We start from the raw sequence: 56380 nt of genomic DNA, 5'->3' as shown, positions 1-56380 counted from the left end.
CGGGGGCGAGCGCGTGGAGCGGTTCATCGTCCACGCGGCCAACGGCGGCATGCTCTTCCTGTGGCTGATGGTCTCGGTCGTGCTCGCGGTCATCGCGCGGCCCGGCTGGAAGACCGTCATGCTCACCGTGCTGTCGCTGTTCATGATCTTCCTGCAGGGCGCGTTCGCGTACGGGTTCGGCACCGAAGGCGTCCCCGGCGGGATCGGGATCGCCCTCCACGCGCTCAACGGCCTCGGCATCCTCGCCCTGCAGCTGCTCATCGCCCGCCGCGCCAAGCAGGCGCGCGACGCCAAGCGGGCCCGCAAAGCCGAAGGAGCCCTGGCATGAACCGCGCCCTGACGAAGGTCCTGCGGGTCTGGATGGTCCTGCTGTTCGCGCTGCTGGTCGTGCAGTTCGCGCTCGCCGGGTTCGGCGTCGGCTACAGCGGCGCGCTCGACGACGGGTTCGAACTCCACTTCCGCAACGGGAACACCCTGTTCTACCTGTACACGGCCGCGATCGTCCTGGCGCTGGCGGCGCGGGCCGGGAAGCGGATCGTGTGGCTGACCGCGTTGGGGGCCTTCCTGATCCTGCTCCAGCACGTCATGGCGATCGTGAACGTCCCCGACACGCTCTGGGGCCAGTCGCTGTTCCTCGTCCACGCGTTGAACGGGCTGGCACTCATCTTCCTGGCCTTCCGCACCAATCTGCTGGTGCGCGACCGGATCCGCGAGGACGCCGCGGCCGCGTCGTTAGGCCCGGCGCAGCGGGGCCTTCGCGAACTCGCGCATGCCTTCGGCGAAGCCTGTGCGGGCACGGAAGCCGAGGGCGTCGGCGGCGAGGTCCGGGGAGGCGACGACATGGCGGACGTCCCCGAGCCGGTAACCGCCGGTGACGACCGGCTCGGGCGCGCCGTCGAACGCGGCGGCGAGCGCCGACGCCATGTCGCCCACCGTGTGCGGCTCGCCGCTGGCGATGTTGGCCGCGCCGGTCCAGTCCGAGTCGAGGGCGGCGAGGTTCGCGCGGGCCACGTCGTCGACGTGGACGAAGTCGCGGGTCTGCGCGCCGTCCTCGAAGACGCGGGGCGCTTCCCCTGATTCGAGGGCGCTGCGGAAGATGCTGGCGACGCCCGCGTACGGGGTGTCGCGGGGCATGTGGGGGCCGTACACGTTGTGGTAGCGCAGCGCGCAGACCGTCGCGCCGGACTCGCGGCCGTACAGGGCCGCGAGGTGCTCGGTGTGGACTTTGGTGGCGGCGTAGACGTTCCGGGGGTCGAGCGGGGCGTCCTCGGTGACCGGCGCCCAGGCGAGGCCGGTGCCGCACACGGGGCAGCGCGGGTCGAACCGGCCCGCATCGAGGTCGGCGGCGGTGCGCGGCGCGGCGCGGACCTCACCGTGGTCAGGGCAGCGGTAGCGGCCCTCCCCGTAGACGACCATTGATGAGGCCACGACGAGGCGGCCGGTGAACGACCTGCGCCACAGCGCCCGCAGCAGGTTCGCGGTGCCCGCGTCGTTGTCGGCGACATACGCCGTCACGTCGTCGAAGTCGACGCCGAGGCCGACGCGCGCGGCCTGGTGGCAGACGGCGTCGGCGCCTTCGACGGCGCGGCGGACCGCGTCCTCGTCGGCGAGGTCGGCGACGACGAGTTCGGCCTCGTCAGGCAGGTTGGCCGGTGGTTCCTTGTGGGCCGCAAGGGAGTCGAGGACGACGACGTCGTCGCCGCGTTCGACCAGGCGGCGGCAGACCGCCGAGCCGATGAACCCGGCGCCGCCGGTGACGAGGACCCGCATGGGACTGCCTTTCTCTCGGTCACCACTGCACGCGCAGTGCGGCGGCGAGGACGACGGCGACGGCGAGCTGGAGCGCCAGCCACGCCCGGGGGCGGGTCAGAGCCGCGCCAGTCAGGAGCACGAGGGGCACGAACGGCTGCCAGATCCGTTCCACTTCGGACGACGACATGCCCGACACGTCGGCGACGAGCACGGCCGCGAGGCACGATCCGACGACGATCCACATGCGGCGGTCCCGTAGGTTCGCGAGGGCAGCAGCGGTCGCCGGGCCGAGCGCGAGGGCGAACACCGCGAGGTTCGCGAGCAGGAAGTACCAGTACCCGCGCAATGAGGCGACCCCCGCGTAGTAGCGCTCGCGGGTGGCGTGGAGGCCGTCGAGCCACCAGTAGCCCCACAACAGCGGGGCTAGGACGACAGCGGCGGCGAGGGCTCCGCCGCCCAGGAGCACGCCCCAGCGGCGACGCCAGACCGCAACGGCTGCAATGGGTATCGCCAAGAGCGCGGCGGAGAACGAGAGCATGAGCGCGGCACCGGCGACGAGGCCGCCCGCCACGGTCAGTGCCGCCGACCGGGCCCCGGTCCGGTCGGTGGCCAGGATCAGGCAGGCGACGGCGGTGAGCGTGACGCCGGCGAAGACCGTGTCGGCGTTGTTCTGCCAGAACGCGGCGGGCGCGAGCGCCAGGAACGGGCCGGCCCGGCGGGCGAGCCGTTCGCCTGCGACGTCGCGGCCGATCGTGAGCGCGGCGGCGATCGCGGCCGCGACGGCGAGCTTGACGACGATGTTCTGGAAGAGCAGGCCTTCGAGGCCGATTCGGGCTGCGGCCCAGAAGAACAGGACCAGCCCGGGCGGATGCGACTGGAGGTGCACCGAGTACGCCCCGGCGAGCTGCTGGTCGATGTAGCCCGCGAGGAACGGCCCCGCTCCCCCGGCGTCGTCGACGATGTGGACGTGGCCCGCGTAGTGGTTGTCGAGGTCGGCCCAGGTCGCGGGGTGGGCGTGCGCGAAGGCGAGCGCGACGCTGAACGCGGTGCCCGCGAGGACGGTGACGGCGGCGGCGTACCGCCAGCGCAGCCGCGCGCACGCGGCCGGGACGAAGGCGATGATCAACGCGCCCACTGCGATCGGTGCGAGCAGCGAGGGGTCGAGGCGCCATTCCCAGGTGCCGTACAGGGGCATGGCTCCGAGTTGGAGGTTGCCTTCGGCCTGAGCGAGCTTGACCTGCCCGAGAAGCCAGGCCGCGGCCAGGAGCAGGGTCCACGCGGCGACGCCGAGCGCCGACCGGCGGGCCGTCACCGGCGGTCTCCGGCGGGGAGCCGGACGGTGAAGCGGCAGCCGTGCGCGGTGTTGGCGACCGTGACCTCCCCGGCGTGGGCCTCGATGAGGCCGCGGCTGATGGCGAGGCCGAGGCCGCCGCCGCGTTCGTCCCTGCGGCGGGCCTCGTCGCCGCGGAAGGCGATGTCGAACACGCGCGGCAGGTCGGCCTCGGGGATGCCGCCGCATTCGTCCTGGATGGACAAGATCGCTTCACCTTCGCCGGTGGCGGCCTCGACGAGGACGGTGCCGCCTGCCGGGGTGTGGCGGATCGCGTTGTCGAGCAGGTTGGCGACGGCGCGGCAGCATTCGCGGGCCGCGACCTCGACCGGCGGGAGCGCGGCGAGGCGTTCGACGACGTTGACGCCCTTGAGGTCGGCGGCGGCGCAGGCTCCGGCGAGGGAGTCGGCGACGGCCTCGCGCAGGTCGACCTGCTCGCGTCCGAGCTGGAGGGTGCCGCTGTTGATGCGGGAGAGCTCGAAGAGGTCGTCGACGAGCGCGGTGAGCCGTTCGGCGTCGGTGCGGATCTGGGCGTGGTAGCGCTTGACGGCGGCGTCGTCCTCGACTACGCGGTCGTCGAGGGCCTCGGCCATGGCGCGGATCGTCGCGATCGGTGCGCGCAGGTCGTGGGAGACCCAGGCGATGAGCTCGCGGCGGGACGCTTCGAGGGCGCGTTCGCGCCGCCGGGACTCGTCGAGGCGGCGGGAGAGGTCGGCGAGCTCCCCCGCGAGGGCGGCGAGCTCGCCGGGGCCGGTGACGGACGGCGCGCGCTCGGCGGCGATGCGGCCGTCGCTGCCGACCATGGTGCGGGCGTAGGCGCCCACCTGCTCGGCACCCGCGCCGATGTCGTCGCCGAGCTGCCACGCGGCCCCGAACGCGACACCGGAGGCGACGATGAGGACCACGAAGAGCAGCACGAGGTCGTGGTAGGAGATGAACATCGCCAGCGCCGCCGTGACGACGCCGGACGCGGCCACCAGGACCGAGGAGAGTGCGACGGTCATGGTCTGGACGCGGGCGCCGCGTCCGCGCATCCGCCGCAGGACCGCGCCGCCGATGGCCCCAGCGATGGCGGAGGCGACGGCCGCGACGGTGACGAGGACGGCGATGTCGCGCGGCGGGAAGTCGAACGCGAAGGCCAGCGCGGTGGCGGCGGCGAGCGCGACCGCGAGGATGAGCAGCGAGCCCGCGCGGCGGCTCTGGAAGCGGCGCATCAGGGCTCCCACCGGTAGCCGACGCCGCGCACGGTGGTGAGGTGGCGGGGCGCGGAGGCGTCGTCCTCGATCTTCTCGCGCAGGCGGCGCACGTGGACGGTGACGGTGGAGGTGTCGCCGATGCTCCAGCCCCACACGGTCTCCAGCAGCTCCTCGCGGCGGAAGGCCCGGCCAGGGCTGGTGAGGAAGCAGACCAGCAGGTCGAACTCCTTCGCGGTGAGGTCGAGCGGCGCGCCGCCGCGGCTGGCGCGGTGGGCGACGGTGTCGACGGCGACGCCGCCGCCGTGGAGGACGGGGGCGGGCGGGGCCTGGGAGGCGGTGCGGCGCAGGACGGCCCGGACGCGGGCGGCGAGTTCGCCGGGCGAGAAGGGTTTCGTCACGTAGTCGTCGGCGCCGAGGTCGAGGCCGGTGATGCGGTCGTTCTCCTCGCCGCGCGCGGTCAGCATGACCACGGGGATCGCGGTGGCCTCGCGGAGCCTGCGACACACTTCGAAGCCGTCCATGCCGGGCATCATGAGGTCGAGGACGACGAGGTCGGGGAGGGTGGCTAGGGCGCGTTCGAGGCCCGTCGCGCCGTCGGCGGCGTAGTCGACCTCGTAGCCGTCGCGGCGGAGGTAGCGGGCGACGACCTCCGCGAGGGCGGGGTCGTCGTCGACGACCAGCACGCGCGGATCGGCCTCGGAGTCCATGCGACTACGATGCCCGATCGCACCCGCCCGTGTCATCCGACCGGCCGAGACTTTCGCGAACCGTAAGGATCGGCGCAGCCCCGGGGGCCGTTCTGATCAGTAGCATCGGCCGCATGCAGCGGACCTGTCTCCTCGTCGTGGCGAAGGCCCCGGTTCCGGGCCGGTCGAAGACCCGGCTCTCGCCGCCGCTGACCACTGTGGAGGCAGCGGCGGTCGCGGAGGCGGCGCTCGCGGACACGCTGGAGGCCGTCGCGGCGTGCGGCGCGGACCGGCGGCTTCTGGCGCTCGACGGCGAACCGGGTCTGTGGCTGCCTCCCGGGTTCACGGTGTTCCCGCAGGTCGAAGGCACGTTCAACGAGCGCCTCGCGGCGGCTTGGGCGCACGCGGACGGGCCGGGGGTCCAGATCGGGATGGACACGCCGCAGGTGACGCCGGAGCTGCTCGACGCCGCGATCGCGGTCATTGTGGATGGTTCCGAAGCGGCGCTCGGGACGGCCGAGGACGGCGGCTGGTGGGCGCTCGGGCTGGCCCGGCCGCATCCAGAGGCGTTCACGGGCGTGCCGATGAGCAGCCCCGACACCGGCAGGCTCCAGAGGCGGCAGCTGGAGGCGCTCGGCCTCGCCGTCGCGGACCTGCCCGTGCTGCGCGACCTCGACGACGCCGAGGACGCCCTGGCGGTAGCGGCGCTCGCGCCCGGGACACGTACGGCCGTGAAGGTTCACGAGCTCCTTCCCGCTGTCGATGTGGTCCTGCCGGTCCTCAATGAACGCGACGCGATCCCGTGGGTGCTCGAGCGGATGCCGAAGGGCTACCGTCCGATCGTGGTCGACAACGGCTCCGACGACGGCTCCGCGCAGGTCGCCGCCGGACTCGGCGCGCTCGTCGTGACCGAGTCGCGCCGGGGCTTCGGCGCGGCCTGCCACGCCGGACTCGCCGCCGCGACCGCCCCGGTCGTGGCCTTCATGGACTGCGACGCGTCCCTCGACCCGGGCGACCTGCCCGCCGTGTGCACGCCGGTCCTCGCCGGTGAAGCCGACCTGGTCCTGGGCGCGCGGGACGCCGACAAGGGCGCGATGCCGCTGCACGGGCGCCTCGCGAACCGGTATCTCGCCAGGCAGGTCCGGCGCACCTGCGGCGCGCACGTCCACGACATCGGGCCCATGCGCGCGGCCCGCCGCGACGCGCTCGTCGCGCTCGGCACGAGCGACCGGCGGTCGGGCTGGCCGCTGGAGATGGTGCTGCGCGCCGGACTCGACGGGTGGCGCATTACGGAACTGCCCGTCCGCTACCGGCCCAGGATCGGCAGGAGCAAGGTCACCGGCACGATCGGCGGCTCGCTCCGCGCCGTCAAGGACATGCGCGCGCAGCTGGCACGGGCCCGCGCGGCCGCACGAGCACGATGAGGAGACCCATGCCCGACCTTCCCCGCGCCGACGTCGGCGTCTTCGGCGGATCCGGCTTCTACACCCTTGCGGCGCAAGCCGAGACGTACGACATCACGACCGACTGGGGGCCGCCTTCGGACCCGGTGGCCGTCGCGGAGCTGCACGGGCGGCGCGTCGCGTTCCTCCCCCGCCACGGCACCGGCCACCGCCTCCCGCCGCACCGCGTCAACTACCGGGCCAATGTGGACGCCATGCGGCAGCTGGGCGTCAAGGCCCTCGTCTCCCCGTTCGCGGCCGGATCGCTGCGACCCGAGATCCGCCCCGGCGACTTCGTCGTGTGCGACCAGATCGTCGACCGCACGTGGGGCCGCGAGTCCACGTTCCACGACGAGTTCGCCGACGGCCCGGTGCACGTCCCGTTCGCCGACCCGTACGACGCGCGGCTGCGCCGGATCGTCCTCGACGCGGCCGCCGAGGTCGGCGTGAGGGCGCACGACGGCGGCACGGTCGTCGTCGTCAACGGCCCCCGGTTCTCCAGCCGCGCCGAGTCGCGCTGGCACCGCGAGTGCGGCTGGGACGTCGTCAACATGACGCAGTGCCCCGAAGCGCCGCTGGCAATGGAGGCGGGCCTGCCGTTCGTCGGGATCGCGCTGGTCACCGACTACGACGCCGGGCTCGCCGAGGACCCGGAGATCGAACCGGTGAGCCAGGAGGCGGTCTTCGCGGTGTTCGAGGCGAACCTCCACAAGGTCCGGGCGCTGCTGGAGGCGGCGATACCGGCGCTCGGGGCGGACGTAAGCGAAACGTAAGGACAAACCGTGGATTCCCGTGCGGCAGCCGCCGTAGCCTCGGCTGATGAGCGACAAGCGAACCCGGATCGAGACCCTCGCCGTCCACGGCGGCGAGCCCCGGCCCGGCCCGAACGGCTCAGTGGTCGCGCCGGTCTTCCAGAGCACGGTCTTCGAGGCGGGACCGGGCGAGGCGGCCCCATACATCCGGTTGGGCACCAACCCGACCCAGGCCCACCTGCACTGCAGGCTCGCCGCGCTCGAAGGCGCAGAGGCGGCCGTGGCGGCCGCCTCTGGGATGGGCGCGATCACCGCGGCACTCCACAGTGTCCTCGGCACCGGCGCCCACCTCATCGCCGCGGGCGAGTTCTACGGCGGCACCAGCCGGTTCCTCGACGAGCACGCCGCCCGCCTCGGCTGGAGCTGGGACCTCGTGGCCCCAAGTGACCCGGACGCCTGGCAGCGGGCCCTGCGGCCCAACACGCGGGCGCTGCTCACCGAGTCGATCACCAACCCGCTCGTCCAGGTCGGCGACCTCGCCGGAGCCGCGTCGTTCGCCCGCGAGCACGGCCTCGTGTCCATCATCGACAACACGCTCGCAACGCCAGTGGTCTTCCAACCCCACGCGGTCGGGTTCGACCTGGTGTGCCACTCGGCGACCAAAGCGCTCAACGGGCACTCGGACATCACCGCCGGAGCGGTGACCGGTTCGCGCGAACGGATCGATCGCGTCGCGTCCGTCCTCGGCTCGTACGGCGCGAGCCTCGACCCGCACGCCGCGTTCCTCCTCTCGCGCGGCCTCAAGACCCTCGCGCTGCGCGTGCGCAGGCAGAACGACAACGCGCAGGCCGTCGCCGAACTCCTCGCCGGGCACGACGCGGTCGCGGCCGTGCGCTACCCGGGCCTGCCGGACCACCCCGACCACGGGCGGGCGGCGGCACTCTTCGACGGTTTCGGCTCGGTCGTCACGTTCCTCCCCTACGGCGGCGCGGCGGCCGCCGACACGATCGTCAAAGGCCTGCGGCTGCCGTACGCCGCACCCAGCCTCGGCGGCGTCGAATCGCTCGTGACCAGGCTTTCCATGCCGAACGCGGCGCACGGCATGGCGGGCGAGGCCATCCGGTTCTCCGCGGGCATCGAGGCCCCCGACGACCTCGTCGAGGACTTCGCGCAGGCGCTCGCTTTGTTTAGCGGAACGTAAGCACCGACGCCCGGCATCCGGCCGCGGAGCGGTTCAGAATGGAAGCGTGGACACCTCGCAGCACGCATCGCCGCGCACCTGGGCCGTCGCGGGCCTCCTCGCGACCCTCGCCGGACTCGCCGTCGGCCATCTCGTCGCGGCGCTCACCGCGCCCCGCGCGGCGCCGCTGTCGGCCCTGAGCGACACCGTCGTCGCGATCGTGCCGCTCGAAGTCGCGCACTGGTTCATCGACCTCGTCGGCACCCTCGACAAGCCGCTGCTCGTGATCGGACTCGCCGTCACCGTCGCGCTGCTCGGCGGCGGCATCGGGCGGCTGTGGCGGACCAGGCCCTGGCTCGCCCGCGCCGCCGTCGTCGCGTTCGCCGCCGTCGGCGCGATCGCGGCCGTCACCCGGCCCGGGCTCGGCGCGGCCGCCGCGATCCCTTCGCTCCTCGCCGGGGCCGTTGTCCTGGTGGCCCTCCAATGGTGGGCCGCGCGCGACGCCGAACGCACCGTCACGGGCAGGCGCGGCTTCCTCGCCGCCGTCGGCGGCGTCGCCGCGGCCGCGTTCGGCGCGTCCTGGTGGGCGACCCGGATCGGCCCGGCCGCCATCGAAGCCGACCGCGACCAGCTCGTCCTGCCCGAACCGGACGCGCCCGCCATGGAACCCGGCCCGGTCGCCGACTTCGAGACCGAAGGCCTCTCCTCGTACATCACGCCGAACGGCGACTTCTACCGCATCGACACCGCGATCACCGTCCCCCGCATCGACGTCGACGGCTGGTCGCTGCGCGTGCACGGCATGGTCGACACCGAGCGGACCTACACGATGGACGACCTCCTCGGCCGCGAGCTCATCGAACGCGACATCACCCTGTGCTGCGTCTCGAACCAGGTCGGCGGCGACCTCGTCGGCAACGCCCGCTGGCTCGGCGTCTCGCTCGCCGCGCTCCTCGCCGAGTCCGGAGTGGACCCCGCCGCGGATCAGCTCGTCTCCCGCTCCTCCGACGGCTGGACCGCCGGGTCCCCCACCGACCTCGTCTTCGACGGCCGCGACGCCATGATCGCGATCGGCATGAACGGACAGCCGCTCCCGGTCGACCACGGTTGGCCCGCCCGGCTCGTCATCCCCGGCCTCTACGGCTACGTCTCGGCCACCAAGTGGCTCACCGAACTCGAACTGACCACATTCGACTCGTACGACGCCTACTGGATCACCCGCGGCTGGTCCACGCCGCGCCCGATCAAGACCCAGTCCCGCATCGACACGCCCCGTTCGAAAGCCAGTGCGGGCACCGTCGCCGTCGCCGGGGTCGCGTGGGCCCAGCACCGCGGCATCAGCGCCGTCGAGCTCAGGATCGACGACGGCGACTGGCAGCCGTGCGAGCTCTCCGACGTCGCCACCGGCGACACCTGGCGGCAGTGGCTGTACGAATGGAACGCCCCCGAGGGCGAGCACACCCTCACCGTCCGCGCCACCGACGGCGACGGCGCCGTCCAGACCAGCGAGGTCCAGGGCGTCATCCCCGACGGCGCGACCGGCCTCCACAGCGTCACCGTCACCGTCTCCTGATCCGCTCAGCCAGCGCGCCTGCGGCGGTGGGCGGCCATGCGGACCGGGGTGTTCGCGACGCCGTAGCCGTCGTAGCCGCCGATGCGCTGCACCGCTTCGAAGAAGACGCGGGAGCCGAGCACCGGCGTGTAGCAGTGCAGGTATTCGCCGCGGTCGTCCCGGTCGTAGAACAGCGAGTGCTCGCGCAGGTCCGCCATGAGGTCGGCGGGCAGGTCGAGGCGGGCGTCGAGGTCGTCGTGGTAGTTGGCGGGGACGGGGAGCAGGTCGAGGCCGCGTTCGCGCGCTCTGGCGGCGGTGGCGACGATGTCGTCGGTGGCGAAGGCGACGTGCTGGGGGTCGCGGACGCCGGGCGACCAGTCGCCGCGGCGGAGCACGGCGACGTTGAGCGCGATGCGGACCCGGCGCTGCGAGTCCGATATGGAGAGACTGCGGATGAGCCCGAACGGGGCGGCGATCTCGGCGGGCGCCTCCGGGTGGAGCCCGAGCACGGACCGGTAGAACAGGGCCGCGCCGTCGAAGTGGTCGAACGGCTGCGTCAGCCCGACGTGGTCGATCGCGTACAGGCCCGTGCCGGGCGACGCGGACGCGACGGGCGCGAAGTCGGCGAGCCAGCCTTCGCGGCTGTCGCTGCGGCAGAAGAACATCGCGGTGCCGTCAGGGGCGGCGACGGAGGCCAGGTCGGCTTCGTCGGCGCGGTGCTCGCGCGGCAGGATCGGCGCGAGGAGGCGCTCAGAGCGGCGCGCGGAGGCGGCCGGGTCGGCGTTCTCCACCGCGAGCGCGGTCACCGCCGTCTCGCCGGTCGCGGAGCCTTCGGCGGCGTTGAGCAGGACGCGGATGCCCGCCTGCTCCCACATGCGGACCGGCTTCGACCGGTGCTCGGCGGTGCGGGTGAACCCGAGGCCGTGCAGCGCCTGGGCGACCTCGGGTTCGGACCGCTCGTCGACGCCGATCTCGGCGAACGCGAAGCCTGCGGGCTCGGGGGACGGCGGCAGGTCGTCGATCCGGGCGCGCTCGCGGGCGCGGGCGGAGCCCTTGCGGGCGACCGACTCCTGGAGCGTGACCAGTGAGCGGAGGGCGTCCACGGCGGCCTGGCGCGGGTCGGCCTGGCGGAAGACGTCGTTGAAGACCTCCAGCGAGAGCGGCCCCTCGTATCCGGCGGTGAGCACGAGGTCGAGGAAGCGCGTCAGGTCGAACGCGCCCTGGCCGGGGAAGAGGCGGTGGTGGCGGCTCCACTGGAGCACGTCCATGTCCAGGCGCGGCGCGTCGGCGAGCTGCAGGAAGAACAGCTTCTCGCCGGGGATGACGCGGATGCCAGCCGGGTCGGAGCCGCGCGAGAGGATGTGGAAGCTGTCGAGGCAGAGCCCGAGGCTCGGGTGGTCGGCGCGGCGCACGATGCGCCACGAGTGGTCGTAGGTGTTCACGAAGCGGCCCCACGCGAGCGCCTCGTAGGCGATCCGCACGCCCCGGTCGGCCGCGCGGGAGGCGAGGGCGTGCAGCTGCTCGGCGGCCAGGTCGTCGTCGTCCACGGCGTCGGGCGAGACGGAGGAGCAGACCAGGACGGTGTCGGCGCCGAGCCGCTCCATGACGTCGAACTTCCGCTCCGCGCGCCGGAGGTTGGCCTCCAAAAGGTCCGGCGGGACGGCCTCGAAGTCGCGGAACGGCTGGTAGAGGTCGATGCTCAGGCCAAGGTCGCGGCAGCGTTCGCGCACGGTCTCCGGCGAATCGGCGGAGGCGACGAGGTCGCTCTCGAAGAGCTCGACGCCGTCGAAGCCCGCCGCGGCGGCGGCGTGCAGCTTGTCCTCCAGCGTGCCCGAGAGGCAGACGGTGGCGATGGACCTGCGGGTCTCGTCGTCAGGCATGGGCGGGCGCCTCCTTCGGGCCCGCGGTGAGCGCGTCGAAGTGGCGGAGCATGCGGTCGGCGTCCGGTTCGACGCCGGTGAACAGGCGGAAGGAGTCGACGGCCTGGAAGACCGCCATCTTGCCGCCGTCGAGGGTGCGGCAGCCGCGCGCGCGGGCCGCGGCGAGCAGCTCGGTCTCCAGCGGCCGGTAGACGACGTCGGCGACCCACAGGTCGGGGCGCAGCAGTGCGGGGGGCACCGCGGTGCCGGGGTGCTCGCGCATGCCGGTGGGCGTGGCGTGGACGAGGCCGTCGGCTTCGGCAAGGGCCGCTTCGAGGTCGGCGGCCGCGCCGCCGCTGACGCGGTCGCGTCCGAAGTGGCCGCCGAGGGCGTCCACCAGCCGGTCCGTGCGGACGGGATCGAGGTCGAGGACGCGGACCGACCCGGCCCCGACCGCCAGGAGGGCGTGCACGACGGCCGCGCCCGCGCCGCCCGCGCCGAGGACGACGACCGCGTCCATCGGCGCGCCGACGAGCCCGGTCATCACGCTGCGCGCGAATCCGGAGGTGTCGGTGTTGTAGCCGAACGCCTTGCCGCCCTTGAAGAGCACGGTGTTGACCGCGCCGAGCACGGAGGCCTCCTCGGCGACGCCGTCGAGGTGGGCCATCACGAGCTGCTTGACGGGGTGGGTGATGTTGAGCCCCGTGTAGCCGGTGAGCCGGGCGGCCTCGAGCAGGTCGCCTACCCTGTCGGGCGCGAGTCCGAGCTCGTTGAGGTCCAGGCGCCGGTAGAGGTACCGCAGCCCCTGCTCGTCGGCCTCGCGTTCGTGCAGGGCCGGGCTGAGCGAGGGCCCTATCCCGGCCCCGATGAGGCCGATGAGCCTGGAGGGCGGGGGCTCGGGGGTGTTCGGCATGCGTGTTCCTCACCGTCGAGCTAATGTACGAACTAGATAATTCAAAATAGCAACCGGGGGCCGCTTTGTGAAGGGGCCGCGTCGGCCGCTCCCCCGGAGCGTTAGAGTTTCAGGGCCGCCAGGTTCGCCCGTGAAGGCGCCGAGCGAGCCGTGAACCGTTGGGAACGAGGGGAACTCTTGACCGCCAAGCCCGCCGAGGACCGACCGGTCGCCGAAGCCGACCGGAGCCGCGACCCGGTACGGACGCGCTCGGAGATCCTCGACGTGGCCACGGCCGAGTTCGCCGCCAACGGCTTCGCGGGCGCGAGGGTCGACGAGATCGCGGCCAAGACCCGCACCACCAAGCGGATGATCTACTACTACTTCGAGAGCAAGCAGGGCCTCTATCTCGCCGTGCTCGAACGGGCCTACGCGACGATCCGGTCCCTGGAGCAAGAGGTCGACGTCGAGCACCTCGAACCGGTCGCCGCGATCAGGCAGCTCGCCGAGCTCACCTTCGACCACCACGAGTCGCACCCCGGCTTCATCCGCCTGGTGAGCATCGAGAACATCCACGAGGCCAAGCACCTCGCCGAGTCGACCGTGCTCCCCGGCCTGTCGAAGCCCGCGGTCACCGTCATCGGCCGCATCCTCGACCGCGGCCGGGCCGAAGGGCTCTTCCGCGACGACGTCGACGCCCTCGACGTACACATGATGATCAGCTCCTTCTGCGTCTTCCGCATCGCGAACCGCTACACGTTCAACACCGTGTTCGACCGCGACCTGCTCGACCCCGAACGCCGCGAGCACTACCGGACGATGCTCGGCGACATGGTCGTGGAGTACCTGACCGCCCGCTAGAGCGGCACCGCAACGGACATTCCAGGCATCGGCCGCCGTCGATTTCGACGGCGCGCCCGCCACCCCCTTGACACGGCCCTGGGCTCAGTGCATGCTCGACAATTAACCAAGCAGTACATAACTATCCGGTACGTTCAAAGCCCTCGCACCGGATCGACTGCGCTTCACTGCCCATGCAATGGTGCACTGACAGAGGAGATCAACGTGTCCGACGGAACCTCTCTGAGCCCCCCTGCGGGGTTCACCGCCACCGGCAAGCCGAAGAAGGCGGCCGTCGCCGCCTGGATCGGCAGCGCCCTCGAGTACTACGACTTCTTCATCTACGGCACGGCCGCCGCCCTCGTGTTCGGCCAGGTCTTCTTCCCCTCCGACAACCCCGCCGCGGGCACCCTCCTGGCTCTGTCCACCTTCGGCGTCGGCTACGTCTCCCGGCCGCTCGGGGCGATCATCCTCGGCCACGTCGGCGACCGCTTCGGCCGCAAGAAGGTCCTCGTCTTCACCCTCCTGCTCATGGGCGTCGCCACCTTCCTCGTCGGCTGCCTCCCCAGCTACGAGACCGCCGGCGTCACCGCCCCGATCCTGCTCGTCACCCTGCGGCTCCTCCAGGGCCTCTCGGCCGGAGGCGAGCAGGCCAGCGCCAACTCGATGAGCCTCGAACACGCCCCCGATCACCGCCGCGCGTACTACACGAGCTTCACCCTCAGCGGGACGCAGGCCGGGCAGCTCATCGCCACCGCGGTGTTCCTGCCGGTCGCGGCCCTCCCCGAGGAGGCCCTCCTCAGCTGGGGCTGGCGCGTGCCGTTCTGGGCCAGCGTCGTCATGGTGTTCGTCGGCTACATGATCCGCCGCAAGGTCGAGGAGACCCCGGTCTTCGAGGCCAAGGCCAGGACCGGGGACGTCGCCAAGCTCCCGTTCGCGGTCCTCATGCGCGACCACTGGGCCGACGTGCTCCGCGTCGTCTGCGCGGCCCTCATCGCCTCGGTCAGCACCATCTTCACCGTCTACGGGCTCACGTACGCGGTCAACACGGTCGGGCTCGAACGCACGCCCATGCTGTGGGTCGGCGTCACGGCGAACATCCTGGCGCTGTTCACCATCCCCATGTGGGGCAACATCGCGGACAGGATCGGCCGCAAGAAGGTGTTCCTCACCGGCTCGCTCGGCAGCGCCGCGCTGATCTTCGTGTACCTGTGGGCGATCTCGATCGGCAACTGGGCGTTGATCTTCGGCGCCGGGATCGTCATGTTCGGCCTGGTCTACGCGGCCGCGAACGCGGTGTGGCCCTCGTTCTACGGCGAGATGTTCACCGCCCGGGTGCGCCTGTCCGGCATGGCGATCGGGACGCAGATCGGGTTCGCGATCAGCGGGTTCCTGCCGACGATCGCCGTCGCGCTCGCCGGGGACGACCCCGACGGCTGGCTCAAGGTCGCGGCGTTCACCGCACTGCTGTGCCTGGTCAACGTCGTCGCCGTCGCGACCGCCCGCGAGACCTACAAGGTGCCGACCGAGCGCCTGGGGCTCAAGGGGACCGCCGCGTCCCCGTCCCAGCCGCCCGTCGGCGTCGCCGACTGAGCACGCCGGGCCGCCGACCCGGCGGCCCGGCCCCATCGCACACCTGGGAGTCCCGTGAACCGCAGTTTCATCCTCGACGCCGTGCGCACGCCGATCGGCCGCCACCGCCGCGCGCTGGCGTCGGTCCGCCCCGACGACCTCGCCGCCGCCGTCGTCGGCGCGGTCCGCGACCGCAGTCCGCAGCTCGACCCGGCCGGGATCGACGACGTCGTGTTCGGCAACGCGAACGGCGCGGGCGAGGAGAACCGGGACGTCGCGCGCATGGCGGTGCTCCTGGCCGGGCTGCCCGAGTCGGTGCCCGGCACGACGGTGAACCGGCTGTGCGGCTCCGGGATGGAGGCGGTCGTGCAGGCGGCGCGGGCCGTCGAGACCGGGGACGCGTCGCTGGTCGTCGCCGGGGGCGTGGAGTCGATGACGCGCGCGCCGTGGGTGATGGCGAAGACCGAGGAGCCGTTCCAGCGGGGCGGCCTGGCACTGGCCGACACGGCACTGGGGTGGCGGCTGGTCAATCCGGCGATGCGGGACGAGTGGACGGTGGGCCTCGGTGAAGGGGCCGAGATCCTCGCCGACGAGTTCGGGATCGGACGGGAGGCGCAGGACGCGTTCGCACTGCGCAGCCACCGGCTGGCCCATGCCGCTTGGGAGGCGGGGCGGTTCGACGATGAGGTGCTGAAGCTGCCCGAGCTCGACCGCGACGAGGGCGTCCGGCCGCAGTCGAGCCTGGAGGCGCTGGCGGCGCTGCGGCCGGTGTTCCGTCCTGAAGGGACTGTGACAGCGGGGAACGCGAGTCCGCTCAGCGACGGCGCGGCCGCGCTCGTGATCGGCGACGAGGCGGCGGCCGAGGCGCACGGGCGTCCGCTGGCGCGGATCGTCGCGCGGGCCGTGGTCGGCGTCGAGCCGCGCAGGTACGGGATCGGGCCGGTCGAGGCGGCCCGGAAGGCATTGGCGCGGGCCGGGATCGGCTGGAGCGACCTCACGGCGGTGGAGCTCAACGAGGCCTATGCGGCGCAGGCGCTCGCGTGCCTGTCGCAGTGGCCGGAGCTCGATCCGGCGATCGTGAACCGGCAGGGCGGCGCGATCGCGATGGGCCATCCGCTGGGCTGTTCCGGGGCCCGGCTCGCCGGGACGCTCGTGTGGCAGCTGCACCGCGAGGGCGGCTACGGCCTCGCGGCGCTGTGCATCGGGGTCGGGCAGGGCATCGCGATGGTCCTGGAGGCGGCTTGAGTCAGCGGCCGGTCGCGGCGAGGTCGGCCTCGATCCGCGCGGCGGTCGCGAGCAGCGGCGGCAGGAGGTCGCGCGTCGCCGAGTCCAGTGTGGTGCGGCTGGTGTGGGAGGAGACGTTCAGGGCGGCGATGACACCGGACGAGTCGCGGAGCGGCACGGCGATCGAGCGCAGGCCCTCTTCGAGTTCCTGGTCGACGAAGGCCCAGCCCTGCGCGCGGACCTGGTCGAGTTCGCGGCGGAGCCGGGGCTCGTCGGTGATGGTGTACGGGGTGTGCGCCCGCAGCTCAGTGGCCGCGAGCCGCTCGTCGAGGTCGGCGGGTGCGAGCCCGGCGAGCAGGACGCGGCCCATCGAGGTGGTCGCGGCCGGGAAGCGGGTCCCGATGTTGATGGCCACTCGCATGATCCGCGAGGTCGCGACCCGCGACACGTAGACGACGTCGGCGCCGTCGAGCACCGCGACGGAGGCCGACTCGCCGACTTCGGCGACCAGCCGTTCCAGGTGGGGCTGGGCGAGTTCGGGGACCGTGAGGCCCGAGAGGTAGGCGAAGCCGAGCTCGAGCACCCTCGGCGTGAGGGCGAAGTCGCGGCCGTCGGCGCGCACGTAGCCGAGGTCGGCGAGGGTCAGGAGGAACCGCCGGGCGGCGGCCCGGGTCAGCCCGGTCTCCTTGGCGACCTCGCTCAGGGTGAGGCGCGGGTGCTCGGCGTCGAAGGCGCGGATGACGGCGAGGCCGCGCGCCAGGGTCTGGACATGGTCGGAGCTGTGCCCGGTCCTCGCGGTGTCGTCCTCGGTCTCCTGCCCTGCCATGCGGACACTCTAGCGATCGGTCGTCTCGTCGAGCACCGCGCGGGCGAGCGCGAACGCCCGGTTCGCGCGCGGCAGCCCGGCGTAGACGGCGGTGTGGAGGAGGATCTCCTTCACCTCGTCGGCGGTGAGGTCCCCGGCGAGGGCGGCCCGCAGGTGCATCGTGAACTCGTCCTCGTTGCCCTGCGCGCAGAGGACGGCGAGGGTGAGCATGCGGCGGGTGCGCCGGTCGAGGCCGGGCCGGGACCAGACGCCGCCCCACGCGTACTCGGTGATGAACGCCCCGAAGTCGCGGTCGAAGTCGGTGCGGGCGGCGTTCGAGCGGTCCACGTGCGCGTCGCCGAGGACTTCACGGCGTTTCCGTTCGCCTTCACTGGGGTCCATGGGGTGCCTTCCGGAGGTGTTCGGCGATCCGCCGGTTGACGAAGTCGGCCTGCTCGGTCGGGGCGAGGTGCTTCGCGCCTTCGATCGCGGCCGTTTCGCATCCGCGGATGCCCTGGCGCAGGGCCTCGGCGTCGTCGGCGGTCGTGATCGTGTCCTCGGTGCCGTACATGACGAGCACGGGCGCGCGGATCGCGCCGAGGCGGCCCTGCAGGTCGGTCTCGGCGATCGCCCTGCAGCAGGCGGTGTAGCCGAGCGGGTCGCCGCCCGCGAAGTCGGCGCGGAACCGCTTGACGACCTCGGGATGCGCTGCCCTGAAGTCGGCGGTGAACCACCGTTCCATGGCGGCGGGCGCGAGCGGCGGGAGGCCGCCGGTGCGGACGAGGCGCACTCGGTCGGCCCAGTACGCGGGCGTGGCGATCCTGGCGGCGGTGCAGAGCGCGGTGACGGTGAGCGTCCGGTCGGGGTGGCGGGCGGCGAAGTCGAGGACGGTGGCACCGCCGAGCGAGACGCCGACCAGGTGGGCCCGTTCGGTGTCGAGGTGGTCGAGGAGGTCGGCGACGTCGTCGGCGAGGTCGTCGATGCCGAACGGGCTGCCGCCGAAGCGGGTCCGGCCGTGGCCGCGCGTGTCGTAGCGGACCACCCGGTAATGCGCGCTGAACGCTTCGACCTGCGGCCGCCACATGCCCAGCGTGGTGCCGAGGGAGTTTGAGAAGACGATCGTCTCGGCGTCGGCCGGGCCGTCGACCAGGTGGTGCGGGATCATACGGGACCGCCTTCCCTGTTGCGGCGCATGGCGTCGGGATGGACGCGCAGGTGCTCGAGGCAGTCGCGGATCCACGCGGCGCTGGAGCCGGTGAGCCGCAGTAGGTCCGACAGGGTCTCCCATTCGCTGTGCCACAGGCCGGGCGAGCGCTGGAGTTCCTGCGGCATGGCCGCGTACAGGGTGGCGAGGAGCCCGGGGGTGCGCGCCGCGCAGGCGCGGGCGCTGGTCGCGGCGACCGGGTTGCGCTTGTGCGGCATCGAAGTCGATCCGCCGGGGTTCCCTTCGGACACTTCGCCGACCTCGTTCTGGCTCAACAGGATCACGTCGACGGCGACTTTGCCGCAGGCCCCGGCCGCCTCGGCCGCGGCAGCGCCGATGCGCACGACCGGGTTGCGGGCGGTGTGCCATGTGACATCGGTCTTGAGTCCCAACCGGACGCCCAGCGCCCGGTGGACGGCCTTGGTGCGCGGATCGCGGCCGATCGCGTAGGCACCGACCGGGCCCTGATAGGAGAGGGGGAAATCCAAGGCCTCGACCGCTTCCCGCGCAGCGGCCAACCCGTTGATCCAGGCGCCGAGCACGTTCTTGAACTCGACCGGGGCGGCGCGCTGGAGGAGTGTTCGGCCCATCATGGGTGTCTCGCCGTACCCCCTCCTGAGGGCGAAGACGGCACGGAGGCTCAGGCGGAACTCTTTGTCTATGGCGGCCATGGCGTCCCGGGCGACCAGCATCATGGCGGTGTCGAGCACGTCCTGGCTCGTCGCTCCGAAATGGACAGCATTGTGATGCTCGGGCGGCACGATCGCTTTCAGTCGGTCCACGACGCCCGCGACCGGGTTGCCGATCCGGGCGGCCGACGCGGCGACCTCTGCGAGGTCGAACCGCTCCGGGACCGCCGCCTCCGCGACCGCTTCCGCCGCTTCGGCACTCACAGCACCTGCTTCAGCGGCGACTTCGGCGATCGACTTCTCGACTTGCAGCATGGCCCGCAGCCAGGCCGCATCGGACACGGCCTCGGCGGCCGCGCCGCGCGAGAAGACCGCTCCGAACAGCTCAGACATCGAAGAAGACCGTCTCGTGCTCGCCTTGGAGTCGGATGTCGAAGCGGATGCCCTCGTCCGTCCGCTCCCCCACCAGCGTTGCCCGCCGTCCCTCAGGCACGGCGTTCAGCACCGGGTCGGCAGCGTTGGCCTCGGCTTCTTCGGGGAAGTACATGCGGGTGTGCAGGTGCACCAGGAGGCCCCGGGCGTGGACGATGAACGCGAGGTGCGGCGCGCAGCCGTCGGCCGTGCCGCCGGGCTTCACCGTCGTGAACGCGTAGCGGCCCTCCGGCCGGGTTGAGCAGCGGCCGAAGCCGCCGAACCCGGCCCGGTGGAACCGGCCGTCCGTGTCCGCTTGCAGCACTTCGATGAGGGCGTCCGGGATCGGCTCGCCGTCCCCGTCGAAGACCGAGCCGTGCACACGCAGATCACCGCCGTCCACTATGGTGGCGTCGCCCTCGTAGGGCAGGGCGAAGCCGAAGAACGGCCCCACGGTCTGGGACGGGGTGAGCTCCTGGATGTCGGTCATTCCCCCGCCTCCTCGAAGAGGGTCCGCTCGGGGCCTCGCAGGACGATGTCCCAGCGGTAGCCGGTCGCCCACTCGGACTCGGTCGCGTCGAGGTCGAACGAGGACACCATCCGCTGGCGCGCCCGCTCATCCGTCACCGACTTCATCACCGGATCGTAGGGGAACAAGGGGTCCCCGGGGAAATACATCTGGGTGATCAGGCGTGAGGCGAACGCGGTGCCGAACAGCGAGAAGTGGATGTGGGCGGGGCGCCAGGCCTTGTCGTGGTTGCGCCACGGGTAGGGGCCGGGCTTGATCGTGGTGAAGCGGTAGCGGCCCCGGGAGTCGGTGAGGCAGCGGCCGACGCCGGAGAAGTTCGGGTCGAGCGGGGCGTCGTGGGCGTCGTCGGCCTGGGCGTAGCGCCCGGCGGCGTTGGCCTGCCAGATCTCGACGAGCTGACCGGCGAGCGGGGTGCCGTTGCCGTCGCGGACGTGCCCGGTGAGGACGATGCGCTCGCCGATCGGCTCACCGGCGTGCTGGCGGGTCAGGTCGTCGTCGAGCGGCCCGATCGGGCCCGCGCCGAGCACGGGTTCGGTCAGCTCGGTCTCGGGGTCGCGGAGGGCGACCAGGGGTTCCTTGGGGTGCCGCAGCCGGGTCGACCGGTAGTCGGGGAAGTCGCGGTCGGGGTGGGCGTCGAGGCCGTCCCGTCGGTAGGAGGTCATCGCCGGGCCTCCTTTCCGTTCGTGAGCCGGTGGAGCGCGGCGAGCTCTTCCGGCGTCGGTGCGGGGGTCGTCGCCATATGATCGCTGACGCGCAGGGGCCAGCCGGTGGATTCGAGGACCTTGTCGACCGTGACGCCCGGGTGGACCCGGGTGAGGACGAGCTCCCTCGTGTCGGGGTCGGGTTCGAGCAGCCCCAGGTCGGTGATGACCGCGGTCGGTCCGGCCCCGCGCAGGCCGAGGCGTTCGCGGGCACCGGGGCCGTCGCCGTGACCGACCGAGGTGGTGAAGTCGAGCCGGTCGACGAAGACGCGCTTCGAGTGGCGCACGACGATCACGGTCTCGCGGCAGGACGCGGCGATCTCGGGGGCGCCGCCCGCGCCGGGAAGCCGCACCTTCGGACTGCGGTAGCCGCCGATGACGGTGGTGTTGATGTTCGCGTGCCGGTCGAGTTGGGCCGCGCCGAGGAAGCCGGTGTCGATGCGGCCGGGCTGGAGCCAGTAGTTGAAGATCTCGGCGCTGGAGACGACGGTGTCGGCGGTCTCGGCGAGGACGCCGTCCCCGATGGACAGCGGCGGTCGCGGCGGCTTGGACCCGATGGTGCCCGACTCGTAGATGAGCACGAGGCCGGGCGCGATCGTCGCGCGGGCGAGGTTCGCCGCGAGGGACGGGAGCCCGATGCCGACGAAGCAGGTGCGGCGGCCTTCGAGGAGGCGTGCGGCGGCGACGGTCATCATCGCGTCCGAGTCGTAGCCGGTCATGCCCGCTCCTTGACGTTCGCGTCGATCCAGGCGGTGAAGGACGCCCGGTCGCGGCTGACGGCGTCCCAGTCGGCGTAGAAGCCGTTGTCGCGCTCGGTGTACCCGGCGGCGTAGGACGGCGCGGCCCCGCCGGGGACCTCGCAGACCCAGTCGACCACCCAGTGCGGCAACAGGATCGCGCCGGGGCGTGGTTCGAGCTCGTCGACGATCTCCTCGACGGTGACGATCGAGCGCTTCGCGGCGAGGACGGCCTCCTTCTGCGCGCCGAGGATGCCCCACAGCTGCACGTTGCCCTCGCGGTCGGCGCGCTGGGCGTGGATGACGGCGGCGTCGGGGTTGAGCGCGGCGACCGCGGTGAGCCGCTCCCCCGTGAACGGGCAGGTCACGGGCGCGATCGAATCGGTGTAGCGCGGGAGGTCGGTGCCGGAGTAGCCGCGCAGGACCGCGAACGGCAGGCCCGAGGCGCCGGCGACGTACCGGTTCACCAGGCCCGCGTGGGAGTGCTCCTCGATCTCCAGTGGACCGGGCCAGGCGTGCTCGACGGCGTCGCGGAGGCGGTGCAGGGAGCCGACGCCGGGGTTGCCGCCCCAGGAGAAGACGAGCTTCGCGGCGCATCCGGCGCCGATGAGCTGGTCGTAGACGATGTCGGGGGTCATCCGGATGAGGGTGAGGCCGCGGCGGCCCTGCCGGATGACCTCGTGTGCGGCGGCGTGCGGGATGAGGTGCGTGAACCCTTCCATCGCAACACTGTCGCCGTCGCCGATCGCGGCGCGGACCGCTTCGGCGAGGGTGGCGGTGACAGCCATGAGCCGCCTCCTTCGATGTTCGCTATACGAACGGAACGATAATATGCGAACAGTCGGGTGTCAACGCCTCCCGAGTTCGGAAGTTTGCGGGTATCGCTCCAGGCTGGACGGCGGTATGCTCGAAAGCTACTCACTGTACGAACAGGAGGCTTCTGTGCGCATTAGTGATATTTTGCGAGCGAAAGGCGCGGCGGTCGTCACCATCAGGTCCGACGACACGGTCCGCTCGCTGGTGGCCAAACTCGCCGAGCACAACCTGGGCGCACTCGTGGTGAGCGACGACGGGAACACCGTCGCCGGGATCGTCTCCGAGCGCGATGTCGCCAGGGGGCTGCACGCGCGGCCCGACCTGCTCGACGCGCCCGTCGCGCTCGTCATGACCGCGGACGTCCAAACCAGGATTCCGAGCGACTCCATCGAGGACCTCATGGTGCTCATGACCGAGCGGCGCATCCGCCACGTCCCGGTCGTCTCCGACGGCGGCGTCCTCGTCGGCATCGTCAGCATCGGCGACGTCGTCAAGAACCGCATCGGCCAACTCGAATTCGAGAAGCAGCAGCTGGAGGGCTACATCGCCGGCATCTGACCGGAGGCGGGGCGCCGGGCGGCCGCCCGAAACTCGATCGGCGTGTGGCCGGTGCGCTGCTGGAAGTACTTCGAGAAGTTCGTGGGGTCCCTGAAACCGAGGTCGCGGGCGATCTTCGCCGCGGTGCGGTCGGAGTGGGCGAGCAGGCGCTTGGCCTCGAGGACCACACGGCGGTCGATGAACTCCTTCGCGCCCGAACCGGTCGCCGCGATCGCGGCGCGCGCGAGCGTGCGCGGCGAGTACCCGAGCCGCGCCGCGTAGTCCTCGACCCGGTGCGTCTCGGTGAAGCCGCGCTCGACCGCGTAACGGAAGCGCTTGAAGGTCTCGCTGACCTCCCCCGACGGGGCCTCGGCCGCGCCCGCGTGGGCCAGCCGGAGCACCAGGACGGCGACCAGGTGGCGCATCGCCGCGAGGTGGACGCTCAACGGCAGGTCGCCGAGGGCGCGGAACTCGCTCTCGAGATGCGCCCGAGCCGTCTCCAACGCGTCGGCACGCTCGGGGCGGAAACCGATGGGCGCGCCGGGCTCGTCGGCCCGCGCCGACTCGGCCGTCTCAGGGTCGAGGAAGTCGCCCTCGAACAGGACGAGAGTGCCTTCGACGCCCGCCAGATCGCCCCATCGCTGGACCTGGCCCGGCCGCACCCACAGCCAGTCGCCCGGACCGGCCTCGTACTCCTCGAAGTCGACCATGAACCGCAGGCGGCCCTCGCTCGGCGCGATGAGCTGGTGGAAGTTGGGGCGCAGCAGGCGTTCCAGGTTCGCCAGGCCGCGGCGGCGCAGCCCGCCGAGGTCGAGCACCTCGACGCCCGCGGGCGAGCCGATCGGGGCCCGGAAGTCGACGGCGAGGATCGGCTCCGAAGCCTGTCGGTTTTTCACCACCATGAGTCCCGAGTGTATCGGGCGGCGTCCCAGATCCGGCCCTAGTTTTGAGCCGTCAAGGCGGATGCGCACCGCAGCGGTGGCGCACAGGAGCAAGGGAGGACGCCATGGGCACCCCGAAGGAAACGGTACTGGGCGCGGCGAAGGAACTGTTCGCGGACAAGGACCCGTCCGCGGTCGACCGCTGGGTCGCGTCGGACTACAAGCAGCACTCGGCGCTCGCGCCCGACGGCCAGGAGGGCATCCGCGGCCTCGTCCAAGGCCTGCCCGAGGGCTTCAGCTATGAGGGCGTGCGCGTGATCGCCGACGGCGACCTCGTCGCGCTGCACGGGATCTACCACGGCTTCGGACCCGACCCGCTGGTCGCGTTCGACCTGTTCCGCGTCGAGGACGGCAAGCTCGCCGAGCACTGGGACGCACTCGTCCCGGTCGTGAAGGACACCGCGAGCGGCCGCTCCCAGACCGACGGGCCCACCCAGGTGACCGACCTCGACAAGACCGAGGCCAACCGCGCGCTCGTCACCGAGTTCGCCGAGAAAGTCCTCAAGGGAGCCGACTATTCGGTCCTCACCGACTACATCTCGACCGAGCAGTACGACCAGCACAACCCCGAGGCCGCCGACGGCCTCGACGGCTTCGGCGCGGCCGCCGCCGCCTGGGGCGAGCAGGGCAAGAACCTCGCGTACCGCACCATCCACAAGGTCGTCGCCGAAGGCGACTTCGTGCTCCTCCAGGCCGAGGGAGAGTTCGGCGAACCGGTCGCCTTCTGGGACCTCTTCCGCGTCTCCGGCGGGAAGATCGTCGAGCACTGGGACGTCGTGCTCCCGATCCCGGCCGAACTCCCGCACGGCAACGGCCTCTTCTAAGACACGCCGGGCCCGGCCCCGCTCGGGGCCGGGCCGGGCGTGGTCACTCCGGGACGGTCAGCTCGCCCTGGGCTTCGAGGGAGAGGTCCTGCCAGTCGGCCCAGTTCTGGAGGCGGTCGGCGTACGCCTTCTGGAGCATCGGGTAGAAGCCCAGCCCCCACAGGACCCGCAGCGGCGGGCGGTCGAGGTCGGCCAGCTTGAGCATCGCCCGGGCCGAGGCGGCCGGGTCGCCCGCGGGCTGGCCCTTGACGGCTTCGGCGAGCCTGGCGCGGAGCGGCACGTACGCCGGGAGCGCGGTCGCCATGTGGCCGTTGTCGAGCGGGTCGGGGTTCTTGCCCTTCCGGGTGGCGAAGCCGCCGGGCTCGACGATGGTCACCTTGATCCCGAACCCGGCGACCTCCGCGGCGAGCGCCTCGTTCAAGCCCTCCACCGCCCACTTCGACGCGTGGTAGGCGCCGCCGAGGGGCATCCCGATCAGGCCCGCGGCCGAGGAGAGCTGAATGATGTGGCCAGACCCCTGCTCGCGCAGGTGCGGGAGGACCGCCTGGACGACCCAGACCGCGCCGAACACGTTGGTCTCCATCTGGTCCCGGAGCTCCGTTTCGGACAGTTCCTCGACCGCGCCGACCTGGGCGTACCCGGCGTTGTTCACGACGACGTCGATCCGGCCGAAGTGCGCGACGGCCGCTTCGACGGCGGCGGCGACCGCGGCCCTGTCGGTGACGTCCATCGCGAGCGGCAGGACCGCGTCGCCGTACTGCTCGGTCAGTGCGGCGAAGCCCTCGACGCCGCGGGCGGTGGCCGCGACCTTGTCGCCGCGCCCCAGGGCGGCTTCGACGAATTCGCGGCCGAGACCGCGGGACGAACCGGTGATGAACCAGACCTTGCTCATGGCTTCTTCCTTTGCGTGCTGTCGGGAGCGGCGCTGCCGCGGGTTCGCCATATGAACCGGACGGGGGCGCGATTGCTGACAGCACTCGGATGTGAAGGCCGACACAGGGTTCGGTCAGGCGCGGATGAAGTACTCCAGTTCGCCGATCGCCACGGCCTTGCCGGGCTCGTGGCCGTAGGTGCCGAGGACGGTGAGGCGCACGGCGGTCACGTCGCTGACGCCGAGTTCGAACGTCTGCGGTTCGGCGGAGTCGGCGAGGGTGACGGTCTCGGTCACCGCGCCGCCGTCCGCGGTGAACATGCGCAGTTCGACCTCTTCGGGCCGGGCCTGGGCGAGGAACGCCTCCTGGTCGCGTGCGACGCCGGGCGAGACGATCAGGTAGACCAGCCGCACCGGTTCGGCGAAGTCGGCCTGGACCCATTCGTCGACGCCGTCGCCTTCGAGGTCGGGGGCCCAGTACTCGTTGGAGATGCCGTCGAACGCGAACTCGGCGCTGGTCGCCTCGCTCGAGGCGCTGATCGTGCTGGGCGACACCGGTTTCGCGTCGGCGACACGGTCGCGCAGGTTCTCCAGCCACGGGTGGGAGACGGGGAGCGCGGGGAGGAAGACGATGAGCAGGAGCACGGCCGAGACGATGAGCGAGACGAGCACGAACCGTCTGATGTGGAACTTGCGGCGGGGCTTGCGCCGGTAACCGGCGGCGTGCTCCCTGCGGCGTCGCCGCCAGCGCCGCCACCAGGGTTCTTTCGCGGGCGGTGCGGCCTGGCGCAGCCGCGTGCCGCAGGAGCGGCAGAAGTGGCGGGCGGGGTCGTTGCCGATGCCGCAGGACGGGCAGGCCGGGCCGTCAGGAGTCGGATGGGGCTGCGGTGCGGCGGCGCCGGGGACCGCGGCTTCGGGCTGGCCTTCGGCGGACGCACTCGGACCGGTCGGCGGCTCTGCGGGCCCGTCGGCGATCGGGCGGCCCGCGTCGGGACTCGGAGCACCGGCTCGCCCGGCAGCGCGGGAACGCTCGTCGGGCGGCTGCGCGGCGGACGGCGCCGGACCGGCCGGCTGCGTCTGCGGCGCAACGGGTTCCGGGGCTGCGGAGGGTTCTTCCTCCCAGCTCAGGTACTCACCGCAGGTGCCGCAGAAGCGGTCCTGCGGGTTCGCGGCGGTCCCGCAGCCTTCGCAGACGGTCACCGGTCATTCCTCGTCTTCGGGCAGCGTGACCGTGAGTCCGTTGAGGACGGCCGCGGGACGGCAGGCGTCGGAGCTGGCTCCGGGCAGGCGCGGTCCGGGCGTATCGCAGACCACGCGGAGCGTGATCTCCTCCCCCTCGGGCACTTCGATGGGCGTCACGAAGTGGTAGTCGAGGTCCCGGAAGTTCGCGAGAGAGAGCCGGTACTGGACGTCGCCGTCGATGAGGATCTCCAGGACCCCCGTGTCGCCCTGCGGGTTCTCCAGGATCAGGTCGGTGAGGGCGAACATGGTCTTCTCGGCGGGCTCGTGCGAGTCGGTCGCTGTGGCACCGGCGTTGGCGGTGACGTCGAGGCGCACCGTGGTCGCGGTCTCGACCGGCGCGGGCGGGGCCGGTTCGAGCGTGGTGTCCTGGAGTTCCTCCAGGACCTCCTCAGCGAGCGCCTCCGCCGACTCGCCTTGTGCGGCTGCCTCTTCCGCGTCCTCCTCTGCGGCGGCGGCCTGCTCGCCCAGGGCCTCCAGGTCGTCGGCGACGGCCTCGGTGGCGGCGCTCTCGACGGCGGGTTTGAGCAGGAACATCCAGGCCGCGATGAGCAGCGCGGTGAGGGCGAGGATCGCCGCGAGCCAGCGCCCGGTCGACTTGGGGAAGAACGGCCGCTGCACGAGACTGCCGTCCATCACGTGCGGCTCGGCGCCGTCGCGGTGGGCCTGGGCCTGGAACGGGTGCGTGACCGGGCCGCCGCGCCAGCGGCGCTTGCGGGCGCGGACCTTGAGCTTGGAGAACATCGCCTGGCCGGGCGGGACGACGAGCCGTTCCGGGTCCGGGGTGACGGTGAGCGCGCCGTCGGGGTCGGCGCCGCTGAGCCCCACCTCGATCGGCACGTTGCCGCGGTTGTCGACCGCGACCTCGTGCCTGCCCCGGCGGCGGCCGGTGGAGGTGCGCGGGATGAGTTCGGCCGTCGTCTCGTAGAACGGTTCGACGTGCAGTTCGCCTTCGACGACGACGGCGGTGCCGGGCTGCTCGGTTGGGAGCACGCGCACCGCGTACGGGACCGGTCCGGCGGGCACCGTGGGCAGCCGCGGCGGGGAGAAGACGATCTGGACGGCCTGGTCGCGGCCGGGGTAGATCGAGAGCTCCTGGGGTTCGACGAGCGCCCACGCGGCGGGCGCGCCCAGGACCTCGAACCGGTAGGACTCGACGATCTTGCCCGTGTTGTGGACCGACAGCGCGCACGCGGCTGACTGGCCGCACACGACGTCGAGCACGGGCTGACTGAGGGAGGCGACGGTGGCCATACCTGGACGGTAGGCGCGCCGGGCCGATCCGTCGGTGGGGCTTGGGGAAGCGAAGCAGGCAGCGTTCACTGCCCGTTCGGCTCCCGGTCCTTCGCCGAGTCGCATGAGGACCATGCCGTTCACACGAACGAGGGAGTCCTTACGGATGGTAGTCACTCGACCGCTCAGCGGATTCTCCCGCTCCCGCAACGGGCATAGCCTGCTCCTACCCCGGCACACTTCTCCGACCCCTGGGAGCCGACGTGTCCGTCAACCCTTCCCCACAGGGCCCCAACGGGGCTCAGCCCGGTTTCTGGTCCCGGCTGTCCACCGGCCAGACCGTTCTCGTCGTCCTCGCCATGGCCCTTGTCGGGGCCTGCCTCCTCAGCTTGATCGTCGGCGCGCTCGCCGACGCCGGGACGCCTGAAGAGAAGGTCACCGAATCGGAGCGCCCTTCCGAGACGGCGTCCGAGGCGACCCCGATCGAGAGCGAATCCGCGAGCCCGTCCGCAGAGCCCACTACTGAAGCGCCGACCACCGAAACGGCCGAGACGACCGAGGCCGCCGATGAAGGCGGCGGCGGTTCCGACGTGTACTACGAGAACTGCGACGCAGCAAGGAATGCCGGTGTCGCGCCCGTCTACGAGGGCGACCCCGGATACCGTGCCGGGCTCGACGGCGATGGCGACGGCGTCGGCTGCGAGGACTCGTCGAGCAGCGGCGGCTCGGGCGGCGATTCCGGAGGCGACTCCGGTGGCGACTCGGGAGGCGGCGACTCCGGTGGCGACGACGATGATGACGACGGCGGCAGCGTCTACTACGAGAACTGCGACGCGGCCCGCGCCGCAGGCGCCGCGCCCGTCCACGCGGGCGATCCCGGATACGGGTCGCACCTCGACAGGGACGGCGACGGCGTCGGCTGCGAGTGAGACGCCAGAGCCCGCAGGCGATCTCGCCTGCGGGCTCATGCGTGCGGCCGCGTCCGGTACGCGCGGCCGTCCGCGTTCTTAGCGGACGCTCCAGCTCTGGTTGGCGGTGCCGCTGCAGGTCCACAGGATCAGCTGTGTGCCGTTGGCGGTAGCGGCGCCCATCGCGTCCAGGCAGAGGCCGTTGTGGACGTTTGTGATGGTGCCGTTGGCGTTGACGGTCCAGCGCTGGTTCGCGCCGCCTGAGCAGTCCCAGGCCACGACCTTGGTGCCGTTCGCCGTGCCCCAGCCGTACGCGTCCAGGCACTTGCCGCCGACCTTCAGCTCACCGGCCGCAGTGCGGGTGAACTGCTGGTTGACGCCGCCGTTGCAGTCCCACAGCACTGCCTGGGTCCCGTTCGCCGCCGGCGAGCCGGGCATGTCCGCGCAGCGGTTCGAAGCGCCGCCCGTGATCGCGGTGGTGCCCGCCTGCTGGCCGGTCAGGCCGAAGAAGCGCAGCGTCTCGGTCTCGCGGATCGGCGGGAAGTGGTTGACGCCCTGGAGGCTGTTCGCCTCGACCACGGCCTGGCCTCCGCTGCCGCCGTAGCGGGTGCGGGTCCAGTTCGACTCGGGGTAGTCGGTGGCGTCGGGGGTCTGGTCGGTGCCGTTGACGTTCGTCCACTGCTCGATCTCCTCGCGGAAGTTCGGGTAGCGGAGCGCGTCGTCCTCGGTGCCGTGCCAGAGCTGCATACGGGGCCACGGCCCGCTGTAACCGGGGTTGGCGTTGCGGACCGCGTCGCCCCACTGCTGCGGCGTGCGGTCGATCCGGCCTTCGGAGCACTCGGAGTTCCACATCGAGCCGTTGTCGGTCGCGAAGCAGGTGAACGGCACCCCGGCGTACGCCGACCCGGCCTTGAAGACCTCCGGGTAGACGCCGAGCAGGACGTTGGTCATCATCGCGCCCGAGGAGAAGCCGGTCGCGAACACCCGGTTCGGGTCGGCGCCGTGGTTCGCGAGCACGTAGTCCACCATGGACTTGATGCTGACCGAGTCGCCGCCGGTGCCGTTGAGCGAGGCCGGGGACGAGACGTCGAAGCACTTGTAGTCGCGGGTCACGTGCGGGTAGATCACGATGTAGCCGTACTGCTCCGCGAGCTCGTCGTACTGCCAGCCGAAGGCTTCGGCCGCGGATCCGTTGCACCAGTGGGAGGCCACCACGACTGCCGGGTTCGGGGCGACGTTGTCGGGCACGTACAGGTACATCCCGAGGCCGCCGGGGTTGTTCCCGAAGTTCGTGATCTGCGTGAGCTGGGCGGCCTGGGCCGGCTTGGGGGCCGCGAAGACCAGGAGCGCGGAGGCGAGCGCGACCGCTGTCGCGAGGACGGCGGCCGCGCGGCGGCGCCATCGGATGAGTCCTGCCATGGAGGCTTCTTTCTCTCGGGAGGGCGGATGCCGGTGAACGGACATCCGATGAATGTGAAGTGCTGCATCAGGTCGCGGGGTTTCATCGCCCCGTGTTGCGGTCGATGCGCCGCCGTTCCCCGGTATTTAGTTGGCACATGCGACGGAAACAATGATGCGTGTCGACATCTCGATCTGTCAATAGATTGGATGAATTCCATCGATGACCTCGGGTCGCGAAGGGCTGCTGCCCGATCGGGCAGCGAGGTCCGCCCTCGGCCGCGGTCGCTCGGCCCTTTCGCGCCGCCCTCGCTGCGGGACCATCGAGGGTGCGGGCGAGTGCCCGCAACCCGGCGAGCGAGGTGGTCATGCGGGTCCTGCTGCGAGCGTTGCTGTCCGTCGCCGTCGTCATGGCGACGGTGACGGTGGTCCGGGCCGCGGCCAGCGCCGACCCGCCGACGCTGGAGGAACTGGGCGACCCCACCGAAGGGCGCCTTGCCTACTCGGAGCTGCGGTACGGGCGCACGACGGTGGCGAACCAGGACGACGGCGGCGAGGCCTACTTCCCGCTCGACGAGTACGGCCTGAACAACGCCATCCATGCCGAGCAGCGCAACGGCGTCATGGTCTTCGCGAGCGACCTGGGCGCCGGGGACGACCTCCACCGCGAGATCTTCGCCGTCATCGACGACGAGCTGGTGCAGGTCACGGACAACGGCTCGCTCAACCACCGGCCGTCCGTCTCGCCCGACGGGCAGTGGGTGGCCTTCGAGAGCCTGGACCCCGAGGGCGGGCAGTGGCGGATCCGCCTGATCCGCATCGACGGCACCGAGGAGCACGTGCTCGCACCCGTCCCGGCCGGAGCCCGGTGGCCGAGCTGGTCGCCCGGCAGCGACGCGGTCGCGTACGAGTCGGCGAGCCGGATCTTCCGGGTGCAGGCCTTCGAGGCGGACGCCGAGCCGGTCCAGCTGACCGACATCCCTTCGGGGGAGCCGAACTGGAGCGACGACGGGGACGGGGGCGCATGGATCGCGTTCTCCGGTTTCCCTGACCCGGACTCGGGCGCCCGGGAGGTCATGGAGATCCCCGACGACCTGTGCGGCAACGAGTTCCCGACGTTCTGCACCCCGTACCGGACCCTGTGGGAGGCGGGTTGGGACGAGGACGCGTACGAGCCCGCGTACACGCCGGACGGGATCGCCTTCACCACCACCGATCCCGACGTGTACGGGCGGGTGTATCTGTACGAGCCCACGGGCGACGGCGCGATTATCCTGCCGGTGTCCCCGGACGTGCGGCGCTCGAGCCACCCGACGTGGCTCGGGGACGTCGTGGGCTACGCGGCCGACATCAGCGAGAGCCGGATCTGGACGTCGATGCCGGACGGGACCGACCCGTTGCAGCACAGCGGCACCGCGGTGTTCAGCGCCGACGAGGAGCCCGCGTACTCCCCCGACGGGCGGCGCCTGGCGTACAACACGGAGGTCTTCGACGAGTACGGGCAGTCGCTCAGCGGGTCCATCCGCATCGGCGACCTCGACGACCCGGCCGCGGACCCGGTGCTGCTTGAGGCCCCTGAGGGCGAGTACTACCGGGCGCCCGCGTTCTCGCCGGACGGGCAGCTCCTGGCCGTGGAGCACTGGTTCCTGTACCCGCCGGGCGGCGAGAACTCCCAGTTCGTCTCCGAGATCGCGGTGTTCGACCTGGCGGACCCGACCGGGCCGGTCCGGCGGCTGCCGCATTTCGAGGCGGTGGACGAGTTCGACCGGCTGTGGGCCTCAGTGGACTCCGGGCCGTCCTGGTCGCCCGACGGGACGAGGCTGGTCTTCTCGCGCGGCTGGATGCCGTTCGGCAACGCCGGCGAGTTCGACGACTACCCGCCGCTGCCGTACTCGTTCTCCGCCATGTTCCTGCACGTGGTCGACGCCCAGTTCGCAGACGCGCCAAGGCAGATCACCTCCGCTCCCGAGGACGATTACGGTGCCGACTGGAGCGCCACCTGGTCCCCTGTAGACGAATCGCTCATCGTGTTCGTGCGCGAGAGCGTCCTGTGGTCGGTGGACCCGGACGACTGCACCGGCCCCGTGGAGGACCCGTGCGCGAACGGAGAGGTCCCCGTCGCGGGCGACCTCGCGGAACTCGACCTCTCGAGCCCGGCGTTCTCCCCTGACGGCACCGTGCTCGCCGTGGTCGGCGGCTTCGAGTACAGCCCCGGGATCGCCGCGATCGAACCGTTCGCGACGGTCGACCCGACCTACGACAACACGACGATCTGGACGCTGCCCGCCGTCGGCGGCGAAGGCGTGCAGGTCAGCGAGGATGCCGCCTATTACCGCCAGTTCGGCAGCCCCGCATGGCAGCCGACCGCCGACATGGCGCTGCACATGGAGCCCGACCCGGACACGGTGCCGCTCGACGACGAGTCGACGGTGACGCTGACGGTGTCGAACCTGGGCAGGGCCGCCAGCGCGGCGAGCGTCGAGATCACGCTGCCGCCGGGCCTGTCGGTGGCCGCGGCCCCCGCGGGCTGCGCGGCGGACGGCTCTGTGTGCACAGTGGACTCCATGGCGACCCGGACGCAGTCGCAGATCGAACTGGTCGTCACCGGCGACGCCGTGGGCGACCAGCCGATCGACGCCGTAGTCGTCCCGGTCGCGGTGGATCCGGATCTGGGCAACAACGCCGCCGCCACGTCGATCGCCGTGGAACCGCCGCCGCCTCCGGGGCAGCCCGGCCTCACGGTGGTGGCGGCCGTCGCGCCGACGCCGGGCTATGTGGGCGGCGACGACCTCACGGTCACGTTCACCGTCACGAACACTTCGACGGTGATGTTGGGGGCGGTGGAGCTCACGGCGACACTGCCCGCTGCGCTGCCGGTGTCGGGCGCTCCGCCGGGGTGTACCGCCGGATCGCCCTGTGTGGTGGGGCCGCTGGCGCCGAGCGCGTCCGCCGAGGTCGTGTTCACGTTGTCGCCCGACGCGGCGATCGAGTCGACGGCGTCGGCGATCGCGACCGTCTCGGGCGTCTCCGCCGGCGACGCCGCCCCGGTCGTGGTGCTGCAGCCGAGGATCACGGTCAACCCCGGGCTCGGGCCGCCCGGGCGGCCGACCCTGGTCACCGGGCAGGACTTCCCGCCCGGCGCGGTCGTCGCGGTCGCGTGGGACGGCGGGCTCGCCGGTCAGTCCACTGAGGCCACTGTGGCGGCGGACGGCACGTTCGCCGCGATGCTGCTCGTGTTCGGCCACGACCAGCTCGGGCAGCGCGACGTGCTCGCCGATTCGGTGTCGGGTCAGGCGTTCGGCACCGTGCGGGCGCCGTTCCTGGTCGTGCCCGGCGGGTTCAGTCCGCCCGACTTCGTCGGGAGGCGGTGATGCCCGCGGGGGCAGTCGCGGCTGCCCGTTCGGCTGCCCTAACGCACAGTGGAGGGACGCGGCGGACGGCGGACAGTAAGAGCAGGCGCGAGCGAGCGGGGTGACGGTGGCGAGCGGGACCTTGAGAGCGACGGCCGAGCGGACGCGCTCGGCCCCTGCCGCTGCCCGCAAACCGCACCCGCGGCCGGTCCGGCCTACGGGCGGCGCGGGGCAGCTGCTGTGGCTCCAGGCGGCCGCCGGGAACAGCGCGGTGTCGAAGATGATGGGGGCCAAGCAGAACGACACGGCACAGCGGGCCGCCGCGCCCGTGCAGCGGGACGCGGGGGCGTGCCCGGCCCCGCCGGTCGCGCCGCCGGGGGTCACCGCCGACCAGGACCCGAAGTTCCAGCAGGTCAAGAAGGACGTGGCGCGGAAGGGCAAGGCCGCCAAGGCGCATCCGAACGCGCAGAACGAGGTCGGTGAGGCGCAGGCCGCCGCCGAGCCTCCTGCGGACGACCGGGAGGCGCAGGCGAAGGCCGCGCACACCGCCGAGATGGCGCAGGCGAAACCGGCCGGGTTCGACAAGGCAGCGTTCATCGCCGCCGTCACCGAGGCGATCGCGGCGCAGCGGCCGCAGACGAACGAGGAGGCGACCGAGTTCGCGTCCTCCGGCAAGGCCGGGGAGATCAAGGACCAGGTCAGCGGCATGGTCACCGCCGGGAAGGACAAGTCGGGCAAGGAGATCGCCGACTCCAGCAAGAAACCGCCGGACCCTGGTGCGGCCGTGGAGAAACCGGTGACGCCGATGACGCCGCCGAAACCCGCGCCCGACATCAAGCCGCCGGACGGGAAGAAGGCGATCCCGGACAAGGCCCCCGCGGAGCAGACCGAGCTCGGGTCGACCAAGTGCGAGCTGAACGAGAAGATGGCCGGTGCGGGCGTCACCGAGCAGCAGCTGAAGAACTCGAACGAGCCGGAGCTCATGGGCGCGGCCGACGCGAAAGGCAAGGCCGAGGAGCACGCCGCTACCGCCCCCGCGCAGATGCGGGCCGACGAGCAGGCCCAGCTCACCGGGGACGTCGCCGGTGCCCGCGCCACAGGGGCCGCCGGCGTCGCGGGCATGGTCGGCGACAACGCCCGCGCGATGGGCCGGGCCGGGGCGAACAAGACCGCCGCCAAGTCCCGCGACGAGCGCGAGCGGGCGCGCATCAGCGGCGAGATCAAGCGGATCTTCGACACGACCAAGACCGAGGTGGACGGCATCCTCAGCGGCATCGACGCCAAAGTGGACACGCTGTTCACGGCCGGGGAGGCCAAGGCCCGCGCGGTGTTCGAGGCCGACCACCAGCGGCGGATGCGCGAGTACGAGGACGCCCAGGACCTCGTCACGTGGATCGCCGACAAGTTCCGGCCCACCAGACCCGAAGTGCTGCAGATCTTCACCGACGCCGCGAAGACCTACGAGCGCGAGATGCAGAAGGTCATCTCGAACATCGCCGACGTCATCGGCGCCGAGCTCGACAAGGCCACCGCGCGCATCCAGCTCGGCCGCGACCAGGTCGCGCGGTTCGTCGCCGAGCAGCCCCGCGAACTCCGGAACATCGCGCAGGAGGAGGCGGGCGAGATGGGCGACCAGTTCGCATCGCTCGACTCCTCCGTCACCGAGAAGTCCTCCGCGCTCGCCGAGGACCTCGCCTCGAAGTACGCCGAGGCGCGCGCCGGGATCGACGCGAGAGTGCAGGAGCTGCAGGCGGAGCACCGCAGCTGGCGGGACCAGGCCGTGGACGCCGTCGAGGGCGCGATCGACACGATCACCAAGCTCAAGGACATGCTCCTGGGCGTCCTCGCGCGCGCCGCGGGCGCGATCGACAAGATCATCGCGGACCCGATCGGGTTCCTCGGGAACCTCGTCACCGCCGTCAAGAACGGCGTCATGGCGTTCGGCGCCAACATCGCCACGCACCTCCAGACCGGACTGAAGGCCTGGCTCCTCGGCAGCCTCTCCAGTGCGGGCATCGAGATCCCCGAGGAGTTCGACGTCAAGGGCATCCTCAAGATGGTCCTCTCGATCCTGGGCCTGACGTGGCCCGCGATCCGGGCGCGGATCGTGCGGTTCATCCCCGAGCCGGTCATGGCGCGCCTCGAGCAGATGGTCGAGGTCGTGCAGATCCTCGTCACCGAGGGCGTGCCGGGCCTGTGGCGGTGGATCGTGGAGAAGCTGGGCGACCTCAAGGAGATGGTGCTCGGCCAGATCAAGGAGTTCGTGGTCTCCAAGATCATCCAGGCCGGGATCGTGTGGATCATCTCGATGCTCAACCCGGCGGCGGCGTTCATCAAGGCCTGCCAGGCGATCTACAACATCGTCATGTTCTTCGTGAACCAGGCCGCGCAGATCAAGGAGTTCGTGGACGCCGTCCTCGACGGCATCGACTCCATCGCCTCCGGCGGCGGCGGGGCCGTCTCGGCCCTCATCGAAGGGGCCCTTGCGAAGGCGCTCCCGATGGTCATCGGCTTCATGGCCAGCCTCCTCGGCCTCGGCGGCATCTCCGAGAAGATCCGCGGCATCCTCCAGAAGATCCAGGAGCCGGTAGGCAAGGTCATCGACAAGGTCATCGGCACGATCGTGAAGATCGGCAAGGGCCTGCTGCGCGGCCTGCGGCGCGGCGGGGCCGCGGTAGCCGGGGCCGTGAGCGGCGCCTGGCGGTCGGTCCTCGGGAAACTGTCAGGGAAGAAGTCCGTGACAATGAAGGGCAACAGCCACCAGGTCTGGGTGGCCAAACGGGGCGGCACGTTCCAGGTCATGATGGCCAGCCGCACCGACACCATGCTCAACAAGATCGGCATCGCCCTGGCCAGCAAGAAGGTGCGATCGAAACCCCAGCTCGTGACCGAGCTCAGCGCGGCGCGGAACCAGGCGAAGCAACTGCAGGACGACGTGTTCACCTACGACCACGCCGCCCCCGATCAGCGAAAGGCGCGCGAGGCCGAAGCCCAGCTCATGGCGCTCACCGATGCCATGCTGGGACACCTCCACGCGATCGGACAGGAACTCGACATCGACGAACTCAAGGGAACGCGGTGGACCCTGGACGGCGAAGAGCTCATCCCGGAGGCCGCCGGGGACGTCCGCAACATCTTCTACGGCGGTTCGCACAAGTACCGGTCGGCGCTGCCGAACCCGGGCAAGCCGTTCCTGTGCCCCGGCTGGCCTGCGCACAGGAACCCCGCCAAACAGAAGCCGCACATGGCCCCGTCCAGCGAGTGGAGCGTGGACCACAAGGACTCGGTCGCCCAGCACTGGCTGAACACGGGGCGGAAGAAGGACCAGGCGGAGCGCGACAGGTACTACAAGGACCCGGCGAAACTACAGGGGATGTGCTCGTCCTGCAACGGCAGCAAGAGCTCCCGTGACCCGGTCACGCTGGTGAAGGAAGTGTTCACCCCACGCGTGGAGATCCCAGAGTTCAAGGGCCCGGACGGCAACGAGTGACCGACGCGGGCGGTCAGGCGTCGGCGGCGGGTTCTTCCTCTTCCTCCGTGCGCTGCACGTAGGTCTGGGCCATCGCCTCGGGGTCCTCTTCGGCCGGTTCGGGGGCCTCCTCACGCTGCACTGTCGGCTCGGCGAGGCGCTGCACTTCGGTGTCGCCGCAGCCGTCGTCGCAGCGCTGGACCGGGGCGGCCGGGGCGGGCGCCGACATGACCGCGTCCGCGTTCGCGGACGCCTCGCGCTCGAAGCGGTCCGACGGGTCGCTGACCTTGACGCCCCCGCCCGCGTCGGTGCCGTCGACGGGGCCGCTGCGCTGCTGGACGACGTGCGTCAGCTCGTGCGCGAGCATGTGCTTGCCCGAGTCGCTGCCCGGGTCGTAGTTGCCGCTCTGGAACACGATGTCGGAGCCCACGGTGTACGCCTGCGCGTTCACCGACTTCGCCGACTCGTGCGCCGCGCTGTCAGTGTGGACGCGCACGTTCGAGAAGTCCTGCCCGAAGCGGCCCTCCATGTCGGCGCGGGTGTCGAGGTCGAGCGGACTGCCGCCCGAGCCGATCACGTCGTGCACCGGCGACCGCTCCTCCTCCAACATCGTGGCCACGCCCGCGTTGCCCACGGCGCGCTGCAGACCGAGCACCCCCTCCGCGCCGAGCACGTCCGCCCGCCCGAGCGCCGCCGCCGGGAGCGCGGGCTCGAACTCGGACTGCTCGATCCGGTCCGCCTTGGGGCGCAGGGAATCGGACTCGAACTCGTTGCCGTGGTCGCGCATGGCCGTTCGCCTCCTCGCGCCCGCACCGGGCGCAGCGGTGTCAGAGACCTCCAGCCTGCGCCCTCCCGCGCGGCCCGGCAAGGGGCGGAGCACCGTCCGAACGGGCCCGAGCCCCTGCCCGTTCGGGCATTTCACTGCGTCACCGGGCGGTTTCGGACCGTGGGAGAGCGCCGGTTGAGCGCACGTTGAGCGACGACGGCGACACTGCTCGCGAGTGCCCCAACCGCCCCCGCTACCCCTGGGAGAGGTCGATGAACCGTGTGCCCGTCTACATCAGCGCCAGCGACCCCATCTGCCATGCCGGACTCGCGAGCCAACTGCGGCCGCGCCCGGAGGTGCTGGTGCTCGACGAGTCCGAACGCGACCGCGCCGACGTCGGCATCGTAGCGTCCGACGCGGTCGACGAGGAGGCCCTGCAGTCGCTCCGCGCGCTCAAACGGGGCGGCATCCCGTGGCTCGTCGCCGTCTGCGGCCGCGTCGACGAAGCCGACCTCGCCTCCATCATGGACGTCGGCATCGCCGGGATCGTGCGCCGCAGCGAGGCCACCCCGGACCGGCTCGTCGCCGTCATCGCCGCCGCCGCGAAGGGCGAAGGGACCGTCCCGCCCGACCTCCTGGGCCGTCTGCTCAGTCAGGTCGGGCAGCTCCAGCGCCAGATCCTCGCCCCGATGGGCATGCGGCTGTGCGGCATGTCCGACCGCGAGATCGAAGTCGTGCGCCTCGTCGCCGAAGGCCTCGACACCGTCGAGATCGCGTCGAAGCTCTCCTACTCCGAGCGGACGATCAAGAACATCCTCCACGACATCACCAGCCGCCTGCACCTGCGCAACCGCGCCCACGCGGTCGCCTACGCGCTGCGGAACGGGCTGATCTGATGATCCACGAGGTCGACTCCGCGCTCCGGCGCGTCATCGTCGAGGACGCCCTCGGCGGCAGCGGCGTCGAGGTCGCGTTCGACGCCCCCACGAAGGAGTGGGCGTCGAGGCGCAACGCGCCCACCGTGAACGCGTTCTTGTACGACATCCGCGAGGACCTGCGCCGCCGCAGCCGCGGCCTCGTCAACGAGTACCGCGAGGACAAGACCGTCGCGGCCCGGCGCCTGCCGCCCCGCTACATCAAACTGTCCTACCTGCTCACCGCATGGACGCAGCGGCCAGAGGACGAGCACCGGCTCCTCTCGGTCATGCTCGCCGGATTCCTCAAGCACGAGTCGCTGCCCGCGGACACGCTCACCGGATCGCTCCGGGACATCGGCCTGCCCGTGCCGATGACCGTGGCCCTGCCGCCGCCCGAGGACCGCGCCTTCGCCGACGTGTGGACCGCGCTCGGCGGCGAACTGAAGCCGTCGCTCGACATCGTCGTCAGCGCCCCCGTCGACTCCGGCCGCGTCTGGCCCGCCGGACCGCCCGCCACCGGCGGCGTCGGCCTCAGTGTCGACGGCGACGAACCCGTGCGGCACAACGTGACCCCCGGCGACGGCGACGAACACGAGGTCGCCATGACCCGGCGGCCGCGATGACCGACGGGCACCACCTGCTCGCCCGCATCGGCGCGGTAGAGCGGCGCCTCCGCCGCGCCGTCGCCGAGCGGCGCGCCGCCGACCCGAACCCGGACGACCAGTTCCGCGGCCTCTACCTGTCGGACGAGGCCGTCGACGCGCTCCTCGAGACGCGACGCGAACCGTTCGCGCCGCCGGAGGACGCCGGCCCGGTCTCGGGGCGGCTCGCCGCGCTGGCCGAGGCCGCGCGGTTGACCGCCCTCGACACCGAACTGCTGCTCGTCGCGATGGCGCCCGATGTCGACAGCCGCTTCGAGCAGTTCTACGGGTACCTCAACGACGACGTGACCCGACGCAGGCCCACGGTCGGACTCGCGCTGCGGCTGTGCGGGCTCGCCGAAGCCGACGTGGACGGCCGGGCCCGGCTCGACGCGACCGCGCCGCTCCTGGCGTGCGGCCTGGTCACCTTGGGCGACAACGAGCGGCCGTTCCTGTCGCGGTCCCTGCGGGTGCCCGACAGGGTCACGTCGCACCTCCTCGGCGGGGACGGCTGCGACCCGGTCGCCGCCCCTCTGGTCGAGACCGCGACACCGGTCCCCTGCGGCGACGACCGGCTGGCGGCGGCCGTCGCCGCCGGAACCGGACTGGTCTACCTGCACGAGGGCCTGGGCGGATCGGCCGCATCGGCGGCCGCCGCCGCGTTCGGCAGCGCCGGGCGGGCGGCCCTCGCCGTCGACTGCAGGCTCCTGCCCGCGAAACCCGAAGACCTGCCCGAGACGGCCACCGCGCTCGCCCGCGAAGCGGTGCTGCGCGGAGCCGGGATCGTGGCCGGGCCGGTCGACGCGGGGTCGTGCACCGCCCTGCTCGCAAGGCTCGAAAACGTGCCGGTCCCGTTGGTGCTGTACGGCTCCGGCGGCTGGGACCCTGAGTGGAGCCGCCGCCAACCGCTGCTGCTCAACGTCGGCGTCGCCACGCGAGCCGAACGCGCGGAGCTCTGGAGGGCCGCGGCCGGACCCGAGCTCGCCGCGGAGGTCGACCTGGCCGCCGAGACCGCGCACTTCACGCTGTCAGTGCGGCAGATCGATCGCGCCGCCGAAGCCGCCGCGCAGCTCGCGCGCGCCGAAGGCGAACCGATCCGGGCCGGGCACCTGCGCTACGGCGTGCGCAGCCAGAACGCCGCCGGGCTCGAACACCTCGCCCGGCGCATCGAACCGGCCGTCGGCTGGGACGACCTCGTCCTGCCGCCCCACATCCTCGACGGCATCCGCGAACTCGCCGTCCGCGCCCGCCGCCGCGACCTCGTGCTCGACGAGTGGCGGATGCGGCCCGGCGCGGGGCGCGGCATGGGCGTCACCGGCCTGTTCGCGGGCGACTCGGGCACCGGGAAGACCATGTCGGCCGAGGTCATCGCCGCCGACCTCGGCATGGACCTGTACACGGTCAACCTCGCCACGGTGGTGGACAAGTACATCGGCGAGACCGAGAAGAACCTGGAGAAGATCTTCACCGAGGCCGCCGGAGTGAACGGCGTCCTCCTCTTCGACGAGGCCGACGCGATCTTCGGCAAGCGCTCTGAAGTGCGCGACGCCCACGACCGGTACGCCAATGTGGAGTCCGCTTACCTGCTGCAGCGCATGGAGTCCTTCGAGGGCCTCGCGATCCTCGCCACCAACCTGCGCGCCAACCTCGACGAGGCCTTCACGCGGCGGCTCGACGTCGTCGTCGACTTCCCCGTCCCCGACGCCGAACAGCGCCTGCTGCTTTGGGACCGGTGCCTCGGCAGGGCGATGCCGCGCGCGGGCGACCTCGACCTGGAGTTCCTGGCCGACGCGTTCGAGCTCGCGGGCGGCCACATCAGGTCCGCCGCCGTCACCGCCGGGTACCTCACCGCCGAAGCGGGCGGCCGGGCCACCATGGCCCACGTCGTCGCGGCGGTCGCCCGCGAATACCGCAAACTCGGGCGGCTCTGCCTAGAGCGGGAGTTCGGCGACTACCTGGAGCTGGTGATATGACCGGCCGGACACACGGCTGCCCCTCGGGGCAGCCACGACTTCCCTCACGCGGGTCCGTAAGGCCCGTACGGAAACCGGAGAGCAGCGGCACCATCGGTGCTGTACCGACCACAGGAGGCGCGGCATGCCAACGTACTTGTCACCGGGTGTCTACGTCGAGGAGGTCGACGGCGGTTCCCGCCCCATCGAGGGCGTCGGGACGGCGGTCGCCGCGTTCGTGGGATTCGCCGCCAAAGGCCCCGTGAACACCCCGACGCTGGTCTCCAACTGGAGCCAGTACACGCGGACCTTCGGCGAGTTCGTCGAAGGCTGCTACCTCTCGCACGCCGTCTACGGGTACTTCCTCAACGGCGGCGGCAACTGCTACATCGTGCGCATCGGCGCCGCCGGACCCGATGGGGCCGAACCGGTCTCGGGCCCGCAGGCGCTCATCGGCGGCCTCCGGGCCGTCGCGATCGAAGCGGCCGAGGGCCACGAGGTGAGCGTCGACATCACCGACGCCGCCGAAGGCAAGCCCGCCGACCGGTTCACGCTCACCGTGAAGGTGGACGGCAAGCAGGTCGAGCAGTACCCGGACGTCACGGTGAAGCGCGGCAAGGACAACGTCGTGCGCGCCGTCGCCGAGCGGTCGAAGGTCATCACCCTCACCGAGGTCGCGCCCGCGACCCAGCCCGCCAAGGGCACCGTCGCGCTCGCGGCCCCGCCGCCGGTCCCCGCCGTCCCCGAGCGCATCGTCCCCGAGGACTACACCGGCGACGTCGCCGACCGCTCCGGCCTCGGCGGCCTCGAAGCGATCGACGAAGTGACCATGGTCAGCGTCCCCGACCTCATGAGCGCCTACCAGCGCGGCGTGCTCGACCTCGAAGCCGTGAAGGCCGTCCAGCTCGCCGTCATCGCCCACTGCGAGCTCATGGGCGACCGCGTGGCCGTCCTCGACACGCCCCCGGGGCTGTCGCCGCAGCAGGTCAAGGACTGGCGGGTGGACTACGCCGGGTACGACTCGAAGTACGCGGCGCTCTACTACCCGTGGGTCAAGGTGTTCGACCCCGCGACGGGCGGCAACGAGTTCGTGCCGCCGAGCGGCCACATGGCCGGGGTGTGGGCCCGCAACGACGACACGCGCGGCGTCCACAAGGCACCGGCCAACGAGGTCGTGCGCGGCGCGATCGTCGTCGAGACGCACCTGACGAAGGCCGAGCAGGAGCTGTTGAACCCCGAGGGGATCAACTGCATCCGGGCGTTCCCGGGCCGGGGCATCCGGGTGTGGGGCGCGCGGACGCTCTCCAGCGACCCGGCGTGGCGGTACCTGAACGTGCGCCGCCTGTTCAACTACCTGGAGGAGTCGATCCTCGGGGGCACGCAGTGGGTGGTGTTCGAGCCGAACGACGACGCGCTGTGGGCGAAGATCCGGCGCACCGTCTCCTCGTTCCTGGTCATGGAGTGGCGCAAGGGCGCGCTGTTCGGGCTGACCCCGGGCGAGGCGTTCTTCGTCAAGTGCGACAGGGACAACAACACCGCCGAGTCGATCGACGCGGGGCAGGTGGTCTGCGAGATCGGCGTCGCGCCGGTGAAGCCGGCGGAGTTCGTCATCTTCAGGCTCTCCCAGTTCTCTGGCGGGGCAAGCGAAGTCAGTGAGTGACACGGCAGGTAGAGGAGCTGGTGCAGCATGTCGTTCATCGATCTCAACACGGCCGTGGGCCATTCGTTCGGCATCGACGTCGACGGGATCGTCATCAAGGGGATCACGGAGGTCAGCGGCCTGAAATGGGAGCAGGACGTCATCGACCTCAAGATGAACACGCCTGACGGCAAGTACGTCCACAACAAGCTGCCCGGGCGGCCCAAGCCGGCGGACATCACCGTCACGCGGGGCCTGACGAGCGACAACAGCTTCGAGAAGTGGGTGGAGACCTGCCATTTCGGGCAGATGGCCGAGGCGCGCAAGGGCGCTTCGATCATCATCTTCGACTACGAGGGCACCGAGGTGAAGCGGTACAACCTCACCAACGCGTGGCCGAAGAGCCTGGAGATCGGCGCAATGAAGGCGGGCGACACGAGCGTCCTGACCGAGAAGCTGGTCATCTCCTGCGAAGAGATCACGCCGGGGTAGCCGATGCGACGCACCATGACGGCCTCGCCCGAGGCCGAGGAGGGCGAGGCGCGGCGTCCACTGCGGACGGAGTTCGCGTTCGAGCTGCCGCGCGGGTACGTCGATCCTTCCGGCACCACGCACACTTCGGGCGTGATGCGGCTGGCGACGGCCCGGGACGAGCTGATCCCGTTGCGGGACGACCGGGTCCGGGAGAACGCGGCCTACCTGACGGTGGTGCTGCTCGCGCGCGTCGTGACGCGGATCGGGTCGGTGACGGACGTGCACACGGGGATCATCGAGAACCTGTTCGCGTCCGACCTGGCGTTCCTGCAGGACATGTACCGCCGGGTCAACTCGGAGGGGCACACGCGGGCGGGGGTGACGTGCCCGGAGTGCGCGCACTCGTTCGACGTGGACCTCTCGGGCGGCCGCCTGGGGGAATCATGACGTACCCGGTCGAGCGGATCGAGGAGGAGATCGGGTACGTCGCCTACTACTTCCACTGGGGACTCGACGAGATCCTCGACCTTGAGCACCCGGACCGGCAGCGGTACGTCGCGAGGATCGCCACCCTCAACGCCCGAGTCAACGAAGGCAGGTGAGATGCCGACGACGACTCGCGTTTCGTGGGATGTCGTACCCGTGTGGGAGAGTCGTCCTATTTACCCAGGTGGTTGGAGGCGGATGCGGGTGGGAAGGGGCATGCCCTACGACTTCGCCGAGAGGAGGTGAGTCCTGATGTGGCCGTTCAGTCGTCGGCGTTCCGACGCGCCTTCGCAGGAGCCCGCTCCCGCGCCTTATGCACCGGCGCGCGCGGAGTGGAGGCAGTTGCCGCCGCTCCAGCGCGTCCTCGGCGAACAGTGGCTGGTCAACCCTCCGGACTCCCTCAGCTCGCGCCTCGCCTCCTGGCAGGACCCGACCTACCTCGCCCCGCTCGGCCACGCCGTGATCCCGGACGGCCCCTCGGGCGCGATCGAACCGGCGCCCGCGCCGCCCGCCGCCGAGCCGCGGCGCATCGATCTGCAGCGCAAGGCGACACGGTCCGATGCTCCCGTCCCGGGCACCCCGCTCGGCACCGCCGCCGGGCCCGCGTCGCTCCAACGCGCCGCCGACGTCGAACCACTCGATACCGGTCCGGCCCTCGCAGCACCCGCCGCGGCCGAGCACCGCCCGCTGATCAGCGACGATCCGCCGCACGCCGAATTTCCCGAGTCCACGGCCACCTCACCGCACGACACGGGCGCGGCCACCGGCCTGCGTCCCGAATCCCCCTCGCTCGGCCCCATGGCGAGCCTGCAGCGATCGCCGGACTCCGCGCCAGCCCCGCGATCCGGCCAATCGCTCAACGCGGCTCCCGGCCCGGGGACTTCGGTTCCGGTGCAGCCTGTTGCGACGCCGTTCGCGGTGCAACGCGCGCTCATCAGCGGCCACTCGCCGCTCGGGCAACCGGCCCGCCCGCAGGCGGATCCCGTCGCGCCCGTCGCCTCGCTCCTGGCCTCCACGGATCCGCCTGAACGCCGCGAGCTGCCCGTCGTCGCCGCTCCCCGCCCGCCTTCGCCGCCCCTCCCGACCCCTCCGGCCGCCGTGCAGCGGGCCGCCGAGCCGACCGGCGAAGCGCCCCTTCTCGGCGACACGGAGATCATCGCGAGCGATTCCGATTCGACGAACAGCGCTGCCGACGTATCCGAGGGAGCCGAGACGCCGCTCCCGATGCCGCCACAGCAAGTGCCGCAGCAGGACACGCCCAGGCCGCTCGTCACGGCCCAGCGGTCCGCCGCGCCGGACCCCGACGATCCGTTCGCCGCTTCGGACGGCGAGACTGCGCCGCTCCTCGGGGCGACCGGGCTCGCCGCGCCGATCGTCCAGACGATGCGGGACGAGGATTCACCCGCAGAGCCGCAGGCGCCCATGCCGATCGCGCCGCTCATCGCCGACCAGCCGCGACCCGGACCGACCGCCGAAGGGCAGGTCCGCCTCGGGCTCGGCTCGCCCGTGAGCGGTCCTCTCGCAGGCCCGGCGCCCTTCGTCCAGCGGTCAGGCGGGACGCGTCCCGGACCTGACGCGTCCACGCCGAGCGGGCTTGCTTCCTTGAAGCGAACGTCCGCTCCGGGCCCGGGCCAGCTCGGGGCTTCCCTGCAGCGCATCGACAGTCCTCCAGCGGCTCCGGGCCTCGGTCTACCGTCGACCGCACTCGGCACCGGCACCCCCACCGCAGTGCAACGTGTCGCGTCTCCGGCGCGTCCGCTGCCGCCGCCGGTCATGGTCATGCGCAGCCTGACGCCCGCCGAAACCGCGCCGGTGGCGTCGCGCTCGATCGCCGACCATGAACCGCTCTACGAGCCCGACCCGGGCCCGGAAGCGCCCCTGCTCGGATCGCGGCCCTTCGAAGCCGCCCGCACCGCCGCTGGAGTCGACCCGGCGAGCAGCACCGCTGCCGCCCCCGAGCCGCGAGCGAGCGAGCCTGGATCCGCCGTTCAGCGGTCCACGTGGTCGCATATGCCGGCTTCGGTCCAACAAGCCGAATTCCCGCTGCCCGAGTCGGGTTCACCCGTCGCCCACGCGTCGCCCGCACCGCCGATCGCGGGCGCGCCACCTGCCGTGCAGCGGTTCGCTGGGCCCGCCGCGGATCTCTCGGCACCGTTGCCCGACCCGGCCGAACCGCTGCCGGTCGCGGCGGCTCCCGTTGCGCTGCAGGCGATGGAGGGTCCGAGTGCGCCGCAGACCGTGCCGCTCCAGGCGGTGTCCGAGGTTGCTCCGCAACCGGTCGAGGCCGTCGTGCAGCGCGTCGCCGCACCCTCGGTCGCGGTGCAGTCCGCCGACGCCGCGCCGTCCGCCGCCCCGGCAGCCGGAGCCGCTCCCGCCGCCGATCCCGCTGCGCTGCTGGCAGTCCTGTACGAACCGCTCGTGCGCCGCCTGCGGGCCGACCTCAGGGTCGACCGCGAGCGGCGCGGCCGACTGACCGACCTGTGAGGACTGGAGGACCCGCTATGCCCGCTGACATCCACGCCGTGGCCGTGAGTTTCGTCGTGAGCATCGACGACGAGGACCTCGGCGCCTTCAACAGCTGCGACGGGCTCGGCTGCGAGATCGTCATGGAGCAGCGCGAGGAGGGCGGCAACAACGGCTACGTGTGGCAACTGCCGACCCGCATCAAATACTCCAATGTGAAGCTCAGCCGCCCGCTCACCGAGCAGAGCGCGAAGATCGCGGACTGGTTCGGGTCCATGGCGTCCGGGATCGAGCGAAAGACCGCGACGATCGAGGCGCGCACCGCCGAAGGCAAGGTCATCGCGCGGTGGGCGCTGGTCGACGTCGTGCCGGTGAAGTGGAGCGGGCCGCAGCTGTCGCTTGACAGCGCGAAGGTCGCGATCGAGACACTCGAGCTGGCGCACCACGGGTTCCTCGCGCCGGGGTCGGGGGGCTGACATGGGCGGCTCACCGGTCACGTTCACCGCGCCGGGCTCGGCGTCGGGCGACCAGTCGAACCTGCAGCACGCGTACCTGGAACTGCGCGAGCCGCCGTCCGACGGCGGGACGGCGACGCCGAGCAACGAGACACTGGGGACGATCGACTTCCAGTTCAACCCGAAGGAGCTCTCGCTCACCAAGAACGCCAAGTGGAAGCGGGAGGCGCAGCGCAACGCCGAGCGGTCCGGGCCGCCCGAGTTCACCGGGTCGGACCCGTGCAAGCTGAGCGTGGAGATGTTCCTCGACGCGACCGCCGCGATGGACGATTCCGTGGTTAAGGCCGTCGAGAAGCTGTTCTCGTGCGTGGTGCCGACCGAGAAGAGCCTGTCCAACGACAAGGGCTCCCCGCCCTGGGTGATATTCCACTGGGGAGGGTTGACGAGCTTCCCGGCGTTCGCGAGCGAGATCGCCGCCAAGTACACCTTGTTCACGCCGAGCGGGACCCCGGTCCGCGCGGTGTGCACCGTGAAACTGGAGGAGATCTCCGGGTCGACACCGGGCCAGAACCCCACTTCCGGCTCGCTCGAGGCGAGGAGTACGCACGTGGTCGTCGCGGGCGATTCGCTGCCGTCGATCGCGTACCGGGCTTACGGGGACCCGAACCGGTGGCGGCTCGTGGCCGAGGCCAACGGCATCGACGACCCTGCACGGCTGCGGCCGGGCTCGCGGCTGCTCATCCCGGACGGGAGGTAGCCGTGGCCAACGAGAGTTTCGCGAACACGCTGCAGGTGTCGATCGACGGGACGCCGCTCCCGGCCGATGTGGCGACGATGCTCACGCAGGCGACCGTGGCCGCGAGCCGCAACCTGCCCGACGCATGCCACCTGCGGTTCCGGGACCCCGAGCGGGTCCTGGTCGCGAAGACGCGGCTGAGCGTCGGCGGCAAGATCGAGGTCTCGGTGCAGTCCGCCGAGCCGGGCAGCCCGCAGCGGCTCATGTCCGGCGAGGTCGTGGCGCTGGAGATCGACATCGACGCCGCCGGGACGTTCATCGAGGTACGCGGGCTCGACCCGGCGCACCGGCTGTTCCGAGGCAGGCGCGTCGCCGCGTACCCGAACATGGGATTGGCCGACGTGGTCCGCAAGGTCGCACAGCGCGCCGGGCTCCAAGTCGGGACCGTCGACGACGTGAAGGGCTTCGGCCAGAGCAAGGACTCGCAGCTCAGCCAGGACAACGTCTCCGACTGGGAGTTCCTGTCGCGCCTGGCCGACCGGGTCGGCGCGCAGGTCACCGCTTCGGACGGGAAGTTGAGCTTCCGGCTGCCCGATCCGCCGCAGGGAGCGCCGCCCGAGAGTGCCACGGCCGCGACCGATCCGCTCGTGCTGGAGCCCGGAGTGAACCTGATCGCGCTGCGCGCGGCGGTGTCGGCGGCCGAGCAGGTGCCCGAGGTGAACGTGCGCGGCTGGGATTTCGCGAACAAGAAGGAGCTCACGGCGTCGCAGAAGCCCACCACTGTCGGGTCGCAAGTGGACGGTGTGGACCCGGTGGGGATGGCGGGCAAGTTCAAGGCCCCGCCGTACCTCGAAGCGGGGACGAGCCTGAGCACGCAGGGGCAGGTGGACGCGTACGCGAAGGCGCTGGCGGCCGAGCTGGGCGCGACGGCCGTGGAGCTCGACGGCGTGGCCAAGGGCAACCCGAAGCTGGTGCCCGGGTCGGGGGTGACGCTCGCGAACGTCTCGGATCCGTTCGGCGGCAAGTACACGCTGACCAGCGTCCGGCACGTGTTCAACGAGCACGACGGCTACACGACCGCGTTCACGGTCTCCGGCCGGGCCGAGCGGACCTTGTACGGCCTGACCGCGGGCTCGCCCGGACCCGTGCCGAACGGCCTGACGTCGGGAGTCGTCAGCGACGTGCGCGACCCGCTGAAACTGGGGCGGGTCAAGGTCACGTTCCCATGGCTGTCGAAGGACTTCACGACGACGTGGGCGCGCACCGCCTCGCCGGGCGGCGGGAGGAACCGCGGGCTGTGGGCGGTCCCCGAGGTCGGCGACGAGGTGCTCGTGGGCTTCGCCGACGGGGACATGGACTACCCGTTCGTCCTGGGCGGCCTCCACAGCAACAAGGACTCCCCGCCGAAGCTCGAGTCGCCCACGGTCGACGACAGCTCCGGCGCGATCGGCGTGCGGGCCTTGGTGTCCCGCACGGGGCACCGTCTCGAACTCGTGGACGACGCGTCGAAGCAGGGCATCCTGCTCTCCACAGGGGACGGCAAGCTGCTGCTGAAGCTGGACGCCAAGGGCCAACTGCTGGAACTGAAGTGCTCGGGTGAGATCAAGGTGACCGGCAGGGGCGTCAAGATCGACGCCGGGACGGGGAACCTGGAGCTCTCAGGGCAGCAGGTCAAGGTCAAGGGACAGAGCGGCGTCGACGTCGAAGGGGCCACCGTCAAGGTCGCCGGCACCGGAAGCGCCGAACTGTCGGCCTCCGGGGCGGTCACCGTCCGCGGCGGCGTGGTCCGCATCAACTGAGAGGAGAAGGCCATGCCGCCAGCTGCGCGGGTCGGCGACCCGACCGGGCACCCCGGGGTCCTCACGGGCCCGGGCGTGGCCACCGTGCTCATCGGCAACATGCCCGCGGTCGTCGTGGGCGACATGCACGCGTGCTCGATGCCTTCCACGCCACCGCATCCGCCGACGCCGATCCTGCCGCCGGGCTGCCCGACGGTGCTCATCGGCGGCAGGCCCGCCGCGCGCATGGGCGACCTCTCCGGTTGCGGGGCACCGATCCTCTCGGGCTGCTCGACAGTCCTGATCGGAGGATGAGATGACCGGCATCGTCGACCCGCCCGCGTTCGTCGGCTCCGGCTGGGCGTTCCCGCTGCGCACCGACGCGACCGGCTCGGTCGCGCTCGTCGGCGGCGAGCGCGAGCTCGTCGAGAGCATCCACCTGATCCTCGCCACCGCACCGGGCGAGCGGCCGATGCGGCCCGAGTTCGGCTGCGCCATACACGATCTCGTCTTTGCCCCGGCCGACTCGGCCACGGCGGGCAAGATCGCCTACGAGGTGCGGGTCGCGCTCACCCGCTGGGAGCCGCGCATCAGCCTCACCGACGTGGTCGTCACGTTCGACCAGGCCTGGCGCGGACGCCTGAACATCGCCCTGTCGTACTCGGTGCGCGGCGACAACGACCCCCGCAACCTCGTGTTCCCGTTCTATGTCATCGGTTCGCACGACAGCCCCGAGTCCCAGGAGGCGACCCCATGAGCCTGCCAGTGCCCAATCTGGACGACCGCCGCTTCCAGGACCTGGTCGACGAGGCCAAGCGCCTGGTGCAGCAGCGCTGCCCTGAGTGGACCGACCACAACGTCTCCGATCCGGGCGTGACCCTCATCGAGGCGTTCGCCATGATGACCGACCAGCTCCTGTACCGGCTCAACCGGGTCCCCGACCTCCACTACCTGCGGTTCCTCGACCTCATCGGCGTGAAGCTGCACCCGCCGACGGCCGCGCGCACGCCCGTCACGTACTGGCTCTCGGCCGCCCGCGACCAGACCGTGCCGGTGCCGCGCGGCTCGCAGGTCGCCACCGACCAGTCCGGCGGGACCGAAGCGCCAGTGGTGTTCCGCACCGAGGCCGACCTGGCGATCGTCCCGTGCTCGCTCGCGCTCGTCCTCACCGGAGGCGCGAGCGGGCGGCTCGCCGACCACACCGATCAGCTCGTCTCCGGCGAAGGCGCGCGATGCTTCCAGGAGGCGCCGGCCGACAACGACTGCGTCTACTTCGGACTCTCGAACGCGGTGCCGCGCTGCGCCGTGCAGCTGCGCGTCGCCTGCCACGCCGAAGGCGTCGGCGTCGACCCCGAACGGCCGCCGTGGATCTGGGAGGCCTACGACGGCACGGCCTGGACCCCCTGCGAGATCGAATCCGACTCCACGGGCGGCTTCAACCAGGACGGCGTCACCGTCGTGCACGTCCCGCCGAGCCACCGCGAAGCGCTCCTCGAACGCCAGCGGGCCGGGTGGCTCCGCGTGCGCCTCGTGCGCGCCGAGAACCGGCCGTTCTACCGCGACTCGCCGCGCCTCATGAGCGCCGTGGCCGCGACGATCGGCGGCACCATCGACGCCTCGCACGCCGGACTCGTCGCCGACGAGGTCGTCGGGCTCTCCGAAGGCGTTCCCGGGCAGCGGTTCCGGCTCGCCCACCGGCCCGTCGTCACCGGCGGGGAGCCGCTCGTCGTCGAGATCGCGGGCGGCGGCGACTGGCAGCAGTGGCACGAGGTCGAGAGCTTCGCCGAGTCCGGGCCCGACTCGCGTCACTTCACGCTCGACGCCATCGGCGGCGAGCTCCGCTTCGGCCCGGCCGTGCGCGGCGACGACGGCGCGATCCGCAACTTCGGCGCGGTGCCGCCCAAGGCCGCGCCGATCCGCGTCCCCCAGTACCGCACCGGCGGCGGCAAGGCAGGGAACGTCGCCCGCGGCCTGCTCAACGTGCAGCGCGACCCGATCCCGTTCACGACCCGCGTCGTCAACCGGGGCCCGGCGACCGGCGGTGTGGACGGCGAATCCGTCGACAACGCGGCCGCGCGCGGGCCGATGCTCCTGCGCACCAGGGACCGGGCCGTGACCGTCGAGGACTACGAGTACCTCGCCAAGCAGGCCGCGCCGGACGCGGCGCGGGTGCGGTGCGTGCCCGTTCCCGAACGGCCCGGCGAGATCCGGCTGCTCGTCGTCCCCGACATCGAGCTCGGACCCAATCCCGCAGTGGCCCAGCTGACTCCGGACGTGGACCTCGTCAACCGCATCGGGTCCTATCTGGAGCCGCGCCGGTGCCTCGGGGCCACGGTGCGCGTCGGCCCGCCGCACTACGACGGCGTCACCGTCGTCGCCCAGCTGCGCGCCGCGCCCGGCGTCGTCGCCGAAGCGCTGCGCGGCGAAGCGCTCGAAGCGCTGTACGCGTACTTGAACCCGGTCTCCGGCGGACTCGACGGCACGGGCTGGCCGTTCGGGCGGCCGGTGCAGTCCGGCGAGGTCTTCGCTGTGCTGCAACGGCTCCCGGGCACCGCGATGGTCGAGGACGTGCAGCTCTTCGCCGCCGACCTCGCCACTGGGCGGCGCAGCGGCCCGGTGCAGCGCATCGAGCTCGCCGGGCACGCGCTGGCGTTCTCATTCCAGCACCAGGTGCGCATCCTGGAAGGCGACGACCGTGCCTCGTGACGCCCTTCCCGGGCTGGCGACCCCGCAGCCGATCGCCGACCAGCTGCCCGGCGTGCTCGCCGAGGACGACTTCACGCGGCGCTTCACGCAGGCCTTGGACGAGGTCCTGGCGCCCGTGCTGCTCGCGCTCGACGGGTTCGTGGCCTACCTCGACCCGGCGCTCGCCCCGCCTGACTTCCTCGAATGGCTCGCCGGATGGGTGGCGCTGCCGGTCCAGGAGCAGTGGACGCTCGCGCAGCGGCGCGTCTTCGTCGCGCATGCGGTGGAACTCCACCGCTGGCGCGGGACTCGATACGGACTCGCGACGCACCTGACGCTGCTGACCGGCGGCCGCGTCACGGTCGAGGACAACGGCGGGACGATCGCGTCGGTCCAGTCCACCGACCCTGTGGGACAGCCGGTCCGGCCCCACGTGACGATCACCGTCGCCGTCGCCGATCCGGCCCTCCTGGACGAATCGCGGCTGCGAAGCGCCGCAGCGGAACACGTCCCGGCGCATGTGCCCTTCACGCTGAGGATCGTGCCGTCCCGGGAGCACTCGTGAGACCATGTCGGGATGAGCGATGCGAGGCCTGATCGACCTTCCTCCCCGAAGATCCTCTCGATCGCCTGGGGACGCATGGAGATCGAAGACCTCGGGGTCGGCAAGGACTTCATGCTGCATCCGGGCGGCGGCAAGGCCTGGGACTGGCGGGAGTCGGGCACCGAGCACAGCCCCGGCATCCAGCCTTCCGATGTCCGGTACTTGATCGACCGCGGTGCCGAGACGATCGTCCTCTCGCTCGGCATGGAGCGGCGCCTCCAGATCGACCCTGCCACCATCGCGCTTCTCGAACGGCTCCATGTCGGCTATCAGGCCGCCGAGACCCCGGAAGCGGTCGCGCTCTACAACCGGGCCGCCGACACCGGATCGGTGGGCGGTCTCTTCCACTCGACCTGCTGAGGGCCCTACTCGGGGTGGACGCCGAGTTCGGCGAGGACCTCCCGGTATCGGGCGAGGGCGTCGGCGGCTGCGGCGCGGTCGCCGTGTCGCTCATGGGCTTCGATGAGGAGGCGCCAGGCCTCGTCGTTGAAGCGGTGGACGCCGACGCTGCGTCCGGCGGCGGCGAGGGCTTCGGCCACGTCGCCGCGCCGGAGTTCGAGGCGGGCGAGGTCGGCCGCCGCCGAGGACGCCGCGAGGCGGAGGCGTTCGCGTTCGCCCACGACCCATTCGGCCGCGCCGTCCTCGGGGAGGAGGTCGCCGCGGTAGGCGTCGGAGGCCTGGCGGAGGATCGCGGCGGCCGCGTCGTCGTCGGGGGCGGAGCGGGCGAGGCGGGCGGCTTCGCGGACCGCGACCACGTCGCAGTAGCCGTCGGCGGGGAGGACGAGGCGGTAGGCGTCGCCTTCGCGGGCGAGGAATCGGAAGACGCCCCCGGCGGCGTCGGGTTCGATGAGCTTGCGCAGGCTCGACATCGCGACGTGGAGGCCGTGCGTGGCGGCGCGCGGGGTCGCCTGGGGCCACAGGGCGTCGATGATCGCCTCGCGGTGGACCGGGCGTCCGGCGTTGACGGCGAGGAGGCGCATGAGCATGCGCACCTTGGGTTTCACCGCGGAGAGGTCGACTTCGGCGCCGTCGCGTTCGAGCCGGAACCCGCCGAAGCATGTCACGGTGAGCGCTTCCGGGGTCGAGTCGCGGACGGGCGGGATCGGTTCGCCCAGCCAGGACTCGACGAGCTGGACGGGGTAGCCGCAGTGCCCGGCGGCCTGGCGGGCGCGGGCGACGAGGTTCGGCGGGTGCCCGGCGGCGACGGCGGCCGCGACGTACACGAGCGGCTGCGCCCCGGCGACCCCGCAGCGGCGCACCAGGTCCGACGCGCGCTCGATCTCGGTCTCGACGCCGGGCACCTCGGCGTGGGCCGCCGCGACCGCGTACATCGCCTGCGCCCAGGCGGCGGGCACGGCCGCGTCGAGGGCCCGGAAGCCGTCGGCGAGGTCGGCGAGCGCGGTCAGGTCCGGGTCGCCGCTGCCGAGCCGGGCGAGCCAGGAGCACCCGGCGGCGAGGAGCGCTCCCCACAGGTCGCCGTCGCGCTCGCATTCCTCGGCGACGCGCAGGGCGGCCTTCGCGGCGTCCTGGGTGCCGTTGAGCGCGATGGCGGCGCGGGAGACGCGGGCGAGCCAGGGCAGGCGTTCGGCTTCGGCGGCGGCGACGGCGCGGGAGAGTTCGCGCAGGCCGCGGTCGCCTTGGGATTCGAGGAGGGCGAGGACGGCGCCGCCGAGGGGCGCGATGACGGCGGCGGGCCCGGTGTCGCCGGGCGCGTTGTCGCGCAGGAGGGTCCGGGCGGCGGGGAGGTTCCCGGCGAGGACGTGCGCGAGGAGGGCGACCGTGCGGCCGTGCGGTTCGGCCATGCGGTCTTCGGCGGCGGCGGCGATGAGCGCGGGGTGGGCCTGGGTGGCGGCGCGGAGCCAGGTGCGCCAGTCGCCGCCGGGGCGCGCGGGACCGGGCAGCCAGACGCGGGCCGCGGCGGCGGCCTGGCGGCCGTGGGCGCGGCCGGCTTCGTCGGCGGAGAGCGCCTGGCTGCGTTCGAAGCATTCGACGGCTTCGGCGATGCGTCCGCGGCCGAGGCGGTTGCGGCCTTCGGCGAGGACCATCCACGGGTCGTCGGCCACGAGCCAGGACGGCAGCAGGTCGCGCCACGCGTCGAAGTCGTCGCCGGTGATCTGCGGGCCGAGCATGTCGAGGAGTTCGCGCACGGCCCGCCAGTCCTCGGCGCGGGCGAAGCTGCGGGCCGCTTCGACAAGGGCCCCTTCGGCTTTGACGATCTCGGCGGCGGCGGCGTGGAGGCGGCGGGCGGCGGCCCCGCCGTGGCGGTCGGCGAGGACGGCGGCGAGGTGCGAGCGCATGGCCTCGTGGAAGCGGAACGTGGAGCCGCCGTCGGTGGTGGTGACGAAGACCTGTCGGCGGTGGAGTTCGGCGAGGCGCGCGGCGGCGTCGTCGATGCCGAGGAGCCGGTCGCAGCGGGCGGCGGTGGCGACGTCGAAGACGCTGATGCGGGTCACGAACGACAGGAGCGGCTCGGGCAGCTCGGCGAGGACGATGCGGCTCATGTACGCGTGGGCGAGGGAGGCCCGGCCGGTGAGGGCCGCGACCGCCGAGCGGCGCTCGGCGAGGGGCCTTCCCTTGGTGGACAGGTGGAACAGGTGCAGCCCGGCGGCCCAGCCGCCGAGGCGGCGCTCCAGGACGGCGATGTCACCGGCGGGCAGGGGCTCCTGGTAGTTCTCGCGCAGCAGCAGGTCGATCTCCCAGGAGCGGAAGCGCAGCTGGTCGGCGTCGATGAACCGCAGGTCGGTGAGCTCGTGCCGGGCGAGGTTGACGCCGGGGAGGCGGCGAGTGGCGACGGCGAGGCTGCACTGGTCGGGCAGTTCGCACAGCAGCCGGTCGAGGACGCGTTCGGCGGCGGTGTCGTCGAGGTAGTGGACGTCGTCGAGGACGAGAAGGGTCGCGCCGGTCAAGGCGCGCAGGCGGTTCCAGAGTCTCGAAGGCGATTCGGAGAGGTCGGGCGCGGCGGTGAACGGCATGACGGCCCGGTGCAGGTCGGCGGTGAACTCGTCGGGGTCGGCGTGGGCCGGGTTGAGGCCGAGCCAGGCCGTGCCGCCCGGGAACGCGCAAGCGTGCTGGGCGAGCAGGGTCGACTTCCCGAACCCGGCGGGCGCGGTGATGACGGCGCGGCGCACGGGCCCGCCGCGGTCGTTGAGCTCGGCGAGCAGCCGCGGCCTGACCACGCTCGACGACGCAGGGATAGCAGCCATGACGAGTCACCTCCCGTGCCCGTCAGGGCACTGTCCCCCACAACGCTGGCGCGCAGGCTTTGCCGGGAGTCCGCGCTTGCATCAATGATGGCGCATCGGGGCAGTGATCGCTTCCCCCAGAGGTGTCCACAAGGGTGACGTTTCGCGGTGGGGTCCAGCGCACTTGCTCACCCGCACCTCCCGGCACAGGAACCGCCCGGGTCCGGGCGGTTCCTGTCGCCGGAGGGGTTCAGCAGCAGCGCGCCCCGGGGTGCGAGTCGCCACGGTCGGTGCGGCGGCGCTCGAACTCGCGCCGGGGCATCGCCGGTGCGTCCGGGTGGGTGCGGCGGTGCCGGTCCAGGTAGTGGCCGTACGCGGCCTCGCCGGTGAGTTCGCGCAGGTACCACCGGGCGAGGCCGAAGAGGCGGCGCACTGTCACGGCCGGTTCTCCGTGCTCTCGCCGCTGGAGGCGGCGCGACCGGCGGGGACGGGCAGTCGCGACTCGACGTACGGCGCCTCGGTCGAGGGCAGCGGCTCAGCAGAGCGGAGCGCGCGCCAGCACACGACGGCGGCGTTGGCGATGACGACCACGACCAGCAGCGCGAAGAACGCCGCGAGCACGCCGTCGACGGTCGAGTTGGTGACGACGGTCTGCATCTGGCCGAGGTCCTTGGCGGGGGCGAGCACTTCGCCGTTCGCGAGGGCCTCGGCGTACCGCTCGCG

General features: G+C 72.0%; 53 protein-coding genes (2 of these 53 only partly in view). 29 read left to right on the top strand and 24 right to left on the bottom strand.

From position 1 onward, the window contains the following. Window positions 1-328, top strand: partial view of a hypothetical protein gene (locus ACGGCP_RS13460; RefSeq protein WP_392965474.1) — the 3' portion only. 89 nt of this gene lie to the left of the window's left edge; 328 of the gene's 417 nt are visible here — the last part of the coding sequence; its start codon lies beyond the left edge, outside the window; the stop codon is at window positions 326-328. 151 nt (window positions 329-479) lie between these two features. On the opposite strand, the gene ACGGCP_RS13455 is transcribed toward ACGGCP_RS13460, so the two are convergent. From ACGGCP_RS13455 to ACGGCP_RS13435, 5 genes are all read right to left on the bottom strand, one after another. Then, window positions 480-665, bottom strand: a complete 186-nt coding sequence (locus ACGGCP_RS13455; protein ID WP_392965472.1) for a hypothetical protein — start codon at window positions 663-665, stop codon at window positions 480-482. Window positions 666-732: 67 nt separating this feature from the next. After that, window positions 733-1770: an NAD-dependent epimerase/dehydratase family protein gene (locus ACGGCP_RS13450; RefSeq protein ID WP_392965469.1), complete on the bottom strand. Its 1038-nt coding sequence runs from the start codon at window positions 1768-1770 to the stop codon at window positions 733-735. A gap of 19 nt (window positions 1771-1789) precedes the next feature. Next, window positions 1790-3064: a hypothetical protein gene (locus ACGGCP_RS13445; RefSeq protein WP_392965466.1), complete on the bottom strand. Its 1275-nt coding sequence runs from the start codon at window positions 3062-3064 to the stop codon at window positions 1790-1792. Continuing rightward, window positions 3061-4296, bottom strand: coding sequence for a sensor histidine kinase (locus ACGGCP_RS13440; RefSeq protein ID WP_392965464.1), 1236 nt, complete (start codon window positions 4294-4296; stop codon window positions 3061-3063). The genes ACGGCP_RS13445 and ACGGCP_RS13440 overlap by 4 nt, the downstream gene beginning before the upstream one ends. Continuing rightward, window positions 4296-4985: a response regulator gene (locus tag ACGGCP_RS13435; protein ID WP_392965461.1), complete on the bottom strand. Its 690-nt coding sequence runs from the start codon at window positions 4983-4985 to the stop codon at window positions 4296-4298. The genes ACGGCP_RS13440 and ACGGCP_RS13435 overlap by 1 nt, the downstream gene beginning before the upstream one ends. 113 nt (window positions 4986-5098) lie before the next feature. On the opposite strand from ACGGCP_RS13435, the gene ACGGCP_RS13430 reads away from it, so the two are divergent. Genes ACGGCP_RS13430 through ACGGCP_RS13415 form a run of 4 tightly spaced genes read left to right on the top strand, consistent with a single transcriptional unit; the run spans window position 5099 to window position 9911 of the window. Then, complete coding sequence (locus ACGGCP_RS13430; protein ID WP_392965458.1) at window positions 5099-6388, top strand: DUF2064 domain-containing protein; 1290 nt, start codon at window positions 5099-5101, stop codon at window positions 6386-6388. 8 nt (window positions 6389-6396) lie between these two features. Continuing rightward, complete coding sequence (locus tag ACGGCP_RS13425) at window positions 6397-7179, top strand: MTAP family purine nucleoside phosphorylase (RefSeq protein ID WP_392965456.1); 783 nt, start codon at window positions 6397-6399, stop codon at window positions 7177-7179. Window positions 7180-7225: 46 nt separating this feature from the next. Next, a complete protein-coding gene (locus tag ACGGCP_RS13420; protein WP_392965454.1) occupies window positions 7226-8359 on the top strand; it encodes a trans-sulfuration enzyme family protein in 1134 nt (377 codons plus the stop codon). A gap of 46 nt (window positions 8360-8405) precedes the next feature. Next, the gene (locus ACGGCP_RS13415) at window positions 8406-9911 is read left to right on the top strand and encodes a molybdopterin-dependent oxidoreductase (RefSeq protein WP_392965451.1); all 1506 of its coding nucleotides are present in this window, start codon (window positions 8406-8408) and stop codon (window positions 9909-9911) included. Window positions 9912-9916: 5 nt separating this feature from the next. On the opposite strand, the gene ACGGCP_RS13410 is transcribed toward ACGGCP_RS13415, so the two are convergent. Together ACGGCP_RS13410 and ACGGCP_RS13405 are read right to left on the bottom strand one after the other, a co-directional pair. Further along, the gene (locus tag ACGGCP_RS13410) at window positions 9917-11770 is read right to left on the bottom strand and encodes a bifunctional sugar phosphate isomerase/epimerase/4-hydroxyphenylpyruvate dioxygenase family protein (protein ID WP_392965448.1); all 1854 of its coding nucleotides are present in this window, start codon (window positions 11768-11770) and stop codon (window positions 9917-9919) included. Further along, window positions 11763-12662 (bottom strand): shikimate dehydrogenase, encoded by a 900-nt coding sequence (locus tag ACGGCP_RS13405; protein WP_392965445.1) that lies wholly within the window; start codon window positions 12660-12662, stop codon window positions 11763-11765. Before ACGGCP_RS13405 ends, ACGGCP_RS13410 begins: the two co-directional genes overlap by 8 nt. 177 nt (window positions 12663-12839) lie before the next feature. Here ACGGCP_RS13405 and ACGGCP_RS13400 point away from each other — a divergent pair, with 177 nt between their 5' ends. The 3 genes from ACGGCP_RS13400 (at window position 12840) to ACGGCP_RS13390 (ending at window position 16298) form a co-directional block, all read left to right on the top strand. Continuing rightward, window positions 12840-13502, top strand: a complete 663-nt coding sequence (locus ACGGCP_RS13400) for a TetR family transcriptional regulator (RefSeq protein ID WP_392965442.1) — start codon at window positions 12840-12842, stop codon at window positions 13500-13502. Between the two features lie 204 nt (window positions 13503-13706). Further along, entirely contained in the window at window positions 13707-15074 is a 1368-nt protein-coding gene (locus tag ACGGCP_RS13395) for an MFS transporter (RefSeq protein WP_392965440.1), read from the top strand. A gap of 54 nt (window positions 15075-15128) precedes the next feature. Continuing rightward, entirely contained in the window at window positions 15129-16298 is a 1170-nt protein-coding gene (locus ACGGCP_RS13390; protein WP_392965437.1) for a thiolase family protein, read from the top strand. 1 nt (window position 16299) lies between these two features. Here the strand turns inward: ACGGCP_RS13390 and ACGGCP_RS13385 are convergent, their stop codons facing one another. From ACGGCP_RS13385 to ACGGCP_RS13350, 8 genes are read right to left on the bottom strand one after another with little or no spacing between them, the layout of a single operon-like run. Continuing rightward, on the bottom strand, window positions 16300-17103 hold the full coding sequence (locus ACGGCP_RS13385) for an IclR family transcriptional regulator C-terminal domain-containing protein (RefSeq protein WP_392965434.1): 804 nt from the start codon (window positions 17101-17103) through the stop codon (window positions 16300-16302). 9 nt (window positions 17104-17112) lie between these two features. Continuing rightward, window positions 17113-17484, bottom strand: a complete 372-nt coding sequence (pcaC, locus tag ACGGCP_RS13380; protein ID WP_392965431.1) for a 4-carboxymuconolactone decarboxylase — start codon at window positions 17482-17484, stop codon at window positions 17113-17115. Next, entirely contained in the window at window positions 17471-18247 is a 777-nt protein-coding gene (gene pcaD, locus ACGGCP_RS13375) for a 3-oxoadipate enol-lactonase (RefSeq protein WP_392965428.1), read from the bottom strand. The genes pcaC and pcaD overlap by 14 nt, the downstream gene beginning before the upstream one ends. Continuing rightward, complete coding sequence (locus ACGGCP_RS13370; RefSeq protein ID WP_392965425.1) at window positions 18244-19308, bottom strand: lyase family protein; 1065 nt, start codon at window positions 19306-19308, stop codon at window positions 18244-18246. The genes pcaD and ACGGCP_RS13370 overlap by 4 nt, the downstream gene beginning before the upstream one ends. Next, on the bottom strand, window positions 19301-19816 hold the full coding sequence (pcaG, locus tag ACGGCP_RS13365; protein ID WP_392965422.1) for a protocatechuate 3,4-dioxygenase subunit alpha: 516 nt from the start codon (window positions 19814-19816) through the stop codon (window positions 19301-19303). Before pcaG ends, ACGGCP_RS13370 begins: the two co-directional genes overlap by 8 nt. Further along, window positions 19813-20517 (bottom strand): protocatechuate 3,4-dioxygenase subunit beta, encoded by a 705-nt coding sequence (pcaH, locus tag ACGGCP_RS13360; RefSeq protein ID WP_392965419.1) that lies wholly within the window; start codon window positions 20515-20517, stop codon window positions 19813-19815. Before pcaH ends, pcaG begins: the two co-directional genes overlap by 4 nt. Further along, window positions 20514-21275 (bottom strand): CoA-transferase subunit beta, encoded by a 762-nt coding sequence (locus ACGGCP_RS13355; protein WP_392965416.1) that lies wholly within the window; start codon window positions 21273-21275, stop codon window positions 20514-20516. The genes pcaH and ACGGCP_RS13355 overlap by 4 nt, the downstream gene beginning before the upstream one ends. Further along, window positions 21272-22081: a CoA transferase subunit A gene (locus ACGGCP_RS13350; protein WP_392965413.1), complete on the bottom strand. Its 810-nt coding sequence runs from the start codon at window positions 22079-22081 to the stop codon at window positions 21272-21274. Before ACGGCP_RS13350 ends, ACGGCP_RS13355 begins: the two co-directional genes overlap by 4 nt. Window positions 22082-22235: 154 nt before the next feature. Between ACGGCP_RS13350 and ACGGCP_RS13345 the strand changes: the two genes are divergently transcribed. Next, entirely contained in the window at window positions 22236-22667 is a 432-nt protein-coding gene (locus tag ACGGCP_RS13345) for a CBS domain-containing protein (RefSeq protein ID WP_392965411.1), read from the top strand. Here the strand turns inward: ACGGCP_RS13345 and ACGGCP_RS13340 are convergent. Beyond that, window positions 22649-23548 carry a helix-turn-helix domain-containing protein gene (locus tag ACGGCP_RS13340; protein ID WP_392965408.1) on the bottom strand — a complete coding sequence of 300 codons (900 nt, stop codon included), beginning with the start codon at window positions 23546-23548 and terminating at the stop codon, window positions 22649-22651. The genes ACGGCP_RS13345 and ACGGCP_RS13340 overlap by 19 nt on opposite strands. Window positions 23549-23652: 104 nt before the next feature. Here ACGGCP_RS13340 and ACGGCP_RS13335 point away from each other — a divergent pair, with 104 nt between their 5' ends. Continuing rightward, window positions 23653-24411: a nuclear transport factor 2 family protein gene (locus tag ACGGCP_RS13335; protein ID WP_392965405.1), complete on the top strand. Its 759-nt coding sequence runs from the start codon at window positions 23653-23655 to the stop codon at window positions 24409-24411. Window positions 24412-24454: 43 nt separating this feature from the next. Here the strand turns inward: ACGGCP_RS13335 and ACGGCP_RS13330 are convergent, their stop codons facing one another. From ACGGCP_RS13330 to ACGGCP_RS13320, 3 genes are all read right to left on the bottom strand, one after another. After that, window positions 24455-25303 carry an SDR family NAD(P)-dependent oxidoreductase gene (locus ACGGCP_RS13330; protein ID WP_392965402.1) on the bottom strand — a complete coding sequence of 283 codons (849 nt, stop codon included), beginning with the start codon at window positions 25301-25303 and terminating at the stop codon, window positions 24455-24457. Between the two features lie 114 nt (window positions 25304-25417). Beyond that, entirely contained in the window at window positions 25418-26482 is a 1065-nt protein-coding gene (locus ACGGCP_RS13325) for an NADase-type glycan-binding domain-containing protein (protein ID WP_392965399.1), read from the bottom strand. Window positions 26483-26485: 3 nt separating this feature from the next. Continuing rightward, on the bottom strand, window positions 26486-27775 hold the full coding sequence (locus ACGGCP_RS13320) for a hypothetical protein (RefSeq protein WP_392965397.1): 1290 nt from the start codon (window positions 27773-27775) through the stop codon (window positions 26486-26488). A gap of 242 nt (window positions 27776-28017) precedes the next feature. On the opposite strand from ACGGCP_RS13320, the gene ACGGCP_RS13315 reads away from it, so the two are divergent. Then, window positions 28018-28683 carry an excalibur calcium-binding domain-containing protein gene (locus ACGGCP_RS13315; protein ID WP_392965395.1) on the top strand — a complete coding sequence of 222 codons (666 nt, stop codon included), beginning with the start codon at window positions 28018-28020 and terminating at the stop codon, window positions 28681-28683. A gap of 78 nt (window positions 28684-28761) precedes the next feature. On the opposite strand, the gene ACGGCP_RS13310 is transcribed toward ACGGCP_RS13315, so the two are convergent. Continuing rightward, complete coding sequence (locus ACGGCP_RS13310; RefSeq protein WP_392965392.1) at window positions 28762-30081, bottom strand: PHB depolymerase family esterase; 1320 nt, start codon at window positions 30079-30081, stop codon at window positions 28762-28764. Window positions 30082-30428: 347 nt separating this feature from the next. On the opposite strand from ACGGCP_RS13310, the gene ACGGCP_RS13305 reads away from it, so the two are divergent. Both ACGGCP_RS13305 and ACGGCP_RS13300 read left to right on the top strand, forming a co-directional pair. Beyond that, the gene (locus tag ACGGCP_RS13305) at window positions 30429-33431 is read left to right on the top strand and encodes a hypothetical protein (protein WP_392965390.1); all 3003 of its coding nucleotides are present in this window, start codon (window positions 30429-30431) and stop codon (window positions 33429-33431) included. A 121-nt stretch (window positions 33432-33552) separates the two neighbouring features. Further along, window positions 33553-36900 carry a hypothetical protein gene (locus tag ACGGCP_RS13300; protein ID WP_392965387.1) on the top strand — a complete coding sequence of 1116 codons (3348 nt, stop codon included), beginning with the start codon at window positions 33553-33555 and terminating at the stop codon, window positions 36898-36900. 13 nt (window positions 36901-36913) lie between these two features. Here the strand turns inward: ACGGCP_RS13300 and ACGGCP_RS13295 are convergent, their stop codons facing one another. Next, complete coding sequence (locus ACGGCP_RS13295; protein ID WP_392965384.1) at window positions 36914-37666, bottom strand: DUF4157 domain-containing protein; 753 nt, start codon at window positions 37664-37666, stop codon at window positions 36914-36916. Between the two features lie 251 nt (window positions 37667-37917). Between ACGGCP_RS13295 and ACGGCP_RS13290 the strand changes: the two genes are divergently transcribed. The 16 genes from ACGGCP_RS13290 (at window position 37918) to ACGGCP_RS13215 (ending at window position 52835) form a co-directional block, all read left to right on the top strand. Continuing rightward, a complete protein-coding gene (locus ACGGCP_RS13290; protein ID WP_392965382.1) occupies window positions 37918-38541 on the top strand; it encodes a response regulator transcription factor in 624 nt (207 codons plus the stop codon). Continuing rightward, window positions 38541-39185: a DUF4255 domain-containing protein gene (locus tag ACGGCP_RS13285; RefSeq protein ID WP_392965379.1), complete on the top strand. Its 645-nt coding sequence runs from the start codon at window positions 38541-38543 to the stop codon at window positions 39183-39185. Before ACGGCP_RS13290 ends, ACGGCP_RS13285 begins: the two co-directional genes overlap by 1 nt. Further along, entirely contained in the window at window positions 39182-41176 is a 1995-nt protein-coding gene (locus ACGGCP_RS13280) for an ATP-binding protein (RefSeq protein WP_392965377.1), read from the top strand. Before ACGGCP_RS13285 ends, ACGGCP_RS13280 begins: the two co-directional genes overlap by 4 nt. A gap of 124 nt (window positions 41177-41300) precedes the next feature. Beyond that, window positions 41301-42815 carry a phage tail sheath family protein gene (locus ACGGCP_RS13275; protein WP_392965375.1) on the top strand — a complete coding sequence of 505 codons (1515 nt, stop codon included), beginning with the start codon at window positions 41301-41303 and terminating at the stop codon, window positions 42813-42815. A 27-nt stretch (window positions 42816-42842) separates the two neighbouring features. After that, the gene (locus ACGGCP_RS13270) at window positions 42843-43286 is read left to right on the top strand and encodes a phage tail protein (protein ID WP_392965372.1); all 444 of its coding nucleotides are present in this window, start codon (window positions 42843-42845) and stop codon (window positions 43284-43286) included. 3 nt (window positions 43287-43289) lie between these two features. Further along, window positions 43290-43715, top strand: coding sequence for a hypothetical protein (locus ACGGCP_RS13265; RefSeq protein WP_392965370.1), 426 nt, complete (start codon window positions 43290-43292; stop codon window positions 43713-43715). Next, window positions 43712-43870, top strand: a complete 159-nt coding sequence (locus tag ACGGCP_RS13260; protein WP_392965367.1) for a DUF6760 family protein — start codon at window positions 43712-43714, stop codon at window positions 43868-43870. The genes ACGGCP_RS13265 and ACGGCP_RS13260 overlap by 4 nt, the downstream gene beginning before the upstream one ends. Before the next feature lie 226 nt (window positions 43871-44096). Beyond that, complete coding sequence (locus ACGGCP_RS13255) at window positions 44097-46238, top strand: hypothetical protein (RefSeq protein ID WP_392965365.1); 2142 nt, start codon at window positions 44097-44099, stop codon at window positions 46236-46238. A gap of 17 nt (window positions 46239-46255) precedes the next feature. Beyond that, window positions 46256-46693 (top strand): phage tail protein, encoded by a 438-nt coding sequence (locus tag ACGGCP_RS13250; protein ID WP_392965362.1) that lies wholly within the window; start codon window positions 46256-46258, stop codon window positions 46691-46693. A 1-nt stretch (window position 46694) separates the two neighbouring features. Next, entirely contained in the window at window positions 46695-47429 is a 735-nt protein-coding gene (locus ACGGCP_RS13245) for a LysM peptidoglycan-binding domain-containing protein (protein ID WP_392965359.1), read from the top strand. A 2-nt stretch (window positions 47430-47431) separates the two neighbouring features. Then, entirely contained in the window at window positions 47432-49207 is a 1776-nt protein-coding gene (locus tag ACGGCP_RS13240; protein ID WP_392965356.1) for a VgrG-related protein, read from the top strand. 12 nt (window positions 49208-49219) lie between these two features. Beyond that, complete coding sequence (locus ACGGCP_RS13235; RefSeq protein WP_392965353.1) at window positions 49220-49501, top strand: PAAR domain-containing protein; 282 nt, start codon at window positions 49220-49222, stop codon at window positions 49499-49501. 1 nt (window position 49502) lies between these two features. After that, a complete protein-coding gene (locus ACGGCP_RS13230) occupies window positions 49503-49943 on the top strand; it encodes a GPW/gp25 family protein (RefSeq protein WP_392965350.1) in 441 nt (146 codons plus the stop codon). Next, on the top strand, window positions 49940-51892 hold the full coding sequence (locus ACGGCP_RS13225) for a putative baseplate assembly protein (RefSeq protein WP_392965347.1): 1953 nt from the start codon (window positions 49940-49942) through the stop codon (window positions 51890-51892). The genes ACGGCP_RS13230 and ACGGCP_RS13225 overlap by 4 nt, the downstream gene beginning before the upstream one ends. After that, the gene (locus ACGGCP_RS13220; RefSeq protein WP_392965345.1) at window positions 51882-52436 is read left to right on the top strand and encodes a phage tail protein; all 555 of its coding nucleotides are present in this window, start codon (window positions 51882-51884) and stop codon (window positions 52434-52436) included. Before ACGGCP_RS13225 ends, ACGGCP_RS13220 begins: the two co-directional genes overlap by 11 nt. A 12-nt stretch (window positions 52437-52448) precedes the next feature. Further along, window positions 52449-52835, top strand: coding sequence for an Mth938-like domain-containing protein (locus ACGGCP_RS13215; RefSeq protein WP_392965343.1), 387 nt, complete (start codon window positions 52449-52451; stop codon window positions 52833-52835). 5 nt (window positions 52836-52840) lie between these two features. On the opposite strand, the gene ACGGCP_RS13210 is transcribed toward ACGGCP_RS13215, so the two are convergent. The 3 genes from ACGGCP_RS13210 to ACGGCP_RS13200 all read right to left on the bottom strand — a co-directional run. Next, a complete protein-coding gene (locus ACGGCP_RS13210) occupies window positions 52841-55678 on the bottom strand; it encodes a BTAD domain-containing putative transcriptional regulator (RefSeq protein WP_392965338.1) in 2838 nt (945 codons plus the stop codon). 229 nt (window positions 55679-55907) lie between these two features. Further along, the gene (locus ACGGCP_RS13205; RefSeq protein ID WP_392965335.1) at window positions 55908-56096 is read right to left on the bottom strand and encodes a YbdD/YjiX family protein; all 189 of its coding nucleotides are present in this window, start codon (window positions 56094-56096) and stop codon (window positions 55908-55910) included. Further along, a protein-coding gene (locus ACGGCP_RS13200; RefSeq protein ID WP_392965333.1) for a carbon starvation CstA family protein crosses the window boundary here: on the bottom strand, window positions 56093-56380 show its 3' end. 1848 nt of this gene lie beyond the right edge of the window; 288 of the gene's 2136 nt are visible here — the last part of the coding sequence; the start codon falls outside the window, past its right edge; its stop codon occupies window positions 56093-56095. Before ACGGCP_RS13200 ends, ACGGCP_RS13205 begins: the two co-directional genes overlap by 4 nt.

Source organism: Glycomyces sp. NPDC048151 (assembly GCF_043202775.1).
Classification (GTDB): Bacteria; Actinomycetota; Actinomycetes; order Mycobacteriales; family Micromonosporaceae; genus Glycomyces.
The sequence above is the reverse complement of the archived record's forward strand: the minus strand, read 5'-3'. Positions and strand labels throughout refer to the sequence as shown.

Coding starts and splice junctions, on each gene's coding strand:
- ACGGCP_RS13455 (WP_392965472.1), bottom strand. CDS start 665: ATGAGTGCCAGCCCGTTCAACGCGTGGACGAGGAACAGCGACTGGCCC.
- ACGGCP_RS13450 (WP_392965469.1), bottom strand. CDS start 1,770: ATGCGGGTCCTCGTCACCGGCGGCGCCGGGTTCATCGGCTCGGCGGTC.
- ACGGCP_RS13440 (WP_392965464.1), bottom strand. CDS start 4,296: ATGCGCCGCTTCCAGAGCCGCCGCGCGGGCTCGCTGCTCATCCTCGCG.
- ACGGCP_RS13435 (WP_392965461.1), bottom strand. CDS start 4,985: ATGGACTCCGAGGCCGATCCGCGCGTGCTGGTCGTCGACGACGACCCC.
- ACGGCP_RS13430 (WP_392965458.1), top strand. CDS start 5,099: ATGCAGCGGACCTGTCTCCTCGTCGTGGCGAAGGCCCCGGTTCCGGGC.
- ACGGCP_RS13425 (WP_392965456.1), top strand. CDS start 6,397: ATGCCCGACCTTCCCCGCGCCGACGTCGGCGTCTTCGGCGGATCCGGC.
- ACGGCP_RS13420 (WP_392965454.1), top strand. CDS start 7,226: ATGAGCGACAAGCGAACCCGGATCGAGACCCTCGCCGTCCACGGCGGC.
- ACGGCP_RS13410 (WP_392965448.1), bottom strand. CDS start 11,770: ATGCCTGACGACGAGACCCGCAGGTCCATCGCCACCGTCTGCCTCTCG.
- ACGGCP_RS13405 (WP_392965445.1), bottom strand. CDS start 12,662: ATGCCGAACACCCCCGAGCCCCCGCCCTCCAGGCTCATCGGCCTCATC.
- ACGGCP_RS13385 (WP_392965434.1), bottom strand. CDS start 17,103: ATGGCAGGGCAGGAGACCGAGGACGACACCGCGAGGACCGGGCACAGC.
- pcaC (WP_392965431.1), bottom strand. CDS start 17,484: ATGGACCCCAGTGAAGGCGAACGGAAACGCCGTGAAGTCCTCGGCGAC.
- pcaD (WP_392965428.1), bottom strand. CDS start 18,247: ATGATCCCGCACCACCTGGTCGACGGCCCGGCCGACGCCGAGACGATC.
- ACGGCP_RS13370 (WP_392965425.1), bottom strand. CDS start 19,308: ATGTCTGAGCTGTTCGGAGCGGTCTTCTCGCGCGGCGCGGCCGCCGAG.
- pcaG (WP_392965422.1), bottom strand. CDS start 19,816: ATGACCGACATCCAGGAGCTCACCCCGTCCCAGACCGTGGGGCCGTTC.
- pcaH (WP_392965419.1), bottom strand. CDS start 20,517: ATGACCTCCTACCGACGGGACGGCCTCGACGCCCACCCCGACCGCGAC.
- ACGGCP_RS13355 (WP_392965416.1), bottom strand. CDS start 21,275: ATGACCGGCTACGACTCGGACGCGATGATGACCGTCGCCGCCGCACGC.
- ACGGCP_RS13350 (WP_392965413.1), bottom strand. CDS start 22,081: ATGGCTGTCACCGCCACCCTCGCCGAAGCGGTCCGCGCCGCGATCGGC.
- ACGGCP_RS13340 (WP_392965408.1), bottom strand. CDS start 23,548: ATGGTGGTGAAAAACCGACAGGCTTCGGAGCCGATCCTCGCCGTCGAC.
- ACGGCP_RS13335 (WP_392965405.1), top strand. CDS start 23,653: ATGGGCACCCCGAAGGAAACGGTACTGGGCGCGGCGAAGGAACTGTTC.
- ACGGCP_RS13330 (WP_392965402.1), bottom strand. CDS start 25,303: ATGAGCAAGGTCTGGTTCATCACCGGTTCGTCCCGCGGTCTCGGCCGC.
- ACGGCP_RS13320 (WP_392965397.1), bottom strand. CDS start 27,775: ATGGCCACCGTCGCCTCCCTCAGTCAGCCCGTGCTCGACGTCGTGTGC.
- ACGGCP_RS13310 (WP_392965392.1), bottom strand. CDS start 30,081: ATGGCAGGACTCATCCGATGGCGCCGCCGCGCGGCCGCCGTCCTCGCG.
- ACGGCP_RS13305 (WP_392965390.1), top strand. CDS start 30,429: ATGCGGGTCCTGCTGCGAGCGTTGCTGTCCGTCGCCGTCGTCATGGCG.
- ACGGCP_RS13295 (WP_392965384.1), bottom strand. CDS start 37,666: ATGCGCGACCACGGCAACGAGTTCGAGTCCGATTCCCTGCGCCCCAAG.
- ACGGCP_RS13290 (WP_392965382.1), top strand. CDS start 37,918: ATGAACCGTGTGCCCGTCTACATCAGCGCCAGCGACCCCATCTGCCAT.
- ACGGCP_RS13285 (WP_392965379.1), top strand. CDS start 38,541: ATGATCCACGAGGTCGACTCCGCGCTCCGGCGCGTCATCGTCGAGGAC.
- ACGGCP_RS13280 (WP_392965377.1), top strand. CDS start 39,182: ATGACCGACGGGCACCACCTGCTCGCCCGCATCGGCGCGGTAGAGCGG.
- ACGGCP_RS13275 (WP_392965375.1), top strand. CDS start 41,301: ATGCCAACGTACTTGTCACCGGGTGTCTACGTCGAGGAGGTCGACGGC.
- ACGGCP_RS13270 (WP_392965372.1), top strand. CDS start 42,843: ATGTCGTTCATCGATCTCAACACGGCCGTGGGCCATTCGTTCGGCATC.
- ACGGCP_RS13265 (WP_392965370.1), top strand. CDS start 43,290: ATGCGACGCACCATGACGGCCTCGCCCGAGGCCGAGGAGGGCGAGGCG.
- ACGGCP_RS13260 (WP_392965367.1), top strand. CDS start 43,712: ATGACGTACCCGGTCGAGCGGATCGAGGAGGAGATCGGGTACGTCGCC.
- ACGGCP_RS13250 (WP_392965362.1), top strand. CDS start 46,256: ATGCCCGCTGACATCCACGCCGTGGCCGTGAGTTTCGTCGTGAGCATC.
- ACGGCP_RS13245 (WP_392965359.1), top strand. CDS start 46,695: ATGGGCGGCTCACCGGTCACGTTCACCGCGCCGGGCTCGGCGTCGGGC.
- ACGGCP_RS13235 (WP_392965353.1), top strand. CDS start 49,220: ATGCCGCCAGCTGCGCGGGTCGGCGACCCGACCGGGCACCCCGGGGTC.
- ACGGCP_RS13230 (WP_392965350.1), top strand. CDS start 49,503: ATGACCGGCATCGTCGACCCGCCCGCGTTCGTCGGCTCCGGCTGGGCG.
- ACGGCP_RS13225 (WP_392965347.1), top strand. CDS start 49,940: ATGAGCCTGCCAGTGCCCAATCTGGACGACCGCCGCTTCCAGGACCTG.
- ACGGCP_RS13215 (WP_392965343.1), top strand. CDS start 52,449: ATGAGCGATGCGAGGCCTGATCGACCTTCCTCCCCGAAGATCCTCTCG.
- ACGGCP_RS13210 (WP_392965338.1), bottom strand. CDS start 55,678: ATGGCTGCTATCCCTGCGTCGTCGAGCGTGGTCAGGCCGCGGCTGCTC.